The following is a 57,671-nucleotide window of genomic DNA, read 5'->3' as shown; positions in this document are numbered from 1 at the left end:
TTTGGAAACTTTGGCTTCGTGTTCTAATGAGATGTTGCTGTTTAGGATTTCGTTGTACGGGATTGTGTCCGATGTGGACAGGTTGTCCATAATGAGCGTATCACATTCGATATTGGAACGTGCGCCGTCTGCATTACGACCAAAATGAACAATTCCGCGGTACGTTACGTTTCCGCCTTGTTTCGAAATCGACTTCGATACAATCGTAGAGGACGTATTAGGCGCATAGTGCATCATTTTTGCTCCTGCGTCTTGACGTTGGCCTTTACCAGCAATCGCGATAGAAAGTGTCGTTCCGCGCGCTCCTTCGCCACGTAAATGTACAGCTGGGTATTTCATCGTTAATTTCGAACCAATGTTACCATCAATCCATTCCATAGTCGCATTTTCTTCACAGAAAGTACGTTTTGTTACTAGGTTATAAACGTTATTTGCCCAGTTTTGGATGGTTGTATAACGGCAGTAAGCGCCTGGTTTTACAATAATTTCCACGACAGCTGAGTGAAGGGAATTCGTTGTATAAACGGGAGCAGTACAGCCTTCCACGTAGTTTACACTGGCATTTTCGTCGACGATAATTAGCGTCCGTTCAAATTGCCCCATGTTTTCCGAGTTAATGCGGAAATAGGCTTGAAGTGGCGTATCTACTTTGATACCTGGTGGTACGTAGATGAATGAACCACCTGACCAAACAGCCGAGTTTAGCGCAGCGAATTTGTTGTCGCTTGGTGGAATTACTTTTGCGAAATATTCTTTGAAAATATCTTCGTTTTCTTTTAACGCGGAATCTGTATCTTTGAAGACAATCCCTAAATCTTCTAGGTCTTGCTTCATATTGTGATAAACTACTTCGGATTCGTACTGCGCAGATGCCCCAGCCAAATATTTTTGTTCGGCTTCAGGAATACCTAATTTATCAAAAGTACGTTTAATTTCTTCAGGAACTTCATCCCAAGAACGTACGGTTTGTTCAGACGGTTTCACGTAGTAAGTGATGTCTTCAAACTTCAGTTCTGACAGGTCGCCACCCCAAGTCGGCATTGGCATTTTATAAAATTGCTCCAAAGACTTCAAACGGAATTCAAGCATCCATTCTGGTTCTTCTTTAATATTCGAAATTTCTCTTACTACTTTTTCTGTTAATCCGCGTTCTGTACGGAACACAGAGGTATCTTTGTCATGGAATCCATATTGGTATTCGCCAATTTCTGGAATTTCAGTCATGTCGTATCCTCCTTTTCGCTACTTATTTTGTTCCTTCTTTTTCAAAAATCGCTCTCTCCATTGCTTTCCAAGAAAGAGTCGCGCATTTGATTCTCGCTGGGAATTTCGCAACTCCAGCAAGTGCTTCAACGTCGCCGTATTCATCAATTGTTTCATGGTCGTGACCTTGCACCATTTCTGAAAATTCACGGGACATTTTTAATGCTTCTTTCTCGGTTTTCCCAATAATGCTTTGCGTCATCATCGAAGCAGAGGCCATCGAAATCGAACAGCCGCTACCAGTGAATTTTGCCGCAACGATTTTATCACCGTCCATTTTTAAATGAAGATGAATTTGATCACCGCATGTTGGGTTGTTGAGGTCGATTGTTACATCGCTATCTGGGAGCTCTCCATTATTGCGCGGATTTTTATAGTGATCCATAATGACTTGTCTATAAAGCTGATCTAATTTCCGGCTTGTCATAATCCAAAATACTCCTTTGTTAACTTGAGGCCATCTATAAGCGCATCAATTTCTTCTTTTGTATTATAAATATAAAAGCTTGCGCGAGCTGTAGAAGAAACATCCAGCCACTTCATCAATGGTTGTGCACAGTGATGACCAGCTCGAATTGCAATTCCATCTTCGTCCAAAATAGTCGCAATATCGTGTGGGTGTGCGCCATCTAAATTGAAAGTCACTAAACCACATCGTTTACTCGCATCTTTTGGTCCGTAAATGGTAATGCCTTCGATTTTATCCATTTCTTCTATCGCGTAGCCGACTAATTCTTGTTCATGTGCGTGAATATTTTCGAGTCCGACTTCCGCCAAGTAATCAATCGCCGCACCTAGCGCAATCGCTCCGCCAATAATCGGTGTTCCAGCTTCAAATTTCCACGGCAGTTCTTTCCACGTCGAATCGTATAATTCAACAAAATCAATCATTTCTCCGCCAAATTCGGTAGGTTCCATCGCATTAAGCAATTCACGTTTTCCGTACAAGGCGCCAATGCCAGTAGGAGCCATCATTTTGTGCCCTGAAAAAGCATAAAAGTCAGCATCTAAATCTACTACGTCGACTTCCATATGAGGCACAGCTTGCGCACCGTCAACGAGAATGACTGCTCCAAATTGATGAGCAATTGCTGCGATTTCTTTAATTGGCGTGATAGTCCCGAGTACATTAGAAACATGAGCTAATGCAACGATTTTCGTTTTTTCACCAATCGTTTTTTTGGCTTGTTCCACAGAAATCGTTCCATCTTCTTCTAACTCAATATATTTCAAAACCGCGCCTTTGCGTTTAGCTAGTTGTTGCCACGGAATCAAATTAGAATGGTGCTCTAGATAAGAAATAACTATCTCATCGCCAGCTTCAATATTTGCCTCACCGTAACTATCTACAACTAAATTAATCGCTGAAGTAGTACCTCTTGTAAAAATAATTTCTGCTACTTCGCGAGCATGAATGAACTTGGCTACTTTAGAACGAGCTGATTCATATGCATCCGTCGCTCTTGCCGCAAGGGTATGCACACCGCGGTGAACGTTCGCATTATCAAATTCATAGTAATGGGTTAAAGCCGCAATAACTTGTTTTGGCTTTTGTGAAGTGGCAGCATTATCTAAATAAGCTAGCGGTTTTTCATTTATTTCTTGAGCTAAAATTGGAAAATCCGCCCGAATTTTTTGGATATCAATCATTTAGCGCACTTTCCCTTCGATTACTTCACGAAGCATCGTTTTTACACTTTCGATTGGTAACTGACGAACAACAGGATCTAAGAAGCCATGAATAACTAATCTTTCTGCTTCTTTTTGAGAAATCCCGCGACTCATCAAATAGAATAATTGTAGTGGATCAACGCGTCCAACAGAAGCCGCATGACCTGCAACTACGTCATTTTCATCAATTAATAAAATTGGGTTTGCATCACCGCGTGCTTCAGGACTAAGCATTAATACACGTGACTCTTGTTGTGCATCAGACTTAGAAGCGCCATGTTTAATGTGGCCAATTCCGTTAAAAATAGTTGTTGCTCTTTCTTTCATAACACCATGAGATAAAATCGTACCGTTAGAAGCTTTTCCGTAATGTGTCACGCGAGTTGTTACGTTTTGCGTTTGCTTACCGCGACCAACTGTCACTGTTTTTACATCAGCAGAAGATCCATCACCCATTAGGTTTGTTACGTTCTCATTAATTGTATCGCCATCATTCATCAGGCCAAGCGCCCATTCAATTTGGCTATCTGTTCCAATGTGTCCACGACGGTTCACATATGTCGTAACATCACTTGCAAGATTGTCTACACCACCAAAAGTAATACGCGCATTTTTCTCAGCGATTACTTCTTCAACAATACTAACAATCCCTTTAGGTGCGTTATCTACTGTTACATAGTTTTCCACATAAGTGACTGCGCTATTATCATCCGCCACAAGCAACACATGGTTAACAAGTGGAGATTCTGCTTTTTCTTGTACAAAAACAGCTTGAATTGGCGCTTTCACTTCAACATTTTTAGGAACGTAAAGGAAAATCCCACCGTTCACTAGTGCCGCATGAAAAGCAGTCAATTTGTGCTCATTCACTTGAACTGCATCTTTCATGAAATATTTCTTCACAAGTTCAGGATGGTTTTTCACAGCGGAAATAATATCTGTAAAAATAACACCTTGATCAACTAGTTCTTGTTGCAACTGAAGTCTCGCAGGTCTTTCATCCATTTGAACGTAAAAATTGGCTTCTTTATTATCTAAATCAACTAAATTCGCTACTTTTTCAGGTAAAGTTTCATTCGTCACGCCTTCTTTAAAAGGTATAAACGTCTCAAACTTTGTGAAATTCCAGCGAGTAATTTTTGTTTTATCCACAAAAGGCAAGTCAAGTTCCCCGTAGGCTTTAAAAGCATTGCGACGGATTTCTAAAAACCAATCCGGTTCATTCGCATTACTTGAAAAAGCGTGGATAAAATCATCTTTAATTGTCATATTTTCTGCCATGATTTTAACCTCACTTCCTTATTGTTGGTCTACTGCTTCTTCTTCTTCAAGTTCAATACCAAGTTCTTGTTTAATCCAGTCATAACCTTCCGCTTCTAAACGTTTCGCAAGTTCAGGCCCGCCTTCTTTCACTACTTTACCTTGCATCATTACGTGCACAAAATCTGGTGTAATGTAGTTAAGTAAACGTTGGTAGTGGGTAATGATTAAGCAGCCAAAACCTTCGCCGCGCATTTCATTTACACCTTTAGAGACAACTTTAAGCGCGTCGATATCAAGACCGGAGTCAATTTCATCTAAAATCGCTAATTTTGGCTCAATCATTAATAATTGCAGAATTTCATTACGTTTTTTCTCTCCACCTGAAAATCCTTCATTTAAATAACGTTCCGCCATTTCTTCGTCCATATCTAAAATATCCATTTTTGCATCTAGTTTGCGGATAAATTGCATTACTGGGATTTCATCGCCTTCTTCGCGTCGGCTGTTGATGGCTGCACGAATGAATTCAGCATTTGTAACACCACTAATTTCGCTTGGGTATTGCATCGCTAAGAAAAGACCAGCACGAGCGCGTTCGTCTACTTCCATTTCGAGTACATCTTCTCCATCAAGCGTGATTGTTCCTTGGGTTACTTCATATTTCGGGTGCCCCATAATAGCTGAGGATAACGTAGACTTACCTGTTCCATTTGGTCCCATGATTGCATGGATTTCGCCAGTTGAAATTTCAAGGTTAACGCCCTTCAAAATTTCTTTTCCTTCTATTTCAACATGTAAATCTTGAATCTTTAAAGTTGCCATAAAAAAAGTCCTCCCTAGTGTAAAATTTGCATAATCCTAGTTTAGTATAATTCTAATCTGATTACAACTATAAAAACCAGCACTCTTCGCATTCTCCCCTTCATTCTACTATTAATAGCTGTTTTTTGCCAGTTTTCAAGTATTATCACTATTCCCATTTTATTTGAGAATCTATTACATAAAAGAAAGAACGCTTTATATCAATAGAAGAAAGGTCCTTTTTTACTACAAAAAAGGATTGTATATCTTATTTAGATATGGTATTGTTGTAACGTAACAAATTTGCAACATAATAACTTATTTGTAATAAATGATTATTTATTGAAGGAGAATTTAAAATATGAAGAAAGCAATAATGGCTCTGACCATCTTTGTATTGCTTTTAGCCACATTATCTGGGTGTAGCTCCCCTAAGTCCGACTTCACCTCTACTTTAAAGAAAGCAACTGAAAATAAACAATTTACAACGAACGTCACCTTCCAAGTAAATAACTTATCTGATAACTACATTAAAAAACTTGGCTCTGATACTGACTTAAATCAACTTAAAAAATCTAACATTCAATATAAAATTTCTGTAGATAGTGATTCTTCCTCTTCTTATAGTGCTTATTCGCTTCACTGGAAAGGAAAAAATCCACTTGATTTAACCTTACATGCACTCCAAAATAGTGAGGACGGAAAAGCCTATATTCCAGTTTCTGATATTTATGACGCATCCGATAGTATTTCAAACTTACTATCCGATTCAGCCGCTCAGATTTTTAACAAAGTACTTGCACAAAATAAAGACTTAGAATCTAAATATCTCAACGTATTTGAGACATTTCAAAACTTCTCCAATCAAACAATTGATTCAGAAACCGTTGATCGTCAAGCAGAAGAATTGAAAAAAATTGAAGAAGCAAGTGGTATCGCAATTTATAGTTATTTGAATAACTTAGATGACAAACATTTCACCGCTAAAGATAATGGAGATATCGTCCTAAAGCTATCTAAAAATGAAATCAAGGATTTAGTAAATAACGTCTTTACAGCACTTAATGATGACGGAAATATCGTAACACTTCTTTCAGAAATTGATGGCAGTACACAAAAAGAAGCTCAAAAAAAATGGAACGCCGGTCAAGACAGTGTTCGTTCTTCACTAAAAAACCTTACTTCTGATAAAAATCAAACGTTAGATTTCAAACTAACACTTACACCAGATAACAAAAAAGGTTTTAGTAAAGCTATTATTACTACGAACTTTGAAGATAGCAAAACAAAAGATTTAATCAGCTTAACGACAACTGTGGATATGCTTGATTACGAAAAAGTTCCTCCAATGCCAGAAGGTAAAGACATTGTTTCTAAAAAAGAACTTGATAAGGCCATTTCTGATGGACTGAAACTATATTTAAGTAGTGCTAATTAAAAAAAATCCTTTTACCAAATCGGTAAAAGGATTTTTTTGTTTACTTATCGACTGGAACAACTGCTCCGTCCCATTCTTTCGTAATGTAATCTTGAATTTCTTTTGAATGTAAAACTTTAACTAGTTCTTTAATGTTTTTGTCATCTTTTTTCTTGTCCGTAGTTACAACGATATTAGCATACGGAGAATCTTTGCTTTCGATTGCAATAGCATCTTTAGAAGGATTTAAACCTTGGTCTACAACAAAGTTTGAGTTAATAGCGACAACATCGCCTTCTTCATTATTATATGCAGTCATTAAGTAAGCAGGGTCAAAATCATATTTGAATTTCAAGTTTTTCGGATTGTCTTTAATGTCGTCAAAGGTTGCATCTTGTGCTTTCACACCGTCTTTAAGCGTTAAAAGTCCATTATCTACAAAAATACCAATCACACGCGGCCAGTCAGATTTTGAATTAGAAAGTAAGACTTGCGCGCCGTCTTTTAAATCTTTAATATCTGTTACTTTTTTAGAATAAATGCCCATTGGTTCGATGTGAATTGCGCCAACATCAGCAAATTTGTAACCTTTTTCTTTTTCTTCTAATTCAAGATATGGTTTATGTTGGAAGTAGTTAGCATCTAAATCGCCTTCTTCTAGGGCTTTGTTAGGCATAACGTAGTCTGTATATTTAACAATTTTCAAGTCAATCCCTTTATCTTTCAAAATCGGTTTTGCTTGTTCTAAAATTTGCGCATGAGGTGTATTAGAAGCACCCACTACCAATTTGTTATCGTCTTTATCAGATGATGCTTTATCTGAGGAGCCACCGCAAGCTGTAAGTACTAAAACTAAACTTAATGTGAAAATTAAACCAAGAACCTTTTTCATGAAATTCTCTCCTTTTTTGCGGGGATTCCGCGTTTTTTTATATAAATTGCTTCATATACTTTGGTTAGCGTTTATCGGTTCGTTTTGTTAGGAAGTCGCCGATAAACTGGAAAATAAAGACGATAATTAAGATAATGATTGTCGCAAGGACCGTTACATCAGGTTGCCCACGTTGGAATCCTTCAAGATAAGCTGTATTTCCAAGCCCTCCTGCACCAATGACACCGGCCATCGCAGTGAATCCAACAAGTGAAATTGCTGTCACCGTAATACCAGAAATAATCGCTGGTAAGGCTTCTGGGATGAGCACTTTACCAATAATGGTAAACATGTTCGCGCCCATTGATTTAGCAGCTTCAATAACACCTTTGTCCACTTCACGAAAAGCAATTTCTACCATTCGACCATAAAACGGAGCTGCTGAGATAATTAAAGCTGGAAGTGCTGCTTTCGGTCCAATTACGGTTCCGACTAACGATTTTGTCATCGGTAAAAGTAACACGATTAAAATAATAAAAGGAATGGAACGGAATACATTAACGAGGATTGCTGTTATCCAGTATAAAATGCGCGATCCGGCATGTTTTTTATTATTGGTTAAAAATAGTAATAACCCTAGCACGATTCCTAGTAAAAAAACTGCAAATAATGAAGTAAGTGTCATATATAGCGTTTCTTGTGTGGCCACCCACATCATTTGAAAATCAACATTTGGGAATAATTCTTGTAATTTCGTCATCGTTCTAACACTTCCGTTTCTACTTTAAGTTGACGGAGCTGTGTTAGACTAGCATCTATCGCTTCTTCCGTGCCTAAAACTTGGACATATAATGTTCCGTACGCACCGTTTTGCGTTTGAGTTAAGTTCCCGTGAAGAACATTTAGCATTATATCATTTTCTTTTGCTACTTGAGAGATCACAGGCTGAGTTGCATTTTCACTCATGAAGAGTAGTTTAACGATTTTACCTTCTGCGTAATTATCGAGTAATAGATGGATTAGTTCTTCTGTTTCGTCTGAATCAGTTACTTGGCGAACGAAGCGCTGCGTTACTTTTTCTTTAGGATGACGGAAAACATCTAGTACGTCACCGAGTTCAGCAACTTTCCCGTTTTCCATAACTGCCACGCGATTACAAATTTTCCGGATAACATGCATTTCGTGGGTGATAACGATGATAGTTAGGTTGAGACGTTTATTTATATCTAATAGTAATTCTAAAACTTCATCGGTTGTTTGTGGATCTAGTGCGGATGTAGCTTCATCACAAAGCAATACTTTAGGATTATTGGCGAGCGCTCTTGCGATACCGACGCGTTGCTTTTGTCCGCCGCTTAGTTCAGCGGGATAGGCGTTTTCTTTTCCTTCTAAACCAACAAGCCGGATTAGTTCATTGACTCGGAAACGTCTTTTTTCACCACGTACTCCAGCAATTTCTAACGGAAATGCAATATTTTCTGCAACGGTTCTTGACCATAATAAATTAAAATGTTGGAAAATCATACCGATTTGTTGGCGCGCTTTTCTTAATTTCCCACCGCGAATTTGGCTAATTAGTAGATTATCTACTTCAACAGATCCTTCCGTTGGTAGTTCTAATCCATTGAACATTCGGATTAGCGTACTTTTACCAGCACCTGAATAACCAACTACTCCGAAAATTTCACCTTGTTCAATTTCTAAATCGACATGGTCGACCGCGAGAACTTTGTTATTTCTGGACGTATATTCTTTTACGACGTTCTGTAACGTAATCATCTCTATCACCTTTTCTACATTCTGATATACAAAAAAGCCTTCCTGCTAATGAGCAGAAAGGCAGCATTTTTTCAAATGGGCTAACTTCCTTCTCATCTTTCAGAACAAATCGTTGTTCTGCATGACTTAGCACCTTAAACACATAATGAATTATTGTTTAGGTTGCTGGGTTTCACAGGGCATTTCCCTCCACCACTCTGGATAAGATTTCTACATATTATTATATCACTTCATTTGTGACTATAGTGACGTTTCTTGTTTTTTCATATTACCTTTTCCGGTACACTTTGTCAATAACTTTTTTATTTATACGAATTTATTTGTAATTTAATTTATTATTAATACTATTTTCTCCCAAATATCCGTGGCTAGCTAACTGAGAGGCTATTTTAATTTGAGCTCTATTTTGGTATTTAAGTTCGCTACTATTGACTTGAATTATGTACATAAATACCGCAATGACCGTGATACAAGCAACAACAATTAAAACAATATGTTTTTTCATTTTTCTCTCCTCCGTGATTTATATTCTACTGAAAGAACATAAATCACAAGGAAAGAAACATTTAAGAATTTTTAAAGATTAAATGAGAGGCAATTTGACGATAAAACTTGTTTGGCGATGTTTGCTCTCTGCGGTAACAATTCCACCGTGTTTTTCAACGATAGACTTAGCGATTGCAAGCCCTAGCCCCGTCCCCGTGGTTGTCCGGTTTTTATCTACTTTGTAAAAACGTTCAAATAGATAAGGCAAATCAACGGTTGGAATCTCTTCACCATAATTAGTGACCCGCACAACAGCCATATTATCTTCTTTTTTCGCGCTTACATCAATTTGTTTATTTCCTTCTCCGTATCTAAGCGCATTGGAAAATAAATTCTCAAACAAACGCATAATTTGGTTACCATCGCCGCTTATAATTAATTTTTTTGCATCAAAATGTTCTACAATCTTCATATTACGTTCAGCTGCACGACCATCATATTCAGCAACTAATTGGCTTAGTAGTTCAATAATATCTAGCTCATCTTTTTTAAGTTGGTATTCTACATTATCAAGCCTGGTATAAGAAAATAAATCATCAATCAGTTTATGCAAATGACGAGCTTTTCCGTATACAAGTTCCGTATAATACCGCAGCTCTATCTCATCACGATAACGGTCCTCATGAATATAACTTAAATATCCTAAAATCGACGTTAAAGGAGTCCGTAAATCATGTGAGACATTTGTAATTAAGTCATTTCTAGCTTGCTGCGCCTGTTCTTCCTGCTTCATTAATTTATTTTGTCGTTCACGCATATTTTCAATGTTTCGCTCAAGTTCTTGAATTTCCGGAACAAAACTCTCTGTATCAACGGGCTTTCCGTCATTTAAAGCAAAATTAATCGTTTGTAGTTGTTTTTTTAATATTCGTTGACGCATCAAGCGATAAAAGAACGCAAAGAATAAACAAGCAATCAAAAAGATAATTAAAAATTTCAGCGATAACATCCAAAATGACTGCATTATCCGAGTATATTTATTCGGTCCAAATAATTGGACCATAGATTGCGTCAATTCACGCAAAAATAAAGAATCATCACGAATAGAAATACTCCATAAATAAATAGTTTGTACAGTAATCAAAGCAAAAATCCAAGACACGATTGCAAAAAAAGTCGCCTGCCAAACATTCATCACATGACTAATTTTCGTAAACAGCATTTCTAGTCTAGATTTCAATTTTGTACCCTACTCCCCAAATTGTCTTAATAACATTTTCTCCGCCCATAGCATCTCTTAACTTATCTCGCAAATTGCTAATATGAACCATGACTGTTTTACTTGCTCCAAGCGCTTTCTCCTGCCAAATTTTCTCAAAAATATATTCCGAACTAAAAACACGACCTGGTTCATTCGCGAGTAAAAATAAAATATCAAATTCTGAAGTTGTTAAATGAAGTTCTTTTCCATCAACTGTTACTACATGAAGACCACGGTCAATTACAATTGGCCCAATAATGACTTTATCTTGACTTATTGGCTCTGCTTGACTCATTTGTTGCATTCGTCTTAAAATCGCTTTAACCCGAACTGAGAGCTCTAGCGGATTAAATGGTTTAACCATATAATCATCCGCTCCAGTTAATAGTCCCATAATTTTATCATTATCTTCTGCCTTTGCACTGAGCATTAAAATCGGTGTCAAAATACCATTGTTTCTCATTAAACGGCATACTTCTAAGCCATTCATTTCCGGCATCATTATATCTAAAATCACTAATGTAGGTTGCTTTTCTTGCACTAAACGCCATACTTCCGCGCCATTATAAGCTTGATAAATCGTATAACCTTCATTTTGTAAATATAATTTCACTAAATCTACAATTTCTTTATCATCATCGGCAATCAAAATAGAAGTTGTCATACTCATTGTCCTTTCCATCCTTATTTCTACCTATTGTAACACTTTAGCAACAAATCGAATAGAAAGAGCTTGGATTAAATTCTAGTGAAAACTCGTTCTTCTTCTGGCTCTAAGTGGATAAGAACTTCTGCTTTAGAATAAAAATTCATAATCTCTCTTTCAATTTCATCACATAGCGAATGGGCACTTTCAATCGTCATCGAGGAAGATACGACTAAATGAAAATCAATATATTCTTCCGCTCCTGCTCGTCTTGAGCGAAAATCATGAAATTCAATAAATTTTGTTTTATGAGCTAGAATAATTTGCTTAATAGCCTCTTCTTCGTCTGCAGACAAACGTTTGTCCATTAATGGTGGGAAAGACTCCTTTAATAATTTGTAAGCCTCATACATGATGTAAAACGCTGTTAAAATTGCGATGACTGGATCTAACCAAAGCCACCCTGTTATGTATACAAGGAACAAACTGAGGGCAATCCCAAGTGATGTGAAAACATCTGTATATAAATGTAATGCATTGGATTTCATCGCAACTGAATTAGCTTCATCCGCTGCTTTTTTGATAATACGAGACACGATAATATTCACGATAGCGCCAAAAAGCATTACCATAATACCAAGCGCTGGAAAACGAATTTCGTGCGGGTTTATAAGTTTATTAACCGATTCAACAATAATCCAAATGCCCGCTACAAATATAAGTAATGTTTCAATAGTTCCCGCAATATTCTCTGCTTTTCCATGCCCATATGGATGATCTTCATCAGCCGGTTGATTAGAAATCCTAATCGAGAAGAAAGTTATGATTGACGCAAATAAGTCCATTGACGAGTGAATCCCTTCCGAAATTACTGCCACTGAACCTGTAAAAAAGCCGATAATTAATTTAAGAACAACAATAACAAAATTACTACAAACAGATAAAATAGTAAGATTAGAATGGTTCATAGAAAAAGCCCCCGATATTTTTATGTTTCACTAAAAATTTCTCTTTATAAAACACTTATTTAACAACTCGAATTATCTTATCACAAGTAGCAGAATTGTGTCTATAGCAACGTTTTTAGCTAAACGCAGTTCTATATCGGAAACGAAACATTTTTGCATCAGGGCAAATTATAACACAGAAAAAACTCCTGTATCACTCACTATACAGGAATTTAAAAATGGCTGTTGCATCATGTAGTTGATAGCTTAAATCGGCTGGTTGCCCGTTTTTAAATTTAACTAACGCGGGGACCGATGTGATCTCAAGACTTTGTGCAATATCGGGCACATAATTCAAATCAACTTTTGCGACTTCTGTATGAATCCCGTCCGCTTCTAAAATTACATCCACAAGACGACTTGCTATTTGGCAGCTACCACACATTGGCGTAAAAAAGAAGACAACGAAGTCCGCACCATTTTTTTGCGACGTCCGCAAACTTTCTTTATCCCAAATTTCCAGGAAAAACGCCTCCTATCAAAAAAAGCCAGCTTCGGTTAACCCAAGCCGGCCCTCTAAAAATTAGTCTAATACTTTTTCGTAATCATCACTTGATAAAAGAGCTGATACGTCCGCATCTTCTACTTCAGTAAGTTTTAAAATCCAACCCGTGTCATATGGGTTGCTATTAATTAGCTCTGGCTCATCTTCTAATGTTTCATTAACAGCAACTACTTTACCAGTTACTGGTGCGTAAAAATCAGATACTGTTTTTACAGATTCAATGCTACCAATTGAATCACCTTTTGTTACTGTATCGCCAACTTCAGGTAATTCAACAAAAACAATATCCCCTAATTGATCTTGAGCAAAGTCAGTAATTCCAATAATATAACTACCGTCTTCTGCTTTCACCCATTCATGTTCTTCTGTGTACAATAAGTCTTTTGGTAAACTCATTTCAAAACTCCTCCTTTTACTTACAATTATCTATATTGACTATTTCCAAGTTGCTTCAAATTCTTCTTCTTTGAAACCAAGCGTTACTTCTTTACCATTCGTAGTTAGTGGACGTTTGATTAACATACCATCTGAAGCGAGCAATTTATAAGCTTCTTCCAGCGAAAGTGTATCAAGTTTATCTTTCAGTCCAAGTTCGCGGTATTTAATGCCACTTGTGTTAAAGAAACGACGAATTGGGAGTCCACTGACCTCATGCCATTTTTGTAATTCTTCGGCAGTTGGGGTTTCAGTCTTAATATCTACTTCTTTAAAATTAATATGCTCATTTTCAAGCCATGCTTTTGCTTTCTTACAGGTGCTACATTTTGGATACCAATAAAAATTAATCATTTTGCATCTCCCTCCGATTGCATTCTATTACTATCATAGTGCATTTTTTCTGAAAGTACAAACAGCAACCCTTATAAAAAAACAGATATTTTGAAAGCGTATTCATACCGGATTTTTAAAAATACAAAAGCCACTTTTGACTTTTGTATTTTTCTTTTAGGAGACATGATTTTCTTCTTTAACTTCAAACATAGATTTTTTAAAATTAAATCTTATCCCGAGAACTAGCCCGACTGCCATCATATTTCCGAGTAGAGCACTACCACCGTAACTAATAAACGGAAGCGGAATACCTGTAATCGGTAATAAGCCGATATTCATCCCCACATTTTCTAGCACGTGGAACATTAACATCATTACAACACCCGTACAAATGTAAGAATAAAATGGTACACCCACATCAAGCGCCACCCGAATAATTTGGTAAATTAATAAGAAATAAATTGCAAGGAGAATACTCGCTCCGATAAAGCCATAATCTCCAGCTACAATAGTAAAGATAAAGTCATTATGATTTTCTGGAATAGCGATGGCATCATATCCTGCACCATTTCCGGAAATCTGTCCAGAACCAATTGCTGTCATCGCTCGCAGTACTTGATAACCTCCGCCTTGAGGATCATTCTCCGGATTTATCCATGTCGTAATCCGCTCAAATTGATATGGTTTAAAACCAAGGCTAGTTAGCCAATTTTGGTGATAAATAACCATCCAAATGAGCGCTGTCCCAATTGCAGCAATTGAACCGAAAAGTGGCACGATAATTTTCCAAGTAATTCCGGAAATAAGAATCATTCCCGACATGATAGCGATAAACACAAGTGCCGTCCCTAGATCGGGTTGCAGCATAATAAGAATAAGTGGCATTAACGTAAACAAGCCAATCTTCAAAAGTAACCAAGCATCATAACTAAAACGATGGACCTTATACGTTCGGTTATGGTCCCAAATTACTTTCGCTAAAACGACAATTAAAATAACCTTTACAACCTCAGATGGCTGAATGTTTCCTAAGAATGGAATAACAATCCAACTTTTTGCTCCTTTTACTTCTTTCCCAAAAAGCAAAACAAAAACGAGTAAAAATAGACCTAATCCGTAAAAGTAATAAGCCCATCTTGTGAGTCGATCATAGTCCAGTTGCATCACGACAATAATTGCAAACGTCGAAACTACAAACCACATACCTTGTTTTACAACAAAGTTAGCATCATATTGATTATTTGTTAATTGCGCACTATAAATGGACACCAAACTGATTATCATAAGTAACATCATTGATAAAACAATTCCGTAATCAATGCGTCCAGCTAGTTTATTTTGTTGATTCATTATTTAATTACTCCTTACTGGTTGGTTTGTGTAAACTAATGCTTTTTCCCAAACAGTTTAAAAAAGAAAATCATACGCGATTCCCTTTCCCTAAGTTAACTTCCGGGGCATTATATCTAGCAGACAATACGAGGCCAAGTGCCATAAATGCGCCAAGAAGAGAGCTTCCCCCATAACTGACAAAAAGTAGTGGAATACCGGTAATTGGAAGAAGACCAATTGTCATCCCGATATTTTCTAAAACGTGAAATAAAATCATTGAGCAAACACCTGTACAAATATACGAATAAAAAGGAATACCAATATCTAGTGCCACTCGAATAATTTGGTAAATCAGTAAAAAGTATAACATAATAAGCACACAGCCACCAATAAAACCGAAATTACCACCAATAATAGAGAAAATAAAATCATTATGGTTTTCTGGAATAGCAATTGCTTGGTTGCCAATACCATTTCCTTGTAACTGCCCGGATCCAATTGCCTGCATCGAACGGAGCAGTTGCATACCGTCTCCAAGTGGATCTTCTTCAGGTCTAAGCCAAGAAGTAATTCGTTTAAATTGATATGGTTTAAATCCTAGTTTTTGTAAAAAATCTTGATTGTACATAACTAAATAAATTAACGTCCCACCCAGTAAAGCAACTGAACTAAATACTGGTACTAAAATTTTCCACGTAACGCCACTAATAAAGACCATTCCGATGATAATAGCTATAAATACTAAAATCGTTCCTAGGTCTGGCTGAAGCGCAACTAGTCCAAGGGGAACGATAGAAACGATGCCTATTTTAAGCAATAATTGCATATCTAATTTTACCGTGTGTAATTGATATTTTTTATTATGGTCCCAAATTACTTTTGCAAGCGCGAGAATTAAGAAACTCTTCATTAACTCTGATGGTTGCAAGCTACCAAGTGAGCCAATACCAATCCAGCTTTTTGAACCTTTACGCTCATCACCAACAATTAATACAAGAATTAGAAGCAAGTTTCCAATCCCATATAAGTAATAAGCTGCCCATTGAAGCCGATCATAATCGAAAAAAAGTACAATAACAACGACTACTCCAGTAGAAATAACAATCCAAATAGACTGTTGCAACAAAAAATTATTTGTATATTGGTCATTGACAAGTCCTGCCACATAAATAGCCACTAAACCAATAATACAAAGCAACATCATCAAGAATATAATCGCATAGTCAACTCGAACTGCCTTTTTTCTCTTTCTAGCCATTGCTTTCCGTCCTTTATGTTTAGATTTAAATGTAAAAAAGCTGCTATTCTTAAAAAGAGCAACAGCCTTCATCTATTATAATAAAGTTTCTCTTGGATAGGAAGCTTTTTCACCAAATTCTAATCTTCTTTCTGTTTTCTTTAATATTCAAATCTAGTCGAAGTAAGCGGGTGAATGTGCTGCTTCCCATCTTTTTCAGTAATATCTGCCGTAATATGAAAGACATTTCGCAAAAGCGCTGTTGTAAAAACTTCTTGAGGCGTACCATTTTTGACTAATTGCCCATTTTCGCAAACAAAAACATAATCACTGTAGATTGCAGCTTGATTTAAATCATGTAACACTAACACAATCGTTAAATTATATTCTTTATTTAAATGAACTAATAAATCTAAAAGTTCAAGTTGATGCGCAATATCTAAATAGGTTGTCGGCTCGTCAAGTAGTAAAATGGGTGTTTTTTGTGCAAGAGCCATTGCAAGCCATGCGCGTTGACGTTCACCACCAGATAACGAGTGAAGTGGTCGATACGCTAAATCTTCTAAGTTACACACTTTAATTGCCCACTGAATAACCGCCTCATCATCTTCTTGTAATGTAGAGAGCCAACTTCTATGCGGTAAGCGTCCATAAGCTACCAAGTCATGCACCATCACATCGACTAAACCTTCAGGCGCTTGAGATAGCATTGTCATTTTCTTTGCTAAATCTTTAGAAGGAATATCCGTAATATTTTTTTCACCAAGCAAAACTTCTCCGCTATCAGGCGTCAAAAGGCGCATCATCAAACGAAGCATAGTTGATTTACCTGAACCATTTGGACCGATAAGTGTCGTGATTTTACCTTCTGGAATTTGTGCATTCACGTCTTTCATTTCAAAATCTCTTTTGCGTGAGAAAGAAACATTTTTTAGTTCTAATGCAGGTTTCATGAAGCAACCCTCCCTCTTTGAAGTAGGAATAAGAAGAATGGCGCGCCAATCATCGCAAGCAAAATCCCAACCGGAAGCTCAATTGACCCAAACCAACTTCTAGCCGCTGTATCAGCAAAACCGACTAATAGTGCGCCACCTAAGGCAGATAATGGCAGTAAATATTTGTAGTCATTGCCGATAATCAAACGGAAAATATGTGGCACAACAAGCCCCACAAAGCCAATTAATCCAGCCACACTAACCGCAACACCGCTTAGAAATGCTGCTAACATGATAATGAAAAAACGATGTCGTTCGACTGAAAAGCCTAGTAATTTTGCTGCATCGTCCCCAAGTAGCAACACATTAGAAGAGCGAATCGCAAAACCACTTAAAACAAAACCAACCAACATATAAGGCCAAATCATATCCAAGTGATACCAACTTTTCCCAGAAAGCGTTCCTGTCATCCAAGAAATAACACTTTGTACCCGGTTACTATAAAGCACCATAACACCAGAAGTCATTGCGCCAATAAATGCATTGATAGCAACACCGGATAAAATGACGCGTAAAGGAGAAACGCCACGATCCCACGCTAATAAATAAATTAAAATTGCTGTACCAAAAGCTCCTAAAAATGCGCCAATTGGAACAAAAGAAGCCAAAGCAGGAAAAGCTAACGTCATTAAAATTGCTACAAAGCCTCCGCCAGCTGAAACTCCAATCACACCTGGGTCAGCTAGTGGATTCCGCATCACACCTTGGAGCAAGCAACCTGCTATTGCAAGTGCAGCACCTACTAAGAACGCAATCAATAATCGTGGTAATCGCAAATTCCAAATCAATTGATTCGCAAGGTCACTTCCGCCACCAGTTAAAGTTTGCCAAGCGTCACTATATGTAATTTTCACGGATCCTGTTGTCAGTCCGTAGAAAAAAGCTAAAATAAGTAAAACAATCACTACAATAAAAGTTATCCGTCTACGTCTTCGCCGCGGATCATGCGCCCTCACAGTTGTCATTAGTTAGCCACCTTATTTATCTCATCTGTCATATAATCCAATGCTTGATCAATTTTTATTCCGGGATTTGTTCCGAACAGTTCTGCTGGAAGTACGACAATATGATCATTTTTAACAGCACTTGTTGAATTCCAAGCTTCATTTTGTTTCATTTCTTTCTTGAATGCTGTTTCTGTTTCTTTTTCGTCCCCACCGTGAATCATTAAGAAAATTACTTCTGGATCGGCTGCAACAATTTTTTCAACGTTCATCGAAGCATATTGCGGAAAATTTTCCACTCCTTTAAAATCTTTCGCCACATTTTCTCCGCCAGCAATTTCTAAAACATTTCCACTTAAAGAAGATGGAAGCGCTGCGTAGTTACTTCCAGGAGCCCCAAGTACTAATAAAGCACGTACTTTTTTACCTTGTTGTTTTTGCTTTACTTCTGCTACTTTTTTATCAATATTTGCTTCTAGCTCTTTTGCTTTTGTTTCTTTACCTAAAAGCTTGCCAAGAACGGCTGTCTGTTTTTTTATTTCATCGATTGAATTTGCTCCAGTTAAAACAACTTTCGGCCCGACGCCTTCCATTGCTGGTACATCTTTTAAGTTTTGTTCTGAACTTGCGACAATAGCATCTGCCCCAAGAGAAGCAATTTTCTCTAAGTTTAAATCATGCGTATTGCCCACTTCTGTCGCTTTTTTGGCACCATCTGGAACACCACTTGCATCTGTTGTTTGACGACCAACTACTGTCCCCCCAAGCGCATAAATAATATTCATATCTGCATTTGTAAGCGCAATAATCCGTTCTGGTTTTTTATCAAAAGAAACATCACGACCAGCCATATCAGTTACCTCTAAGGCTACTTGCGATTTATTTTCTGTTTTTACTTTTTCATTATTCGTATCAGTTGCAGTATCATTTCCACACGATGCAAGGAGTAGTGCGGCTGTTATACTTAACGTCAATATAGTTATTTTCTTCATAATTCCCTCCACAACACTGTCCATTTCATTTTACTAAATTATAACACGATATTCAAAAAGTCGGACCCCTAATTGAGAATTATTTTCATCTATATCTAATTTGTCGATATTTTTATGCTAATCCTTTATAATTAAATCAAGGAGGCGATGAAAAATGACTGATAATCTTTTTCCAAATCTAACGCATGAAAATTGCAAAGAAACGATGCCCCCAGTCACAACAGAACAATTCAAAGAAGCAGCCATTCTAGAAAAGAATCGCAAGCTTGAAGAAATTTTGAACATTGTGGATAAAAAGAAACCTAGTATTAAAAAATAACGAGGACCTGTTCGCGCAGGTTCTTTCTTTAAATTCTAATTCCGAGTTAACTCATAAGATAAGTTGTATTTATTTTATTTCATTAAAAAATCATGTATACTAGAAAAAAAGACACGACAGGAGGCCTTTAGATTGGCTATTTTAGAACTAAATTTTAAATCAGAATGTTTAGCCATGCAAACGAGTGTAACGGTAATTTTACCCGAAACAGAAACACTTTATCATGGTTCAATTCCTAAATATAAAACATTATATATTTTGCACGGCTTGTCGAACAACCATACTACTTACGTCCGCAATACAAATATTGAACGATATGCTACCGAAAAAGGGCTCGCTGTCATCATGCCCGCAGCAGACCATAGTTTCTATTCTAACATGGTTCATGGTCGCGATTTTTTCCAATTTGTCAGTACTGAACTTCCTCACGTGATGAAAAACTGGTTTCCACTTTCGGATAAAAAAGAAGATACTTTCATTGCTGGACATTCAATGGGTGGTTACGGTGCGTTCAAAGTTGCACTTACTTTCCCAGAAAAATTCCAAGCAGCTGCAAGTATGTCCGGCGTCATGGACATTAATTATATTATTAAAGAAGATTGCTTCGAAAATTTCAGCACACGTGCCATCACTGGAGAAATGGCTAGCCAAACTGGTACGGAAAATGATTTATTCCATTTATTAGAAACTAATCTAACGAACCACATAGAGTTACCAGCTCTTTTCCAAAATTGTGGTACGGAAGATTTTCTTTATGAAGACAATATTCGTTTCCGTGATTTTGCGCTTGCCAAAAACGCTCCACTAGAATATCGCGAAGGTCCTGGTGACCATGATTGGGATTTTTGGGATAAAAGCCTAAAAGAAATTATCGACTGGCTTCCACTTTAATAAAAAGAAGACTTGGACTCACATCCAAGTCTTCTTTTTTTAATGCGTAAACCCGTAAGAATCGTTTCGCTCCTTATCATGATAAAGTACTCTTGCATGTTCTAAATTGTGGAGTGCATCCGCGAAATCAGCTGCAAATTCTTCCGCTACATTATAACCTAAGTCCGCCCGGCAAACAAACCGCTGAATAATCGTATCACTTAAATCAGCCGGCAGCGGATAAGCCGGAACTTGCCAACCTTTCATAAGAAGCTGGTCCGCAAGATCATAGAGTGTCCATTCAACATCAAGGCCATCTTTCAACTTATAACAGACAATCGGCAAATTAGAGCCATCATTAATAATTTCAAAGTAGCCACTTTTTTCTACCGTTTTTGAAAGATATAGCGCTGTTTTCTTTGTTTTTTCGTGAATTTCTCGGTAGCCTTCAAAACCATAACGCAAAAAATTATAATATTGACCAATAATTTGACTAGCACTACGCGAAAAATTAATCGCCATGGTTGGCATTGAACCACCTAAATAACTCACCTCAAAAATAAGTTCTTTTGGTAAATATTCTTTATCTTTCCATAAAATCCAGCCAACACCCGGATAAACTAAGCCATATTTATGACCAGAAGTATTAATTGAAACAACATTTTTAAGTCGGAAATCCCATGGTAATTCTGGATTTACAAATGGAGTAAACATTGCGCCACTTGCCCCGTCGATATGGATTACTAATTGATGTTCGTTTGCTTCATTATAAGCTTCTACTTTTTCATCTAATAAAGCAATATCATCAAATTTTCCTGTGTAAGTAATACCTAAAATCCCAACGATACCAATTGTATACTCATCCACTAACTCAAATACCTTCTCCACATCAAGGCTAAGATACTCTTTAGTCATTGGTACGACACGCATATCAACATCCCAGTATACACAGAATTTTTCCCAACACACTTGATAACCTGATGAAATAATTAAATTTGGTCGTTTCGCTTGAATATCTAGACCACGTTTTTCTGCATTATTACGCCAGCGAAACTTCATTGCAAGACCGCCGAGCATGCACGCTTCCGAAGAACCAACAGTAGAAGTTCCTAGATAAGACATATCTTTTGGTGCATTCCATAAATCCGCTAAAATATTAACACAGCGATTTTCTAGTTCTGCTGTTTGTGGATACTCAGATTTGTCGATAGCATTTTTCTCCAGTGTTTCTGCCATCAATATTTCAGCTTCTTTTTCCATATATGTCTGACAAAAAGTCGCCAAATTCTGTCTCGCATTTCCTTCATCCATCAGCTGATCTTTCACTAATTGGTAAGCAATGCGTGGTTCCATTGGTTCCTTTTTTAATACGTATTTCGGGATACTAGTACTTTCTTCTTCAGATCCAAAGAGCGGGATTCGATAACTTTCATGTTTTCGCTTGTCGTTTTCGCTATAAAGCATCTTTTTTCCTCCTTTAAAATAACTGATCATCTCTTTCACCAATACCCATTAAAACAAATAGGCAAACCGTTCAATTTTTCACAAGAATTTGTTATACTACGATGGTAGCTTGAAGGAGGTTTATTATGTTTGATTTACTTTTCCCGCTTTTATTAATTATTATTGGCATTATTTATAGAATTAATCCGCCAAAAAAGAAAAACGGACGCTTTAGTTACCGGACGAAGGCTTCTTTAAAAAACGATGCCACTTGGAAAAAAGCTCATCGATTGCTTGGTACTTACTGGATAATCATTGGCGTATTAATTCTAGTTTTTTCAATTGTACTCGCATTTATCCCAATGTATGCCATGATTCGTAGCTCCATTTTATTAACTACTAGTGTTTTTGCTGTGTTATTTTCGGTCATATTAGTAGAGAAAAAATTACAATAAAAAAAGCACCACGATAAGCGGTACTTTTCTGTAATCCATTACATATAAGTCCAAAAAAATTATTCTTCTTCTTTTGCAATTGTGTTTCTTTCAGTAACGCGGTAAATATGAATTGCGAGGTAGACACGTTCATCTCTTGTTAATTCCGTATGATGCGTATTAATCAGATATGCATCAATTTTTTTCGTACAATTAAAAGCTTCTGGATACTTAATTTGCACTTGTTCATATAAAAAGTCATCGCCGGAATCGACAATTTCTTTTCGAAGCAAACGTTGTGCAAAATACTGTAAGTGAGTAATAAAACGTGTATAGTTTAGTGAAGTTTCATCCAAAACCATACCATAATGATACGTGACAATGCTTAAAATATCTTGAACAATTTGGGTCATCGCAACTGTCATATGCATTTGTTGTCCGTCTTGTCTCGCATTTACAATATGAAGCGCAATAAATCCAGCCTCATCTTCATCCAAACTAATCCCTACTTCTTTCTCAATAAAATCAAGTGCCTTCATTCCAACTAAATACTCTGCGTGATAAAATCGTTTTATTTCCCACAATAGTGCATTTTTCAAGTTGATACCTTGATTATACCGTGATACTGCAAAATTAATATGGTCTGTAAGAGTTAAATAGATATTATCACTTAAGTCTGTTTCAAGTGTTTCTTGCGCGTACTGGACAACATCATCCGCGATACGTAAATGTTTCAGCGGAATCTCACTAAGTAATTCTGAAAGCTTTTCTGAAAGTTCATGTGTTTCCATTACAAATGTTTTTTCAATCTTGGATACCTCCACCTCATCTCCAAGTTTCTTTTGAAAAGCAAGACCACGGCCCATCACTACAGACTCCTTGCCACTTTTACCCTCGGCGATTACAACATTGTTATTCAGTATTTTTTTGATAATCATGCATTTTCACCTCTTTCAAAAGAAAAAAACCCAAACTAATTCCAATGCTATTAATATCAAAATAGCACTTGAATTAATCTAGGTTTTGCCTGCCTCAGCAGTAACAATCCTATGCTTTTCTCTAACATTATAGTACAAAAAGAAACCGATTACAAGTGGTTTTTTGATATTCAATTTTTGGCTTACTTTATATCTTCCCTACTTTACCACAACTTATTCATTGACATGTAGTTTTCTGCATGCTATTTTTGGCTGGAGGTGATAAATTATGGCAACACGTTCGGAACAAATTTTTATTAATTTGCCTGTAAAAGATTTACAAGCAACTGTCGCTTTTTTCACGGAACTTGGCTACGAATTTAACCCTCAATTCACAGACGAAAATGCTACCCAAATGCTCATCGGGGAAAATATTTTCGCCATGCTCTTGAAAGAAGATTTCTTCCAGACTTTCCATAAAGAAGGCATCGCTGACACATCAAAAGTACGCGAAGTTCTCATCACCATCACCCAAGATAGCCGCCAAGCTGTCGACAAACTTGTTGATCATGCTTTTGAAATTGGCGCTAAACAAGCTGGCGAAACACAAGACTACGATTTCATGTATAGCAGAAGTTTTCTTGATTTAGACAACCATCTTTGGGAAATTGCTTATTTAGACGAATCCGCGTTACAATAAAATAAAAAGCCGCTGGAATTTATTTGATTCCAGCGGCTTTCTTAAATTTCCGTATTTTTTTAATCGCCCAGTCGTAATGACTAGATGTACTTGAAATAAAAATAGCTCCAAGTGACGTTGAATTCGTCCATTTATAATATTTTTTTGTAAACAGCTCTTCATCCAAATGTTCCGCAATTAAAACCATTTCTTTATTGTGAGTTTCATCTAGCAATTCCCTCGCTTGCGCTAAATCAGTCCCTTGGTATTTTTGCCAAATGACCAAATTAAGCTCTGGTGTCGTTTTCCATGTATAACCTTCTGCCGGCATAAATGGCTTCTTTCCGCTCATCCCAACCTCATACCACCCCAGCGCCATCTTATGCCATTCATGCAAATGCACCACCACGTCCCGAATATTCTTATCCCGGTCTTCAAACGGAAACATCATCTGTTGCTTTTCTTTTGGAATAGAGTTGATTAAATCATTCAACTGTTGATACTTTTCCGCACTTTTTTGAAGTAGCTCTTCTTTATTTTTTGGTCTTGTCATCAAATGTTACTCCTTTCTAACAAATATGTAAGCTTAAACCACTGATTTTGTTACCTTTTACGAGGGAATCAAGTCCTTTTCTTCGTTAAAATAAACGTAAGAACTCTGAAAAGGATGGTTTAAACAATGAAAAAAATAATTCTACTCATTATTAGCGTAATACTTCTAGGTGGTATCGCTTTTGGCGTGTACTATTTAAATAGTGGAAATAAAATAGGTGCTGAGCAACTGTATGTTAAAATCACAAAAGATGGCGAAGAAGGCAACGAAAGAGGTTTCAATTACTCATACACAATGCCTGCCTATGACAAAGATGGCGCTTTAAAAGAAGTTTCTTTCAAAGCAGATAAAAACTTGCGCAAAGGAGCTTACTTAAAGCTATATTATAAAAAATTAAAAGGCGTGACTTCTTTTGAAGAAGTTTCCGAAAAAGAAGTCCCAGCTAAAGCAGTAGAAAACCTTAAATAATCAAGAAATCTCCTCCTTATGAGGGGATTTTTTATATCGATATATATATGTCTATCTTCCCATTCGTATGATACCATTCGAAATCCGTTTTGTATGTTCGTTTTAATTTGCTATCTTGCGCCCAAATCCGCTGCCACGCTTCCTCCACACCTTTATGACTCGCATTATCTACAGAAAATACCAGATATTCTCCGGCTTCAATTACTACGCTTCTCTCTTCATCCCAGCCTTTTGTGCCTACCAACAAATCATAGTCACCTTTATAATCACTGGCATAATTACTATATACTGCAAAAATATCTCCAGTAGGTTTATCCGCCATTATCTCGCCCCACAGTTCTGCAATCGGGCTAAAATTTTCGTTGTTTGCACGTATCTCTTTTCCAAAAATCACTTTATTTTCTTGTAAAATCATTATTTGCCGCCTCCTTTAAAACCATTATAGCGAACTAAACTTGACAGCTATCTGTCAACAATTCAAATTAAAATAAAGTTTTTCCACTTCGGCTTTATATTCTTTTTGTAGTGAATCCGGTTCTAAAATCTTCACCGCACTTCCAAACATCAATAAAAACGGGATAATGTTCCGCTCAGGATCATATTGAAACGTTACACGAACTAAATCTATCTCAATTTGCATTTCTTCTAACAAAAAGTAATCCAATAATTTTCCAAGCTGGTTTTTCGGAAACTCTAAAACAATTTTTTTTGTTACTTCAACTTGTTTTTGGTCTTCTTTTATTTTCATACTAGTTTTACTCGTTTCTTTCAAAGTCGTTATTCTTGTTAATTTAAAGTGGCGAATGGCTGCTCTTTTGTGACAGTATGCTTCTAAATACCAGCTGCCATCCATTAAGTTTAATTTTTGAGGTGAAATTTCTCGTTTTGTCTCTGCTCCGTCCATCGCAATATATGTTATATCTAGCTGTTTTTTCATTGTAAAAGCTTTTTGAATATAGGCGATTTTTCGTTTTACTTCCGCCTCGATTTGTTTGCGATGTTGTGTCGCTGAATCAAAGAAAATATAATTGCTAGTTGGTTTTTCTGTTTGTAATAAAGTGATTTTTTCTCGTAAAGTTTCTTGTCTATCATTTAACATAAATTCCGAACGCGCCTCTAGTGCTTCAAGCAAAATCCGCTTCTCTTCCTCAGAAAAAGTAAACGTTGCTAGTTTATATGTATCAAGCATCGTAAATCCGCCATTTTTTCCTGGTAAAGCAACGACTGGAAATCCGGCATAGAGTAATGTATCCATATCACGATAAATCGTCCGTGTACTTACTTCAAATTTTTCAGCCAGCTCACTTGCTAGTACTTTTCGCTCTAAAATCATTACAAGTATTGCTAAAATCCGCTCTAGTTTCATCCCAAAACCTCCAGCTCTTTTAGCCTTATTATAGCATGTATTAGCGGTCAAAAACCCACCCATAAGTGATGGATAAAACTTCTCGCATCATTCCTTTGTATTTAGCAAATGTCCGCGATTTTGCTGGAAGACCGGTTGCATCAATCCCTTGACGTTTTGCTAGCATTAATGCCCTATACATATGATAGTCACTTGTCACAATCACTGTTTTTCCTAAATCAAATGTCGCATTACTATATTTAATATTTTCTTCTGTTCTTTTAGATTTGGTTTCCTGCTTAATCCGGTTCCTAGCAATTCCCTCGTTAACTAAATATTCTTCCATAATTGAAGCTTCTGTTGCACTTTCATCCGCCCCCTGACCACCACTAACAATCACTTTTGCTTTTGGATATTCATTCAAATAAGCAACAGCCGCATCCAACCTTTCTTGCAAAACTAACGAGGGGCTAGCCGGATTTCCGTTTATTTTCGCACCTAAAATAAGTACCGTTTTTACATTTTCACCCGGTTTAGCTTTCGTCCCACTGAACATAAACGTCGCAACAATCAATACATATATAAATCCAATTACAATAAAAATAACGAAAATTTTCCTTAGACCTCTCATCTAGTTCGTCCTCTCTTTACTTCTTTAATAATAGCTTAGCAGAAAATTGTAAATAAAAGAGAAAGAAATAATCAAGTTAAGGGAAATTAAAAAAACATCCCAAAACTGTTTTGGGATGTTTACCTTTGAATTATTAGTTTCTATTAAAAAAATACTCATATGCAGCTAATTCCATTTGTCCATTTTGCACTAATTCATTTTCATCTTCATCATATAAAGTATAATCAGTTTGTTCGAGATCCCCTAATGAAGTAGCGCCATCTAATGCAGATAATAAAGTAAAACAAAGGTCACTTAAAGCTATATCAAGAACTTTATTTAATTTTTCTTTTTGTTTAGCAGTTAATTCCATGGTATTTATTTGATTACTAACTTCACTATTTTGATTTTCAAAGTATACTCTCAATAAATTGTCTTTTTCTTTATGAACGTTTTTTACAAATTCTTCTGTACTCATTGATAACCTCTCTATAATGTCACTTTATTTTCAGCGTTAACCTTGGAGTTTAAATGTTTCTAATAAAAAAAGCTATAAACAGTTTTATACAGCCATTCATAACTTTTTTATTTTATGGAGATGGTGGGAGTCGAACCCACGTCCAGAAATATCGGCACTTGAATATCTACGAGTGTAGTCACCGTATTAGCATTTCGCATAAACATCGGCCCGGTAACAGGCTTCCATTCAGCTAGTCTGATTAAGCTCTTCTATTTAACCCCAGACGGAGATTAACTAGTGTAGCCCACTTAGAGTGAGACCCTTACCGTAGCACATGGGCGATGCACGGAGGATCAGCTATGCTACTGCTTATTAGGCAGCGAAAGCTAGGTTTTGTTTTTCTTTGCCAGTTATTATTGGCTTTGACGTTGATAACGAGGACGATCCCCCCGACTCGCAACTCAAGCTCGAACTATCCCTGTCGAATCCGTAACATCCCCAGGATTAGAGCTAACATTTGTTATTATACAGGAAAAAACAAGGCTTTACAAATAGAAAAACATATAGTAAATGCGATTCTTTTATAAAAAATATATTACGATATTCTCGGCAAAATCTAAACCTGTTACTGAATTAAAAAGGCAAGAGCTAAACCTAGTTTATCTAACTAAGTGTTACATAACTAGGTTTAGGCATTTTATTGTTGGCGCTCTTTAAATGCACGTTCAATATCACGTTTTGCTTCTTTTTGTTTTAAATCTTGGCGTTTATCGTATTTCTTTTTACCTCGAGCCACACCGATGAGTACTTTTGCGTAGCCGTCTTTAATATACATTTTTAGTGGAACAATCGAATAACCCGACTCTTTCGTTTCTCCAATTAAGCGGCTAATTTGCTTCTTATGTAAAAGCAACTTGCGCGTCCTTAGTGGATCATGGTTGTAGCGGTTCCCTTGTTCATATGGACTAATATGCATATTGTGTAAGAAAATTTCCCCTTTGTCGATACGTGCATAGGAATCTTTTAAGTTTACCCGTGCGTTTCTAACGGATTTAATTTCAGTACCTTGTAGGACAATGCCAGCCTCAAAAGTTTCTTCAATTGCGTAATCGTGGCGCGCTTTTTTATTTTGCGCGACTAGTTTACCATCACCTTTTGGCATAACTCCCCATCCTTTCTAGCGACGTTTTTTCTTTTTCGGGCTTTCTTTTGCTACACCTTGATAAAAAGGTTTTTTCTTCTTTTTCTTCTTAGGTTTTGTATACCATTCGTCTTCTTTACGTTCTGATTTTGGTTTCGTATCATCTGATTTTCCAGTTCTGCGCTTATTACGATTATTTTTTGAACTACTCTTGAAGTTTCTAGTTTTATCAATCGGTTTTTCGCGTTGGCGTTTTTGTTTGTCGCTCACTGGACCAGGTTTACCTTCACTACGGAGCGCAAAATCTATTTCACGTGCATCCACATCAACTTTAGTTACTTCTACTTCCACTTCATCACCGATACGATAAATTTGACCCGTTCTTTCGCCAATCATCGCTAACTGATTTTGATGGAATTTGAAATAATCGCCTTTCATTGCACTCACATGGACAAGACCTTCAATCGTTGTCGGTAGCTCGATAAATAAGCCAAAATTGGTTACCGAACTAATGATTCCGATGAAACGTTCGCCCACTTTGTCGACCATGAATTCCGTTTTCTTCAGTTCGTCTGTTTCGCGTTCTGCTTCTACGGCACGTCGCTCCATTTTCGAGCTATGTTCAGCAATCTCAGGAAGCTCCTCAGCGCGTTTTTCTAATGTTTCCGGACGAACATCGCCGTTAATTAAATACTCTCTAATCAACCTGTGAACGATTAAATCTGGGTAACGACGAATCGGCGAGGTGAAATGAGTATAAAAATCAGTAGACAAACCAAAGTGTCCGGCGCTCACTGTATCATACTTCGCTTGTTGCATCGAACGCAGCATAACAGTAGAAACAACCATTTCTTCTGGTTTACCTTTTACTTCTTCTAGTACTTGTTGTAAAGCAGCTGGGTGAATATCGTTAGCTGTTCCTTTCACAATCAAGCCAAAGTTCGTAATGAATTCAAAGAAACGAGCTAATTTATCTTCTTTTGGATCTTCATGGATACGATAAATAAATGGTACATCCATCCAGTGGAAATGTTCTGCGACTGTTTCATTGGCAGCAAGCATAAATTCTTCAATCAAATGCTCTCCCGCTGAACGTTCGCGCATAACGACTGCTTCTGGATGACCTTCTTCATCAACAACTACACGTGCTTCTTTAAAATCAAAATCAATCGCGCCACGTTTTTCACGTTTATGGCGAAGGATTTCAGCCAAATGCTGCATTGCTTCAAGCATCGGAACAATTGGCGCATATTTTTCACGCAACGCTTCGTCTTTTTCAACTAAAATATCATTTACATCCGTATACGTCATACGTTCCGTAGTTTTAATAATACTTTCAAAAATTTCGTGGTTAACCACATGACCTTCTTGATCAATTTCCATTTCACAACTCATGGTAAAACGGTCAACTTGCGGATTAAGCGAGCAAATTCCATTCGATAGTCTATGTGGCAACATCGGAATTACCCGGTCAACCAAATAAACACTCGTTCCACGGTCTTGCGCTTCTTTATCAAGTGGCGAGCCTTCTGTTACATAATGCGTTACGTCTGCAATATGAACGCCTAGCTTCCAGTTGCCGTTCGGAAGTTGCTTAACAGTAACAGCATCATCTAAATCCTTAGCGTCTGCCCCGTCAATCGTAATAATCATTTGATCGCGCAAGTCACGACGATTGCCAATATCTGAATCATCAACCACATCAGGTGCTTTACTTACTTGCTCCATTACTTCTTCCGGGAATCCAATTGAAATACCATGTTTATGAATAATTGATAAAATATCCACTCCTGGGTCATTGCGGTGACCGATAATAGACTTAACTACCCCTTTTGCACGCGCATGGCCAGTTGCATATTCTGTCAATTCAACGATAACTTTATGTCCATCAACTGGTTTTAAACCGTCCTCTAAATCAATTTCCACTTCACCGAAAAGTCGCTTATCATCTGGCATCACAATCGGAGTACCAGCTAAGTCTTCCATATAAGTTCCGACGATTTGCGTTGTCTTCCGTTCGACAATTTTCTTAATCGTACCTTCTGCCAAATTATCGCCTTTACGTTTCGTAATCGTCGCAAAAACTAAGTCCCCATTCATTGCGTCTTTTACTTCATTTGGCGGGATAAAAATATCGTCCATTTCCTTTTCTTCTGGGAGAACAAAGCCAAAACCTCGTTCATGTGCGCGAAATGTTCCTTTTACTAAGTCCATTTTTTCTGGTAATGCATACCGATTCTTCCTTGAGCGGACAATAGTTCCGGAATCTTCCAGTTTTACTAAAGCTTTCACCATTAATTTAAAGTCATCCGCATTGTTTAAAGCTATTTCTATTTCTAAATCTTCTAGCGCAAACGTTTTATCAGGCGCCGAAGTTAGTAAATTCATAATTTTTTCTTCCATTTGTTTTTGTTCCACTTCTGTCCCTCCTCTCTCTGTTTTAAAAGTTGTTTATTCTAGCCAATCTAAACTATCTAAAAATGTTAAAACGGCTTGGTTTACGTCTTTTCTTTCTTTGTCTAATGTGATGACATGACCAGATTCTTTAAACCAGTGTAATTCTTTCTTTGTTGATTCTACTGTATCATAAATTAGCTGTGCTCCGCTCACATCAACCATGTCATCTTTTTCACCTTGAATGACCATAATTGGTGCATAAATCATATCTATTTCAGCCACAACACCATTAATTTCATCTTTTAATTTAGCAATGGTATTCATTGGGGCATCTTTATAAGCAACCATTTCTGCATCGATTTGTTCAGGTGTTTTACCTTCTAATTTTTTATAATTACGTACATAATCTAAAAAGCCTTGAATTATTGGTGATGAACTGTCCATCCTTGTTGGGGTACTCATGGCTATAATTCCCTTTAACGGCCTAGAAAAACCTAATTTTAATGAAAAAAGTCCACCGAGTGAAAGTCCTGCTACAGCAATTTCGGTATAACCAAGAGATTTTAGATGGTCATATGCCGCAAGAACATCTTCCCACCAGTCGTTTGGCCCCGTTTTCAAGAGTAGGTCAGGAGATACACCGTGGCCTCTGTATTGAGGGGCGTAGCAAGTGTAATTGTTTTCTTGTAAAAACCTACCTAATATTCTTACATCCGCTGAGCTACCTGTAAAACCGTGTAAGAGTAACACTGCTCTTTTACCTTTTTCAAATAAAAATGGTTGTGGTGGTGTTATTTTCATAATAAATATCGCTCCTTGGTTCTTTTTGGAGTTTTGGTTGTTCTGAGGTGGATGTTATTTTTGTTGGAGTTCTAAGGGATTTACTAAATTAATGTTTTGTGCACCCCTTTTTGGGGTGTTCGTCCACTTTTTTTAATGGAAACAACGCTCCACTTCGTTATGCCTTGTATTGGAGTTCTAGGGGATTTGTTGTATTTAGTAATTTGTTCGCCTCTTTTTGGGTTGTTCGTCCACTTTTTTTAATGGAAACAACGCTCCACTTTGTTACGCCTTGTATTGGAGTTCTAGGGAAGCGGAATACGCTTCTTTAGAACTCCAATAATAAAAAACCACCTAAATTTTCATTCAGGTGGTTAACATCTCGTTACTGTACAAAGTATGCCAGTGCAATTAGTATTGCGAAGAAAACAATGGATAGAACGATGGTTGTACGATGTAGAATAAGTTCTAGTCCTCTTGCTTTTTGCTTACCGAATAATTGCTCAGCTCCACCAGAAATGGCACCGGATAAGCCAGCACTTTTACCTGGTTGAAGTATGATAACTGTAATTAACAGTACTGATACGATGATGAGTAAGACCGTTAAAACTGTACTCATTGTTCTTTCCTCCTAAAACCGCCCAATTTGACTAAGGTTAATTTTACCATATTTGGTATTATACGTAAAGGTTTGTTTCTATACAATAATCAAACAACTTTTTCCTCGAGCCAAACTAAATCGTCTAAGAAGTAAATCAAGTCTTCTTCTAAAATATCTTTTTCACAGTCGTTCACAATATCGTGACCTGAACCTGCATAGAAACATAGTTGTTTGTCATTTGTATGAATGTGCTTAAAGATATAGTTGGCATTATCTGCATCGATTTCTTCGTCTTGGCAGCCTTGGCCAATCATTGTTGGTACATGGATTTTCTCAATGTCGCTTGCTACATTTTTGTAGAAAGTAGCACGTGCTTCCGTCATTACATCAATTTCAGGAAGATAGTTTTTTAACATTTGATTCGCTTCTTGTTCTACTATACCTTGTTTCTTTAATTGTTTAGTTAAATAGTTTTCGATTGGGATATAGCGCATTTTGCGGTTTACGTTGGCGCAGAGTGGAACAATCGCTTTTGGTGAAAACGATTCTGCCATTTTAAGCGCAAAAACACCGCCCATTGCCACACCGACAATTGCAATTTCATTATATCCGTCTTTTTCAAGTTGACGATATCCAGCCACCGCATCTTCATACCACATTTCCGGTGTTGTTTTCAAGAAAATAGCGGGTTCATCCCCGTGACCTCTGAAGTTTGGTGCATGTACTGTGTATCCATTTTCTGCTAGAGTTTCTCCAAGTTCTCTTACGTCTTCTGTAGTCCCTGCAAAGCCATGCAAGAGCAAAACAGCACGATTTCCCGCTTTTAACGTAAAGCTACGATCCGCACTCATTTTTACGCAATCCTCCTAATATCATCACTTTTATAATCCACTCCATTGTAGCCCATCTGAACTAAATAAGCTACCTTTTGAGTTCTGACCAATAGACCAATATTAACGCTATCCAAAGAACTTGTCAAATACTTTTTTCTCAACTACCAAACATGTTGGTACTAAAGGGATTTAAGGTGATTCTATTTGTGAATTCCCGCGCTTAAATCAGAAAAAAAAGTATGAATTAATTGTAACAATTGTTTTGGCTTTTGTTTAGGTAAATAATGAAGACCATTTCTGACAATTGCCATTTTGCCGTGCTGAACAGAATGCACCATTTTTTTCGTATCTTTAGAAGAAATCAAATCATATTCGCCAACAACTGCCAAAAGTGGTGCGGTTATTCTTTTCAAATCTGCTTCAGACATATGTGGATGATAAATTGTTAAAGCAAGTTGTTGTTTCATTCGGTCGAAAAAACGGCTAAATGGCGCTAATAGAACGGCAGAACCATAAGCAACTCGGCAAAATAAATCTGGCAAAAAGCGAATTTGGTTTACATGGTAATTTGTACCGATAACAACAGAGGCAATTTGACGATGTGGCTGCATTTTTCCCATTACAAGAGCAACAATCCCTCCATCACTATATCCGACAATTTTATATTTATCAATTTTCAAAAAATCGAGTAATGAAAGCATATCAAGCGCCATTATTTCAAAATCAAGTGGCATATTGCCCGCATCGCTCCTACCGTGAGCACGACTATCTACTGCAATCACTTGGTGGTCAAGCGATAAATCATCAATAATTCGCTTTAAGGAACGGTGACTTTGACCATTACCGTGAATAAGAAGAATCGGTTCGCCAGTCCCGTAAATTTGATAAAACAAGTTAATTCCATTGATTTTTGTTATCATAAAGCATTTCTCCTTGCGCGAGACTTTTAATACTCTTATTTTACATCTGATTATACTTGATTTCATATAAAAATGCTTCTAATAAAATACGCCTGATTCTAACATTGTAGAATCAGGCGCGCAATTATTTCATAAGTCTACGATGGAACTGTTGTTGCGGCACATCTGCATCAATAATTTTCTTTGGTACAGAGCGCTTTTCGGCTATGGGGTGGCTTTTTTCATGCACCACTGCGTCTTTGATTTTTGGAGTTTCGAGCACTTTTGAGGCCTGACTATTTTTTACTTTCATCAGCATTACCTCCTCTTCCAACTCATTACCCCCTCCTGTTATTTCAAAACAGAAAAAACACCACGAAAATTTTACTTTTCGCGGTGTTTAGCGTTTTATTCAATCAACTTATTTTTTCAAGTTGTAGAAAGTGTCGTTACCATGATATTCAGCAAGATCAGCCAAATTGTCTTCGATGCGGAGTAATTGGTTATATTTTGCAACACGGTCAGTACGAGTAGGCGCACCAGTTTTGATTTGACCAGCGTTTGTAGCTACAGCAATGTCAGCGATTGTGGAATCTTCTGTTTCACCAGAACGGTGAGAGATAACTGCAGTGTAACCAGCGCGTTTAGCCATTTCAATTGCATCCAATGTTTCAGTCAAAGTACCGATTTGGTTAACTTTGATTAGGATGGAGTTAGCGATACCTTTTTCGATACCTTCTTTAAGTTTAGTTGTGTTAGTTACAAATAGATCGTCACCTACTAATTGAACGCGGTCACCAATACGTTCTGTAAGTAGTTTGAATCCGTCCCAGTCATTTTCGTCTAAGCCATCTTCAATAGAGATGATTGGGTATTTAGTAATCATTTCTTCATACCAAGTTACCATTTCTTCAGAAGTACGAGTTACGCCTTCACCTTTAAGTTCGTATTTACCAGTTTCGCGGTTATAGAACTCACTTGATGCAGCATCCATCGCAAGTTTAACTTCTTCGCCAGGTTTGTAACCAGCATCTTTAATTGCTTGCATGATTGTTTCAAGAGCTTCTTCGTTGGATTTAAGGTTTGGAGCGAATCCACCTTCATCACCAACACCAGTGTTTAAGCCTTTACCTTTAAGAACAGCTTTAAGTGCGTGTAGGATTTCAGCACCCATACGTAGAGCTTCTTTAAAGTTTGGAGCTCCAACAGGCATTACCATAAATTCTTGAACGTCGACATTGTTATCAGCATGTTCTCCGCCGTTAAGGATGTTCATCATTGGAACTGGAAGAACTTTACCGTTCACTCCGCCAAGATATTCATATAAATGTACGCCTAGTTCGTCAGCAGCAGCACGAGCAGCAGCTAAAGAAACACCAAGAATAGCGTTAGCACCTAATTTACCTTTGTTAGGTGTACCATCAAGTTCGATCATTGCTTTGTCAATTCCGATTTGGTCAGTTACGTCAAAACCGATAATTTTGTCAGCAATAATGTCGTTTACGTTTTCAACAGCTTTTAAAACACCTTTTCCAAGGTAACGAGCTTTGTCGCCATCGCGTAATTCTACAGCTTCGTATTCACCAGTTGAAGCACCACTTGGAACTAAAGCGCGACCAAACGCACCAGCTTCAGTATAAACTTCAACCTCAACAGTTGGGTTACCACGGGAATCTAAGACTTCGCGAGCATAAACTTCAGTAATAATAGACATTTATAATTCTCTCCTTTGTTGGGATTAATTGAACGAAATGAATAGGACATTCACTTCAAATCAAAGACCCATCCGTTTTTAAATTCGTATTTATTGTAGCTCTGTTTGCAAAAAAACTAAAGTAATAACTAAAATTATTTTTGAATTAAACTTTCACCTGTCATTTCGGCAGGTTTTTTAACGCCAAGTAAATCAAGCATAGTTGGCGCAACGTCAGCTAGACGACCACCTTCACGAAGCGTTACACCTTTTTTTGTTACAATTACTGGAACTGGAACAGTAGTGTGCGCAGTGTGCGGTTTTCCTTCTGGAGTAGACATTGTTTCAGAGTTACCATGGTCAGCAAAGATAATAGCTGATCCACCTTTTTCTAAAATAAGGTCTACTACACGACCAAGATTTTCATCTACTGCTTCGATTGCTTTAATAGTTGGCTCAAGCATACCTGAGTGCCCAACCATATCTGGGTTTGCGAAGTTTAAGATGATCGCATCGTGTTTGTCGTTTTTAATGTCTTCAACAAGTGCATCTGTTACTTCATATGCGCTCATTTCAGGTTGCAAATCGTATGTTTCTACTTTTGGCGAATTGATTAGAATCCGGTTTTCACCAGGGAATTCTTCATTTCGTCCACCATTCATAAAGAATGTTACGTGTGGATATTTTTCTGTTTCAGCGATACGCAGTTGCGAAAGGCCTTCATTAGAAAGTACTTCGCCGATAACATTTTTCATTTCAATTGGCTCAAAAGCAACTTCTGCATCAATGCTTGGGTTGTAAAGAGTCATTGTAACGAATTTGATGTTTTTAGGGTGGTTAGCCCCGCGGTCGAAATGATCCCATTCTTTATCAGTGAATGCATTAGAAAGTTGAATCGCACGGTCCGGACGGAAATTGAAGAAAATAACTGCATCGTTGTCTTTGACTGTTGCAACAGGTTCGCCATCTTTAGTAATGATAGCAGGAACAACGAATTCATCATTTTTGTCATTCGCATAAGAAGCTTTGACAAGTTCGATTGGATCTTCAAATTTTTCACCTTCAGCGCTGACGATTGCTTTGTAAGCTTTTTCAACACGTTCCCAGCGTTTATCACGATCCATCGCGTAGAAACGTCCAGAAACAGTAGCAATTGCACCATAGTTTAAATCACTAATAGCTTTTTGTAGTGTTTCTAAATATTCTAGTGAAGATTGTGGAGCCACGTCACGTCCATCAAGGAATGCATGGATATAAACGTTTTTCACGCCTTTATCTTTCGCAGTTTCTAAAAGTGCAACGAGGTGATTAATGTGACTATGCACGCCGCCGTCTGATAGTAAACCGAAAAGATGTAGGTCCGAGTTGTTTTCTTTTGTATGTGTGAAGGCATTGTTTAGGGCTTTGTTCTCTTGGAATTCGCCTTCTTCAATAGCTTTGTCAATACGAGTTAAGCTTTGGTAGACAATACGTCCAGCCCCGATGTTTGTATGGCCAACTTCAGAGTTACCCATTTGGCCTTCAGGAAGACCAACATCAAGGCCGGCAGCTTTAAGTTCCCCGTGAGGAAAATTAGCCCAATAACGGTCGAAATTTGGTTTGTTTGCTTGAGCTACAGCATTACCTACTGTTTCTGCACGTTTACCAAAACCATCGAGGATAATAATTGCTACAGGTGATTTACTCATTTTATTTTACTGCCTCCAATAATGCTAAGAACGATGCTGGTTCTAAGCTTGCTCCACCTACAAGAGCGCCGTCAATGTCGGACTCTGCAAGATAATCAGCAATGTTTTCAGGTTTTACGCTACCACCGTATTGAATACGAACTGCGTCTGCTGCTTTTTGAGATACAGCGTCAGCAACTTCTGCACGAATAACTGCACAAGTTTCGTTTGCATCAGCACTTGTAGAAGATTTCCCAGTACCGATTGCCCAGATTGGTTCGTAAGCAATAACAGATTTGATTACTTGTTCTTCCGTTAAACCAGCAAGCGCTGCACGGATTTGACCACGTACCCAAGTATCTGTTTGACCAGCTTCACGTTGATCTAATGTTTCACCACAGCAAATGATTGGTGTCATGCCGTGTTTGAAGATTGCGTGTGCTTTTTTGTTAATATCTTCGTCTGTTTCGTGGAAGTACTCACGACGTTCAGAGTGTCCAATAATAACATAAGATACACCTAAGTCAGCAAGTGCAAACGGGCTAATTTCGCCAGTGAAAGCACCTTCGTCTTCAAAATAACAGTTTTGTGCAGCTACGCGAAGATTAGTTCCTTCAGTAAGACGAACTAATTCTTGTAAAAATAGAGCCGGTGCAGCTACTACTGATTCAACAGCATCGCTTGATGGCACGTTATTTTTTACGTCTTCTGCAAATTGTCCTGCTTTTGCAGCAGTTTTGTTCATTTTCCAGTTACCAGCAATAATTGGTTTACGCATTTGGATAAACATCCTCTCGATATTAAAAATTATTTTTGGTTCAGCTTATTTGTCGCTAATAGAAGCAACACCAGGAAGCTCTTTACCTTCAAGATATTCTAAAGATGCACCGCCACCAGTGGAAATATGTGTGAATTTGTCAGCAAAACCTAAGTCCATAGCTGCTGCTGCGGAATCCCCACCACCGATGATTGTTGTTGCATCCGTTAAGTTTGCAATAGCTTCACAAACGCCAATTGTACCTTTAGCAAAGTTGCTAAGTTCAAATACGCCCATTGGACCATTCCATACTACTGTTTTAGCACCTTGAAGTTCTTTTGTGAATAAGTCAATTGTAGCTTGACCAATATCTAGTCCCATTTCATCAGCTGGAATGCTATCTGCACTCACTGTATGGAAAGGAGCATCGTTACTGAATTCTTTAGATACAACTGCATCAACTGGTAATACTAGTTTATCGCCAGCTTTTTCAAGTAAACCTTTAGCAAGTTCAACTTTATCTGCTTCTAGAAGAGATTTACCAATTTCTTGACCTTGAGCTGCCATGAAAGTGAAAGTCATTCCGCCACCGACAAGTACTTTGTCTGCTTTTGTAAGTAAGTTTTCGATAACACCGATTTTGTCAGAAACTTTAGCGCCACCTAGGATTGCTACTAGTGGGCGTGTTGGATTATCAACTACACCACCGATGAATTTAATTTCTTTTTCCATCAAAAATCCGGCCGCTGATTCTAGGTTAGAAGCGATTCCAACGTTAGACGCGTGCGCACGGTGAGCAGTACCGAAAGCGTCATTTACGAAAACGTCGCCAAGACTAGCCCAGTATTTTCCAAGTTCTGGATCGTTTTTGCTTTCTTTTTTACCATCAATATCTTCAAAACGTGTATTTTCAAAAAGAAGTACTTCGCCGTCTTTTAACTCATCAATTGCTTTTTCAAGTTCTGGACCACGAGTAGTTGGAACAAATTTCACTTCTTTTCCAAGTAATTCGCTTAAACGAGCGGCTACTGGACGAAGAGATTTTCCTTCTTTATCTTCTTCTGTTTTTACTTTTCCAAGGTGAGAAAATAGAATTGCTTTACCGTTTTGTTCTAAGATGTACTCAATTGTTGGAAGTGCGGCAACAATACGGTTGTCGTTAGTGATTTTGCCGTCTTTCATTGGCACGTTAAAGTCAACACGAACTAAAACTTTTTTGTCTTTTAAATCTAAATCAGTTACAACTTTTTTAGCCATTTAAAGTTCCTCCATTAATTTTAAAGGATTGGGGTCGCCCCCCGTTATTTCAGAAAATAAGCGGAAACAATAGTGTCTCCGCTTATTCTTGTTATTGCTGAAGTAACAAGCACTTCAGTAAAATTAATCTAGCAATTATTTAGCGATTTTTGCAAAGTATTCTAAAGTACGTACTAATTGAGCAGTGTAGCTCATTTCGTTATCATACCAAGCAACAGTTTTAACTAATTGTTGATCGCCAACTGTAAGCACTTTTGTTTGAGTTTCGTCAAATAATGAACCGAAAGTCATACCTTTGATGTCAGAAGAAACAACTTGGTCACTAGTGTAACCGAATGTTTCTGGATCAGAAGCTGCTTCCATAGCTGCATTTACTTCATCAACAGTAACTTTTTTATCAAGAACTGTTACTAATTCAGTAAGGGAACCAGTTGGAACTGGAACACGTTGAGCAGCTCCGTCTAATTTACCTTTAAGTGTTGGTAATACTTCACCGATAGCTTTAGCAGCACCAGTTGTATTAGGGATAATATTTTCGGCAGCAGCACGTGCACGACGGAAGTCACCTTTTGGATGTGGAGCATCTAATGTATTTTGATCACCAGTGTAAGCGTGAATTGTAGTCATTAGACCTTCAACAACACCAAATTTGTCTTCTAAAACTTTAGCCATAGGAGCTAAACAGTTAGTAGTACAGCTTGCGCCAGAGATAACTGTTTCAGTTCCGTCTAATGTTTCATGGTTTACATTGTAAACGATTGTTTTCATGTCGCCAGTTGCTGGAGCGGAGATAACAACTTTTTTAGCGCCAGCTTTAATGTGTAATTCAGCTTTGTCTTGCGCTGTGAAGAAACCAGTACATTCTAGAACGATATCTACTCCTAGGTCGCCCCATGGAAGTTCTTCTGGGTTACGGTTAGCTAATACTTTAACTTCTTTACCGTTTACTTTGAAGAAACCATCATGTACTTCTACTTCACCGTCAAAACGGCCTTGAGTTGTATCATATTTTAACAGGTGAGCTAACATTTTAGCGTCTGTTAAGTCATTGATTGCAACAACTTCAATTCCTTCCACATTTTGAATACGACGGAATGCTAGACGTCCGATACGTCCAAAACCATTAATACCAACTTTAACTGTCATAAGTCAATTTCCTCCTTGAAAATAGTGTTTTTTTATTTCAAAAGGGTATTACTCCCTTTTAAAAGCGATTTTGCTGCTCCTTCATCCGTGATTAAAATCGTATTTTTCGGAGCGCTTTTCATATACGATTTGATTGCTTTGGCTTTCGATGTACCGCCTGCAACAGCGATAATGTGCGGAATTTGCGCTAAGTCTTCGAATTGAAGACCGAAAGTAGGGACCTTATGTACAACCTCGCCCTGCTCATCAAAATAATAACCAAATGCTTCACCAACGGCTTTACGACGGATGATTTTTTCAAGTACTTCTTCGCCGGTATGTCTGCGTTTCGCCATTGCGAGCGCATCACCTATGCCTAAGATAATAGCATTTGCGGATTGTACTAACCGTAAGCCTTCTTGAATTGCCGGTTCTTTTAGTAAAGAACGGTAGGCTTCTTCGCCAAGTTGTTCTGGAACATAAAGAACGCGGTGTTTCGTGTTTGTCTTCGTTGCCATCTTATCACAAATTGTATTCGCTTGATTGTCAAGGTCTTCACCAATACCTCCACGACCGGGAACGAAAAGTAGTTCTCTGCCTTTTGCGAAATCAGTTGTCATCATTTCGGCAACAGTTGCCATTGTAGAGCCGCCCATAACTGCGACGATGTTTCTTTTTTCGGTGAGCGCCATGTCTAATTGTTCTACCGCCACACGCCCCATTTCTTCGCGGACCCATGGTGTATCATCGCTATCACCTTGCACTACCAAGCATTTTTTGATTTGCAATTTCTTTGCTAATTGTTCTTCCATTGAATGTAACCCCGAAAGTTGGTTCATGACATTTTCTAAATCGCGAAAAACGACCAAACCTTCTTTTGTAACGGTCATCCCGGAAGAAGCAATTTCTACTAAACCTTGTGCTTTTAAAAATTCCACTTCGCCGCGCAGGACTCGTTCACTCATACCTAACATTCCGGCAAGTGTTCGTCTTCCAACTGGTTCAGAAAAATAAATTGAGCGTAAGATTTGATAGCGTTTTTGCATAATCATTAAAACGTCGGGCAATAACTTTTTCTGAATGTTAATTAAGTCTGACATTTTTAATTGCTCCTCATCCTTGGACACTTCACGACCCACTTAGTCATCTGACGTCCCGTTAGAACTAAAAAAAGTAGAGATAGAGGTTTACATAAACTTTCAAGACTATTAAACTAGCTACTTCAGCTCGTCAACAAAATGTCTCTCAATGAGTTTTTACCCCTTCTCTTTCTGCTTACGCTGGTGAATCTTTTTTTAATGTTCTTTAACTACCCTACGTTCCCTATTCTAACAGTCTTGGCACAAATCTTCAAGTATTAAGTGGGACATTTATGAAATATTCACCTAAAGTTTACAATTAAATTTAAGAATGCAAACTTCTAACTAGGCTACACTAGTTGTTTTCCACCTCTATTAAAAATGAAACATGCTCTTGGTAATTTTTTTATTCTAAAAAGACATTTTTTGTCCCACAGCCTAGTTGTGAGGCAAAAAATGTCTTTAAAATCTTTTTCTTTTAGAAGATGATGGGATATTTAATTCCAAGCGGTATTTAGCGATAGCTCTTCTGGAAACTTGAATTTCTTTTTCTGCGAGCATATCCACTATTTTTTGATCCGAGAGTGGTTTTAATTTATCTTCTGCTGCTACGAATTCTTGTACTAGTTTTTTAATCGTCGTACTAGAGATGTCGCCAATGTTTTCGTTCTCAGCAGATTTTTTCTGTAAGCCAGATGCAAAAAAACGTTTTAGTTCATACACGCCGGTATTCGTTTCCATATACTTGCCATTTACCGCACGACTCACTGTAGACTCATGCACACCAAGTTCTTCTGCCACTTCTTTTAAAGTTAGGGGTTGCAAATGGGCTGAATTGTCGAGAAAGTAGGATTTTTGGTGACTTACGATTGCCTCACCTACTCTTTGTAATGTGTTTTCCCGTTGTTCAATTCCTTTTTTTATCCAATCAAATTCACCCGCTTTTTCACGGAGAAATTGGGCAACGTCTTTTTCTTCTGTTGCTCGCATTGTTTCATAATAAGCCTCTTGAAACCTGACTTGTGGCAGAAATTGTTTTGCTAGAGAAACGGCAAATTCATTTCCGTGTTGGAGTAAAATTAAATCAGGAACTACATATTGGACGCGTTCTGACTCAAACTCAGAGCCTGGTTTAGGGTTTAATGTTTGGATGTAGTCAGAAACTTCTTGAATATCTTGCAAACTAACGTCCATTTCTGATGCAATTTTTTTCCATTTTTTCTCAGCGAATTCTGTGAAGAATTTTTGGATGACATCGTAAGCAATATAAGGAGCATCAGGTGAACGTTCGATTTGGAGTAAAATACATTCTCTCGCATCCCTCGCTCCAACTCCAGCAGGTTCCATCCCTTGTAAAATTTCAAGTCCTTCTAAAACACTCGAATCATCCATCAGAAGTGCTGCACTAACATCTTTTAAATCTATTTGTAAATAACCATTGTCATTTAAACTTTCTATTAAATATAAAACAATAATTTTTTGGGTTTGCGTTATATCCATTAAATGTAATTGTTCTTTTAGCGCATCGGCTAGCGTCAACTTATTATCTGCTATTTGTTCTAACCAATCTGTATCATCAGAACTTCCAGTACTTCTACGGCTACTATAGGAAAAATCTGTTGCAAAATCCGAGCCTGGAATCACTTCTATTAATGGGTTCTCGAGTGCTTTATCTTCTAAAAATGCCACTAAATCAGCTGTCGCAAATTGAAGCATAGCAATAGACTGTGACAATTGTTGCGTCATATTTAATTTCAGCGATTGTTTTTGTTGTTGCTTTTGGACGAAATTAGATTCTAAACGCACATTAAAACCTCCATTAAAAATCAGTCTGATACTACTACCAAACTGAATTATATTCCATTTCTAGTCTTTATTATAACATGCCATTTTTCAAATTACAGCACATTCTATTTGAAAAAGCCCAAGCACTTCAACTAGTGCTTGGACTTTTTTATTTTGGTAAATGGTTTAAGAAATTGCGAGATGCAAATCCTTCTACTTCTTCTTTTGTATAGTGTTTCTCTAATGTTTGGAGGAAGCTTTGGTACTTACCGACATGTTCCAGTCCTTTGACATGATCTGGGATGCCATCAAAATCCGAGCCAAAACCAATGTTTTTTAAACCGCCAAGTTCACAAATGTGATCAATATGACGGATAACATCTTCCATATCCGCCACACCAGAATTTGTTGTGAAAAGCGGATGGAAAATAACATCAATCATCGCATCATGCTCTATCATCGCTTTAATTTGATCATCATCTAAGTTTCTTGGATGCGAACAGATTGCTTTAGCGCTCGAATGGCTGGCAATGACAAACTCAGCTTCATCTAAAGTTTCCCAAAAAGCTTTCACACTCAAGTGCGAAACATCCGTGAATACTTTTCTTTTATTCAAAAGATGGATAATCTCTTTCCCAAAACGGGTCAAACCTGCACCGCGTTCCTCCATAATCCCATCTGCTGCCAAGTTAGCATTATTCCAAGTTAAACCGACAGATAATACCCCGCCATCAAGCAATTGGGTTAATTTATCTAAGTCACGTCCAATTGGTTCAACGCCTTCTAAAGTCAACATTGCACCAATTTTATCTTCCGGCAGATTTTCTAATTCACACCATTTCTTTATATGCTGAATCATTCCGCCTTTATGAAGAACATGTTGTTTAAAAATATTAACTTGCTCTACTGCTTTCTTCCATTTATTTTCAACAGGAACCTCTTCGTCAAGAAAAATGGCGAATCCTTGTAACAACATTTTAGCTTCTATAAGCCGTTCAAAATTCACATCAAGTTCTTTTGCATCTTGGAAAGTGTATTTTCCTTTTCCAGCCTGTAACTTATAAAGCGCATCACAGTGGGTATCAATTACTCTCATTTTCTGTCGTTCCTCCTTTTAGATACATCTATTATATACCTTTCAGAGGAATAGACAAGAAGTTTATTTAGGACATTATTATTTTGTCATTTTATGTTGTTTACCTGGCCAGAATGCCCATTTCCCGAGGAGTACGGTAATTGATGGAACAAGGAATGGTCGAACGATGAATGTGTCTAGTAACACACCAATCGCAGTAATTAAACCAAATTGTACTAATAACTGGATTGGTAGTGTGGTTAAGACACAAAACGTTCCCGCTAAAATTAAACCTGCAGAAGTAATAACCCCACCAGTTTGACCAACACCTTCTGTAATGGCTTTTCGAAGCGGCATTTTCTTACTATTTTTCCAAATACTAGAAATCATAAAGATATTGTAATCTTCTCCGAGGGCCACAATAAAGACAAAGGCATATAGTGGGATCAAGCCAGAAATAGCTTCTACTCCCATTGCATAATGGATAATGACCCAACCAAGTCCAAGTGCTCCAACGAATGAAAGTAGAACTGTTGCCACTAAGTAAAGCATTGCTGTAATTGAACGTAAATAACAAAGTAGTAAAATCGCAATCAAGGCAATCACGAGTGGGATAATTACTTTTTCATCATGTTGTGTCACTGCCCGGTCATCATATTGTGTTGCTGTTTGGCCAGCTATATAAACATCATTACCTTTATCAGCAGCGGCGCGAACTTTTGGTACGACATCCATTGCTTCATTGCTATAAGGATTGTCTTTCAAAATAAGTGTGTATTTTTGGTAACCCTTGCTTCGTTCAGGTCCAGTAACCGAAGCTACTCCATCCACATTTTCAAGCGAACTTTTCATTGATTCTTTGGAATTAACAACCACTTCCATCGGTGCGAGCATACCAGCACCGAAATGATCGCTAATTAGCGTGAAACCTTCTCGAGATGGCATGTCTTCGGGGAAAGTCGAAAGTGTATCATACGTATATTTGACTTGAGTCGTGAAAATCCCACAGCCAATTAGGATGATTAAAGTAATAATTAAAATACGCACGGGATGTTTTGCAGACATTTCACCAATTTTATGCCAAAAACGGTTTTCTTTGTGATGTTTCGGTGTCTTCCCTTTTTTCTTTGCACGAGCTTCTTCCATTTCTATTGTTCTTGGGACAAATGGCCAGAATGAAACACGACCAAATAAGCCAAGTAACGCTGGCACAAGTGTTAATGAAGAAATCATCATAATGAAAATCGCTAAACTAAAAGGTACGGCAAAGTTATGGAACGAACCATATTCGGCAGCTAAAAGTAGAAGTAGCGCCGCCATAACAGTCAAGCCACTAAGCGCAATTGCGCCCGCTGTTCCACTAAAAGCTTCTTTAAATGCTTGGAAACGATTTTTTTCTGTGTGTAAATGGCTTCGGAATCTAGCAATCAAGAATAAACAGTAATCTGTTCCTGCACCAAATAATAGTACGGTCATTATCGAGAGCCCTTGGGAACCGTATGTGATAATCCCTTCTTTTGCAAGCAAACCAAGAATCGGCGTAATTACTAAATAAGCAAACCCTACTGCAATCAGAGGAATTAATGCCAAAATTGGCGAACGATAAATAACTAATAAAAAGACTAGAACAAGTAGAACCGTCCCAATTAACAGTGAAACATCTGCGTCTTTAAATAATCCGCTCGCGTCCACACTGATACCTGCTGGTCCAGTTGTCCGAGCAACAAGTGTGTCATCAGCTGACACTTTCTTGGCAAAAGGATCTTCGCCAATTGTTTTTTTAGCAGTTGTTTCGAGTTGTTTAAAACTCTCAGCTAGCTGATCTGACGTCGCACTATCTTTCATAATAACGGTTTGAATAAAAGTGGTTCCATCTTTAGAAACTTGCTGTTTTAAGGCAACTGGCGGCATTTTATCATATGGAACTGCCATTTTTTGGAAGTCAACTGGGTTTTTAGTTAATTCTTTGCTGTATTTTTGAATATTAGCTAAATCAGCTGTGGTTAAGCCAGTTGAACGATACCAAGTAATAAGCGCTGGCGTCCCGTCTGTCCCAGCAAATTTATCATCAATTAGTTTTTGGGCGACCACAGAAGGCTCTGAACTAGGTAAGTCTTTCGCTGCATCGTCTTTGTAATCCGCAGCCTTTGGAAAGAAAAACTGTAAAATTATAATAGCGATAATCCATAGACCTAGTGTTATAAACCGACCTTTCTTACCACCGACAAAACTGGCTATTTTACTTAAAAATCCGTCTTTCATTATAAATCCCCCTTTAGTTTGCTTATTTTTTCGTTTATCAATCGATAAGTGAAACACCAAAAAAAGAAGCACGCTAAATTATACCTCTTTTTTACAAATGCCAAACATCATTAAATTAATTAATTCATCAATTTGTTCTGTAGTCGTTTGTTTTTGCGCGAAACTACCTTTGCCAGAAAACAGTGGGCTAATAGTCGATAAACAGTATCGCGCGGCTGTTTCAGCACTGATACCTGTGCGCAACTCTCCTGCATTTTCTAAGCGCTCAAAAAATTGTTGAAACGGCATTAAATATGTTTCTTGCCATAACTTATATAGTAAAAACTGATTTTCCGGCTTCATTTCATTAAGAATATCGTGAATCATTAGTAAAATATTGGTTGGATGTTCTTCAATTAACATAATCAACATATCATGTAACTGCTCTTCTTTCGGCTTATTCAATTGTAAAATCGGATGCATTTCCACCTGAATGTTCTGCGTCAGTTCACGAACTACCTCAATATAAAGTGATTCTTTATCTTCAAAATGGTGATAAAGTGCCGGTTGGGTAATTTTGGCGATTTTAGCAATTTCTCTTGTTGAAACTGCCCGGTAACCTTTTTCCATGAATAAGTCTCTTGCTGTATCGAGAATTTTTCTTCTTGTTATTCCTAGTTCTTCTGCCCGAGTGCGTTTCTTTTCCATCATTACCCCACCTTTCTTATTGGTTTGTAGTCAGTAGTTGTATGTTTTTATCAATTAATTTTTGTAAAGTTTCTTTGTGCCATTTCCGTCCGAAAACTCGTTTACTTACAAGATATTTTCCTTCTTCTAGTTCGCCATCCTCCGTTACTGCACGGATAAATAAACGGTACACCAATTTCTTTTTAACTAGCGCAATTTGCTGAATCGTTTTTGCATCTAAAAAGTGCATTTCTGCGTCACTTAATTTGAAAACAAATGTAAAAATTCCAGCTTCCGTAAAGGCTAGAATAAGCGAGTGGCGTCCTCGCATATGAGGTCCTGCATATAAAAAATCAATTGTTTGAACGTTCAAATGATTATCTTCACTATATGTTCTTACTTCTTTTTCTAACCGTTCTTTCAAACTAGCAGCCAAAATAAGCGCCTCCCTTGCTGATTTATATTTTACCAGAAAATGCTGGGTTGAAGTAGACTAATTTTGGCAGAAAGTTAAATAGACAGTATAAATATTTTACAATCGCAATCGGCGGTTATCTCTGAGTTTTACGTATAGTCTCTTCTAACTATCATTTCTATATGGGAAGTTTAAAAAATAAAAACATCTTACAAATGAGCTTTCGCCAAATGTGAGATGTTTTTTATGCTCTCGGAGGGATTGATATATGTTGATATATAGCCATTCAGGATACGCTTGCCACAAATTTCGTCACAAACATTTTATGTGTTTGTAAATGTTATTTATTTTTGCATTGTAGTAAATATTCATTATAAATAGTATTTATATCAAGATGTTTTTTCTCAAGGTTTTTATAAAATGATTTTAATTCATTTGTTTCAAGTAGTTCAGAAAAGATTTTTTCAACACCTATTCTTTTTCCTTCGACGTAACAAATATATTTAAAATTATTAAAGCTATATACTCTCATGTCATAACCTCGCAGAAAACAATATCTTCTATGTTAATGTCAATTATTCGTTCGTCAAATCTTTCAAGCTGCACAATATGTTTTTCATAGTCTAAAACCATACTTGTATCGCACGCACATGATGATTATTCTTTAAAAACAGTACTTCTATTAATCAATGGCACTTCATTCCTTCTGCTAACACTATTGAATGTTCTAAAATATCATCCATTAAATTATACATTTTCGTCACCTCTTGAAAACATTATAAGAACAAGCGTTCTTATAATCAAAAGATAATACAATTTTCTTTCTTTTCTCAAATATAAAAAGCATGCTTTTTATGTTTAAACACTATTATCTAGTTGATTGTATTCCCGCTCGTATCACCTTAATAATCCAAGCTATAAAAAGAATAAAGCCGTTTATTACAACTGTCATAAGTAGAACTCCAATAAGCATTTGTATGCTCATTTCTGTAGCTTGAACCAGCAAGACAGAAAATATTACTAGAAAAAGAATAGATTCTATAAGAATAAATTTTTTCATGTTAAACCTCCTATTTAAGTACACTTGATTTTGAAATCGTACCATTCTGATTGCACTCTACATTTACTCTTACATATTTTTCTTGTACAGTCCAGCCATATCCTTTTACAGCTAGTCCCCAGCTACACATACCTTGTTGATACACAACCCTCTTCTTGCTGCTTGGTTTTTGAACGCCATTTTTCTTGTCGTAACAACTCCACATACCAACCGTAAATGATTTCTTGATGTAATTTTCAGTTATTTGTGCAGTCACTTTTGATCCATTATAAGTAAATTTTGCAGCAATTTTAGCAGTAAATAGTTTTGGTCCTAACCATGAATAAGCCGTTCTAGAATGGCTAGCTGATTTAGTTTTAGAACTTGCCGCAAGAACTTCTTTTCCAAAAACAAATGACTTCACATTATTTGAAATACTTGAAAAAAGATTTTCATTCGTTTCTTCTTCAATCAGATTAGCGTCTTCAGCTCCAGTAGCATCTCTTTCTTCACTTTCTTCTACTTGAACTACTTCAACCCCAGCCCCATTAAATGAAATACTAGTTTCATTATCAATTTTATATTCGTTATCTAAAGCTTCCCCGCTATTAGTTACTAGCACCGCGTCTTCAGGATTTAACTCTTCTTCTTGCAACTTATTTCCAACAACATTATTTTCACTTTCCAAGTATTCTACTACTATTTCCTTTACATTTTCTGGATTAGTTTTTGCTTCATTTATTAGTTCCTTTTCATTTTTAATTTGTTCCTTTAATTCTTTCCCTGAAAGCTCTAAAATCTCTACTTTAGTCTCAGGGTTATTTGTAGCTTCTTCCGCTTGTGTAACAGTAGAAACCGGTCCCAATACTGTAAGTAAAGTTATACCTACTATACTACATATTCCGAATATTTTTTTCATGTCACTATCTCCCTTTGCAAGTTGTATTGATCACTATTACCCTACCATAAGAATTCAATGTATAACCAAAAATGTAATGAAACGCCCGATTCTTGTCATGAACGACCAAAAATAAGAGTTATTTAGATTTCTTATTACACAATTCATGTAATATTGTGTTTTTAGTCGCAAATTATTACACAATACGAGTTATTATTCATTTTTTATGCACTTTTATTTTTATTTGACACAAAAGATACATATTCATTCTAAATAAAGCGGTATAATTATTCAAAAAACCTAAAAGTTATTGACTCATAATAAATCTGCTTGTAATAATCATCCCATAGGTGTTTTTTGTATCTAGTAATTTCATTTAGATTGAAGCATCATACTCTAGTACCGACGTTAGAGATTTACTCGCATGTATTTGAACTTCACAAAACAAAAAAAGCGTTATAAACATTGTATTACCAATGTTTATAACGCTTCAACTTATGCCCTCGGAGGGAATCGAACCCCCATTTTAAGAACCGGAATCTTACGTGCTATCCGTTGCACCACGAGGGCTTTATGTACAAAGAAAATATTTACCGTACGAATAGTAATTATAGCGAAATTCGTATGTTTTTACAAGCTTTATTTTGAATGAAGAAGCCAGCGCACCTTATGATGCGCTGGCTTCAATAGTTAATTTACCGCTATCCAAATAGAAGAACTATCTGGTTTTTCACCTCGAACCCACCATTTTGCTTGGTAGATTTTACCGTTGTATGAAACTTTTTCTCCACCATTATAGGCTTTTTGGGCGTTCCAAACTGGTATTTCGGTGCTGTTTGATTTCCATACATCACTCGTATCTGGTGCATTACCTTTAGTCCACCATTTCGCTGTGTAAGCTACCCCATTATAATAAATTTGATCGCCTGCATTATAAATTCGATCAACTTTCCATGTATTCATTGGGTCTAGCGTTTTAGTTTTGGCAGTGATTTCATTACTTACTCGTGAACGATTACCAGATGTATCAACTGCGTATACTTTGTAGCTATAGCTTGTGTCATTTGCTAACTTTGTATCTTCAAACATCGTGGAAGTCGTGGTTGCGATTTTCGTATTATTTCGATATAGTTCATAATTTTTCACTTCAACATTATCCGTTGAGGCTTGCCAACAAAGTGCAATAGTAGTGTCTGATTGTGCATGTGACATTAAACCTTTTGGTGCTGTTGGAGCTTCGTTATCAACGGCTGGCGCTTCCTTTGTTGTTAATTTAGCGCTGTTACTAAGTGATGATGTATTACCAGAAAAATCTTTTGCGCGCACTGTATACGTATAGGTTGTATTGTCTTTTACAGTTGTATCTTCGTATACGGCAACTTGACTTTCCCCGATTACTTTTCCATCACGTAAAATTTCATATCCCTTAATTCCTACATTATCCTTAGAACCAGTCCATGTTAAACTTACTTTTTTAGCAGTGGTTGTTCCTGTTAAATTAGTCGGTTCAGTAGGTGCTTCATTGTCTACAATTGGTTCAATATCAGAATTAATGATGTTTGCGTCGATAACTTGGTAAAATGCATTTCCAGTATCCGCAATAGACCAAACACCTAAAATAACATAATAACCAGAACGATCATTTGGAATCGTTATTTCTTGTCTTGTTAATTTATCAGGTACGCTACCATCAGCTGTAATTGTTGCTAATGGTTCAAAGTCCGCTCTTGTTAATGGCTTGTTTGGGTCCCAACCTTTTTTGGTAATAAAATAATCCCAACTACTTGTTCTATGTGGCGCTGTTAAAGTCCATTCTACAGTTAATGGGCCTGATTCTATATCTACTTTTGCCCATCGATCTTGTGTTTGTGCATCTAACAGTGAGTATTTTCCTCCGCCTGCAATTTTGCCATCAGCAGGACCACTTGCTGGAAATCCTTTTGGTGCTTCTACGCTTTGTGGCTCGTACTGTGCTGCTCCAACTCCCGTATTAACCCCTTGATTAGCTAAATATACTCGGCTTGCTGGTTTAGATATGTATCCATGAGCAAATGCATTTGTTTCGAAAAGTACGATAGATAATATAACAACAGCAAAAAACATTCCGACTTTTAACAATTTATTCATGATGCACCTTCCTTTCAATATAGTATACCTTTTTGTTAAATTTTTTAAAAATAGTTTGCTACAAACTTTATCATTTGACCTAATTTGACCATTCGTGTATGATATAAACAAAGCTAATTTAAAATCTACAATTTAACAGGAGGAATCTGATATGAACTTAATTCCAACAGTAATTGAACAAACTAGCCGCGGTGAACGCGCATACGACATTTATTCTCGTTTATTAAAAGACAGAATTATTATGTTAGGCTCTGCAGTTGATGACAATGTGGCTAACTCCATTGTTTCTCAATTATTATTCTTAGATGCTCAAGATCCTGAAAAAGATATTTTCTTATATATCAACTCTCCAGGAGGAAGTATTTCAGCTGGGATGGCCATTTACGATACGATGAATTTTGTTAAAGCTGACGTACAAACTATCGGTATGGGTATGGCTGCTTCGATGGGATCATTTTTACTAACTGCTGGTGCATCTGGTAAACGTTTTGCTCTTCCGAATGCAGAAATTTTGATTCACCAACCACTAGGCGGTGCTCAAGGTCAAGCAACTGAAATCGAAATTGCTGCTCGTCACATTTTGAAAGTCAAAGAACGTATGAATACTATTATGGCTGAAAAAACAGGGCAAACCTATGAAGTAATTGCTCGCGATACAGATCGTGATAATTTCATGACTGCTCAAGAAGCAAAAGATTATGGTTTAATTGATGACATCATCGTTAACAAATCTGGCTTAAAAGGCTAATTAATAAAAAAGTGGGCTTGTAAATCAAGCCCACTTTTTTTGTCTTATTTTAAACGTAGCGTAGAATGTTTTCTTCCATAAAACATATAAACAATAATCCCTAGTACAAACCAAACGCCAAATGCAATCCAAGTTGTTTTAGATAGATTAAGCATTAAGTATACACAAAGTAAAAATGAAAGTGCTGGTACTACTGGATAAAACGGTGTCTTAAAGCCTTTTTGATTAAGCTCTGGATTGCGACGTAAGAAGAAAATTCCAACAGAAACCATTGCAAAAGCAAATAGCGTTCCGATATTAATTAATTGTGCTAAATCTTCCATTGGCACTGTAGAGGCAATTAAGCCCATCACAGTTGCAAAAATCATTGTATTTCTAACAGGTGTATCATTTTTGCTAATTTTTGAGAAAGATTTTGGTAGTAAGCCGTCACGTCCCATTGCAAACAATAACCTTGTTCCACCATAAGACATTACAAGTACGACGGTTGTCATTCCTACAATAGCTCCAACTGAAAGCAAACCTGCAATCCAGTTTTGATTAATAGCTTGAAGTGCAAAAGCAACTGGTGCACTAACTCCAACTAAATCAGTGTATGGTACCACCCCAGTTAAAACTGCTGATAATAAAATATAAAGTAATGTACAAACTGCTAAAGAAGAGATAATCCCGATTGGCATATTTTTTTGCGGATTTTTCACTTCTTCCGCTGCGCTAGATACGGCGTCAAAACCAATATAAGCAAAGAAAACAGTAGAAGCTCCTGTGATTACCCCTTGTACTCCAAATGGTAAAAACGGCGTCCAATTATCTGGCTTCACATAAAACGCACCAACGATAATAAACAAGACAACAACAGCAATTTTCACTAAAACCATTATATTATTTACTCTCGTAGATTCGCGAATTCCAAAACTTAGTAGAATACCAATAACCATAACTACTACAAAAGCGAGTAAATCAAAGTAAGTACCTGCACTTGGGTTATAAGCAGAAGATATAACTGTTGGAATGTGTAAATCAAAGCCCGCTAATAAGCTCTTCATATAAGATGACCAACCACTTGCAATCGCTGCAACCGCAAGACCATATTCCAAAATAAGCGACCAACCGAGAATCCATGCAATTCCTTCTCCAAACACGTGATAACTATATGTATAAGCGCTACCTGCAACTGGCAATTTTGAAGCGAATTCCGAATAACAAAGAGCTGCCAAACAACAAGCAATTCCTGCAATAATAAATGAAATAATAATTCCTGGTCCTGCTATGACAGAAGCTACCTGCCCTGGAAGAATGAATATTCCTCCCCCAACAACCGCTCCAACCCCAAGCATCGTCAAATCAAATGCCCCTAAGGTTTTGTTTAAATGATGTTTATCTGTCGCTGGGTTATGAAAACTCTTTTTTCTGAAAAAAGAATTAACTTTCGTCATAAAAATCCCTCCTACTTATATTCCAATTTTCAGTTAATTTATTTGTGTATTTTTAAACTAACTAGAAAACTATTATTCATACTACCATAAACACGCTAAAAAATATACCTCATATCTACAACTTTATTTAAAATGTAAAAAAGCTTGAAGACCACAATCTGTAATCTTCAAGCTTCAGCAATTTATTTCCAAGCACGCGAATACTGTTTCGGCGCTTCGATTGTTTCACCTAATGTTTCAGCAGCCTCTTTGGCAAAATAAGGATTTCGTAATAATTCTCGACCGATGATAATTAAGTCTGCTCTTTCGTTGCATAAAATCTCCTCTGCTTGCTCACCTCGTGTAATAAGTCCAAGCGCTCCAGTCGCAATGCCAGCTCCGCGACGAATCCCCTCAGCAAATGGTACTTGATAACCAGGGAAAACTGGTGGCGCTACATTAACTAAACCACCTGTACTCACATCAATTAATTCTACACCATCTGCTTTCATCCATTTTGCAAAAGGAATATGGTCTTCTAATTGCAAGCCCCCATGTGCATAATCAGTAGCGGAAACTCGAACAATAATCGGTCCGTCCCATACTTCTTTTACTGCCTTAATAATATCACTTAAAATTTTATAACGATTGCCAGCAGGCCCGCCGTAATTATCTTCACGACGGTTTGTAATTGGGGAAAGGAACTGATGAATTAAATAACCGTGCGCTGCGTGAAGCTCGATTACATCAAAACCAGCTTCTTTAGCCCTGTACGCGGCCCGTTTAAAATCAGCAACCACTTCTTTAATTGCTTCTTTCGTAAGTTCTACAGGTTTAGCAGATTTCTCGTCAAAGGCAATTGCAGAAGGAGCCACAATTTCACCTGGTAAAACTGCTTTTCGACCAGCGTGTGCTAACTGTATACCTGCTTTTGCCCCGTGGTTATGAAGGCCATCTACTAACCGTTTTAAAGCTGGTACTTGCTCGTCATTCCATAAGCCTAAATCAAATTCAGAAATTCTACCTACTTCTTGAACCGCAGTAGCCTCTAATATCACAAGCCCGGTACCGCCAGCTGCTCTTGAAACGTAATGCGCAAAATGAAAATCTGTTGCAATCCCGTCTTTATTTTCTACTGAATACATACACATTGGCGACATAACAATTCTGTTTTTTAGCGTTACATCTTTTAATTTATATTCTGAAAATAATTTTGACATTCTAATTCGCATCCTTTTCTTTTAATTAACTATTGCTAACTTTTAACCCAACTTGCGCTGGAGTTTCACCGCTTCTAAGTCGTTCGGCAATTTGATCCAGTTTGCGAAGACGATGATTAATGCCTGATTTACTTACCTGCCCAGTTGTTAGCATTTCACCCAACTCTTTTAAAGTAACATCTTCATTTGCAATCCGAAGTTCGGCAATTTCGCGCAACCGATCTGGTAAAGCTTCCAGCCCAACTGTTGACTGGATATACTTAATATTATCAATTTGCCTTACAGCAGCGTTAATCGTTTTATTGAGATTCGCTGTTTCACAGTTAACTAACCTATTTACCGAATTTCGCATATCGCGCATAATCCGAACATCTTCAAAATGAAGAAGCGCACTAGTTGCACCAATAATGCTTAAGAATTCCGTAATTTTTTCTGCTTCTTTCAAATAGGTAATAAAACCGTTTTTTCGTTCAAGTGTTCGCGCATTGAGATCAAATTGATTCATTAAAGCACAAATCGCCTCATTGTGTTCTTCATAAACAGAAAAAATTTCTAAATGATACGATGAAGTTTCTGGGTTATTAACTGATCCACTTGCCAAAAAGGCTCCACGTAAATAAGCACGTTTGGCGCTCCTCTTCTTAACAAATCCCCTATCAATCGACTTCGTAAACGTCATTGGGGGTTCAAGAATTCGTAAATCCTCTAAAATCCCTCGCGTGCCAGACTTTAGTCGCACAATATAAACATTGTTTTTTTTAAGTTTCATTTTGCGACGTACTAAAAGTTCAATTGGCACTTCATACAAATCTTTTAGTAATTGGTACATTCGCCTAGCTATAGCTGCATTCTCCGTTTGGACGTCCATTATAACTAATTGATTCGAAAACGAGATGGCGCCATTCATTCGAATAAAAGCTGCGAGTTCCACTTTTGCATCGCTATCACTTACGTCCATATGGGTTAATTCTTTCTTTGTTTCCGATGCAAATGACATGGCTTACTCACTCCTTTTCATTAATTTTATTAGGTAACATTGCTAAAAGCGCGTCCGCCACCTTATCAGCAGCATGACGCACAAGTCCGTCTTCTGTAGAAAGAAAATCTTGATAAATAGCTTCTACTCCAAGTTTTTCCATTTCTTCCGCATTATGCTCCACTTGCGCCACATCTTCAGGAAATAGTAATTCTTTTGGAACAGTTGTAGTGTTAATCAACGTTTTATCGATAAAAGATTTACCAACATGTTCGTGAATGACTTTGATATGATCCGCATCTGAGAAAAAGTCTGTTTCCCCAATTTGCGTTAAAATGTTCGTAATGTATACTTTCTGGGCTTTACTTGCTGTAATTTCTTCAGCTAATTCTTCTAATAATAAATTAGGTAAAATACTTGTATATAAGCTTCCAGGACCAATAACAATCAAATCGGCTTCTTTGACTGCATCTACTGCTGTTGGATAAGGTTTTACATTTTCGGGTTCTATAAATACTCGGTTAATATGTTTGCCTTGAAGTGGAATAAGCGACTCACCGTGAACAATTGATCCATCTTCCATTTCTGCATTTAAAATAAGCGGTTGGTCGGTTGCTGGAATGACCTTACCACGAATTTTAAGTACAGTAGCAAGAACATTTATTGCATCAACGTAACTATCATTAAGTTGCGATAATGCCGTCAAAATCAAGTTACCAATTACATGACCTGATAAATCACCATCTACAGCAAAACGATATTGGAACAAGTCTACTACGCGCGGATCAACATTAGATAAAGCAAGCATGACGTTACGAATATCTCCAGGAGGAAGAACGTCCATTTGTTCGCGAATTTTACCAGAACTACCGCCATCATCAGCAACTGTAACAATCGCTGTTAAATGAATCTCTTTTTTCTTAAGTCCTTTTAAAATGACTGGGAGACCTGTTCCGCCACCTATAACGACTACTTTTGGCTTCGTTTCTTTGCTCATATTAGCGTTCCTTTCTACGTTTCATATCTCGGTGTGAAATCGTTGTTTCATATTTTTGCTGGATTGCTTTACCAACATATTCTGTTAAAGCAACAGAACGATGCTGTCCTCCCGTACATCCAATTGCAATCACAAGCTGAGTTTTTCCTTCTCGTTTGTAAAAAGGAAGAGTAAACATTAATAAATCAACTAATTTATCTAAAAAGGCCCCTGTTTCTGGCCATTTCATCACGTATTCATAAACATCTTCATCAAGCCCTGTTAGCGGGCGCATCTTATCAATATAATGCGGATTTGGTAAGAAACGAACATCAAATACTAAATCTGCATCAATAGGAATGCCATATTTAAACCCAAAAGACATTAATTGGACATTGAAAACATCCTTGTCTTCTGTTTGAAATTCATTGTTAATTCGTTCTCTAAGTTCACGCGGCGCCATATTAGAAGTATTAATGACTAACTGTGAGCGCCCTTTTA

Annotated in this window: 61 protein-coding genes, 1 tRNA gene, 1 other RNA gene, 1 pseudogene and 1 riboswitch (2 of these 65 running past the window's edge); of the genes and pseudogenes, 7 read left to right on the top strand and 57 right to left on the bottom strand. The window is 37.2% G+C overall.

Annotated elements, in window-relative coordinates:
* The 5 genes in view from sufB to sufC are tightly spaced (at most 22 nt apart) and all read right to left on the bottom strand, a layout consistent with a single transcriptional unit that may run on beyond the window.
* Positions 1–1,224, bottom strand: the 5' portion of a protein-coding gene (gene sufB / locus HCB45_RS07295; protein ID WP_003722438.1) for a Fe-S cluster assembly protein SufB. It extends 171 nt beyond the left edge of the window; 1,224 of the gene's 1,395 nt are visible here — the first part of the coding sequence; its start codon is at positions 1,222–1,224; its stop codon lies beyond the left edge, outside the window.
* A gap of 22 nt (positions 1,225–1,246) precedes the next feature.
* Positions 1,247–1,690 (bottom strand): Fe-S cluster assembly sulfur transfer protein SufU, encoded by a 444-nt coding sequence (sufU, locus tag HCB45_RS07290; protein WP_003722439.1) that lies wholly within the window; start codon positions 1,688–1,690, stop codon positions 1,247–1,249.
* Entirely contained in the window at positions 1,687–2,913 is a 1,227-nt protein-coding gene (locus HCB45_RS07285; protein ID WP_185619437.1) for a cysteine desulfurase, read from the bottom strand. The genes sufU and HCB45_RS07285 overlap by 4 nt, the downstream gene beginning before the upstream one ends.
* Positions 2,914–4,215, bottom strand: coding sequence for a Fe-S cluster assembly protein SufD (gene sufD / locus HCB45_RS07280; protein WP_185319831.1), 1,302 nt, complete (start codon positions 4,213–4,215; stop codon positions 2,914–2,916).
* A gap of 18 nt (positions 4,216–4,233) precedes the next feature.
* Positions 4,234–5,019 carry a Fe-S cluster assembly ATPase SufC gene (gene sufC, locus HCB45_RS07275; RefSeq protein WP_003722442.1) on the bottom strand — a complete coding sequence of 262 codons (786 nt, stop codon included), beginning with the start codon at positions 5,017–5,019 and terminating at the stop codon, positions 4,234–4,236.
* 340 nt (positions 5,020–5,359) lie between these two features.
* Here sufC and HCB45_RS07270 point away from each other — a divergent pair, with 340 nt between their 5' ends.
* Complete coding sequence (locus HCB45_RS07270; protein WP_185619435.1) at positions 5,360–6,436, top strand: Lmo2079 family surface lipoprotein; 1,077 nt, start codon at positions 5,360–5,362, stop codon at positions 6,434–6,436.
* Between the two features lie 40 nt (positions 6,437–6,476).
* Here the strand turns inward: HCB45_RS07270 and HCB45_RS07265 are convergent, their stop codons facing one another.
* The 15 genes from HCB45_RS07265 to HCB45_RS07195 form a co-directional block, all read right to left on the bottom strand.
* On the bottom strand, positions 6,477–7,307 hold the full coding sequence (locus HCB45_RS07265; RefSeq protein WP_185619433.1) for a MetQ/NlpA family ABC transporter substrate-binding protein: 831 nt from the start codon (positions 7,305–7,307) through the stop codon (positions 6,477–6,479).
* Positions 7,308–7,371: 64 nt separating this feature from the next.
* Positions 7,372–8,046: a methionine ABC transporter permease gene (locus HCB45_RS07260; protein WP_185319834.1), complete on the bottom strand. Its 675-nt coding sequence runs from the start codon at positions 8,044–8,046 to the stop codon at positions 7,372–7,374.
* Positions 8,043–9,065, bottom strand: coding sequence for a methionine ABC transporter ATP-binding protein (locus tag HCB45_RS07255; protein WP_185619431.1), 1,023 nt, complete (start codon positions 9,063–9,065; stop codon positions 8,043–8,045). The genes HCB45_RS07260 and HCB45_RS07255 overlap by 4 nt, the downstream gene beginning before the upstream one ends.
* Before the next feature lie 89 nt (positions 9,066–9,154).
* A riboswitch (SAM riboswitch) is annotated at positions 9,155–9,273 on the bottom strand.
* A 108-nt stretch (positions 9,274–9,381) separates the two neighbouring features.
* Positions 9,382–9,570 (bottom strand): hypothetical protein, encoded by a 189-nt coding sequence (locus HCB45_RS07250; protein WP_185319835.1) that lies wholly within the window; start codon positions 9,568–9,570, stop codon positions 9,382–9,384.
* 78 nt (positions 9,571–9,648) lie between these two features.
* On the bottom strand, positions 9,649–10,791 hold the full coding sequence (locus HCB45_RS07245) for a sensor histidine kinase (protein WP_185319836.1): 1,143 nt from the start codon (positions 10,789–10,791) through the stop codon (positions 9,649–9,651).
* Positions 10,781–11,476, bottom strand: coding sequence for a response regulator CesR (gene cesR, locus HCB45_RS07240; RefSeq protein ID WP_185619448.1), 696 nt, complete (start codon positions 11,474–11,476; stop codon positions 10,781–10,783). The genes HCB45_RS07245 and cesR overlap by 11 nt, the downstream gene beginning before the upstream one ends.
* 74 nt (positions 11,477–11,550) lie before the next feature.
* Positions 11,551–12,426: a cation diffusion facilitator family transporter gene (locus tag HCB45_RS07235; protein WP_185319837.1), complete on the bottom strand. Its 876-nt coding sequence runs from the start codon at positions 12,424–12,426 to the stop codon at positions 11,551–11,553.
* Positions 12,427–12,619: 193 nt separating this feature from the next.
* Positions 12,620–12,904 (bottom strand): thioredoxin family protein, encoded by a 285-nt coding sequence (locus HCB45_RS07230; RefSeq protein ID WP_185319838.1) that lies wholly within the window; start codon positions 12,902–12,904, stop codon positions 12,620–12,622.
* Positions 12,905–12,988: 84 nt separating this feature from the next.
* Positions 12,989–13,366 carry a glycine cleavage system protein GcvH gene (gene gcvH, locus HCB45_RS07225; RefSeq protein ID WP_185319839.1) on the bottom strand — a complete coding sequence of 126 codons (378 nt, stop codon included), beginning with the start codon at positions 13,364–13,366 and terminating at the stop codon, positions 12,989–12,991.
* A gap of 39 nt (positions 13,367–13,405) precedes the next feature.
* Positions 13,406–13,759: an arsenate reductase family protein gene (locus HCB45_RS07220; protein ID WP_185319840.1), complete on the bottom strand. Its 354-nt coding sequence runs from the start codon at positions 13,757–13,759 to the stop codon at positions 13,406–13,408.
* A gap of 156 nt (positions 13,760–13,915) precedes the next feature.
* Positions 13,916–15,091 carry a rod shape-determining protein RodA gene (rodA, locus tag HCB45_RS07215; RefSeq protein ID WP_185319841.1) on the bottom strand — a complete coding sequence of 392 codons (1,176 nt, stop codon included), beginning with the start codon at positions 15,089–15,091 and terminating at the stop codon, positions 13,916–13,918.
* Positions 15,092–15,161: 70 nt separating this feature from the next.
* The gene (rodA, locus tag HCB45_RS07210) at positions 15,162–16,331 is read right to left on the bottom strand and encodes a rod shape-determining protein RodA (protein WP_185319842.1); all 1,170 of its coding nucleotides are present in this window, start codon (positions 16,329–16,331) and stop codon (positions 15,162–15,164) included.
* Positions 16,332–16,471: 140 nt separating this feature from the next.
* Entirely contained in the window at positions 16,472–17,263 is a 792-nt protein-coding gene (locus tag HCB45_RS07205) for an ABC transporter ATP-binding protein (protein WP_185319843.1), read from the bottom strand.
* Positions 17,260–18,270 carry a FecCD family ABC transporter permease gene (locus HCB45_RS07200; protein WP_185319844.1) on the bottom strand — a complete coding sequence of 337 codons (1,011 nt, stop codon included), beginning with the start codon at positions 18,268–18,270 and terminating at the stop codon, positions 17,260–17,262. The genes HCB45_RS07205 and HCB45_RS07200 overlap by 4 nt, the downstream gene beginning before the upstream one ends.
* Positions 18,270–19,241 carry an ABC transporter substrate-binding protein gene (locus tag HCB45_RS07195; RefSeq protein ID WP_185619429.1) on the bottom strand — a complete coding sequence of 324 codons (972 nt, stop codon included), beginning with the start codon at positions 19,239–19,241 and terminating at the stop codon, positions 18,270–18,272. The genes HCB45_RS07200 and HCB45_RS07195 overlap by 1 nt, the downstream gene beginning before the upstream one ends.
* 154 nt (positions 19,242–19,395) lie before the next feature.
* On the opposite strand from HCB45_RS07195, the gene HCB45_RS07190 reads away from it, so the two are divergent.
* Both HCB45_RS07190 and HCB45_RS07185 read left to right on the top strand, forming a co-directional pair.
* Entirely contained in the window at positions 19,396–19,560 is a 165-nt protein-coding gene (locus HCB45_RS07190) for a hypothetical protein (protein WP_185319846.1), read from the top strand.
* Between the two features lie 132 nt (positions 19,561–19,692).
* Entirely contained in the window at positions 19,693–20,451 is a 759-nt protein-coding gene (locus HCB45_RS07185) for an alpha/beta hydrolase (protein ID WP_185319847.1), read from the top strand.
* Positions 20,452–20,490: 39 nt separating this feature from the next.
* On the opposite strand, the gene gad is transcribed toward HCB45_RS07185, so the two are convergent.
* Positions 20,491–21,894 carry a glutamate decarboxylase gene (gene gad / locus HCB45_RS07180; RefSeq protein ID WP_185619427.1) on the bottom strand — a complete coding sequence of 468 codons (1,404 nt, stop codon included), beginning with the start codon at positions 21,892–21,894 and terminating at the stop codon, positions 20,491–20,493.
* A gap of 125 nt (positions 21,895–22,019) precedes the next feature.
* Between gad and HCB45_RS07175 the strand changes: the two genes are divergently transcribed.
* Positions 22,020–22,328: an SdpI family protein gene (locus HCB45_RS07175; RefSeq protein ID WP_185619425.1), complete on the top strand. Its 309-nt coding sequence runs from the start codon at positions 22,020–22,022 to the stop codon at positions 22,326–22,328.
* 59 nt (positions 22,329–22,387) lie between these two features.
* Here the strand turns inward: HCB45_RS07175 and licT are convergent, their stop codons facing one another.
* Positions 22,388–23,245, bottom strand: coding sequence for a BglG family transcription antiterminator LicT (gene licT / locus HCB45_RS07170; RefSeq protein WP_185619423.1), 858 nt, complete (start codon positions 23,243–23,245; stop codon positions 22,388–22,390).
* A 268-nt stretch (positions 23,246–23,513) separates the two neighbouring features.
* Between licT and HCB45_RS07165 the strand changes: the two genes are divergently transcribed.
* Entirely contained in the window at positions 23,514–23,924 is a 411-nt protein-coding gene (locus HCB45_RS07165; protein ID WP_185319850.1) for a VOC family protein, read from the top strand.
* Positions 23,925–23,943: 19 nt separating this feature from the next.
* Here the strand turns inward: HCB45_RS07165 and HCB45_RS07160 are convergent, their stop codons facing one another.
* Positions 23,944–24,456, bottom strand: coding sequence for a ClbS/DfsB family four-helix bundle protein (locus HCB45_RS07160; RefSeq protein ID WP_185319851.1), 513 nt, complete (start codon positions 24,454–24,456; stop codon positions 23,944–23,946).
* A gap of 126 nt (positions 24,457–24,582) precedes the next feature.
* On the opposite strand from HCB45_RS07160, the gene HCB45_RS07155 reads away from it, so the two are divergent.
* Positions 24,583–24,924: a YxeA family protein gene (locus tag HCB45_RS07155; RefSeq protein ID WP_185319852.1), complete on the top strand. Its 342-nt coding sequence runs from the start codon at positions 24,583–24,585 to the stop codon at positions 24,922–24,924.
* Between the two features lie 31 nt (positions 24,925–24,955).
* Here HCB45_RS07155 and HCB45_RS07150 read toward each other — a convergent pair whose 3' ends face one another.
* The 29 genes and pseudogenes from HCB45_RS07150 to HCB45_RS07020 form a co-directional block, all read right to left on the bottom strand.
* Positions 24,956–25,339 carry a GyrI-like domain-containing protein gene (locus tag HCB45_RS07150; protein WP_185319853.1) on the bottom strand — a complete coding sequence of 128 codons (384 nt, stop codon included), beginning with the start codon at positions 25,337–25,339 and terminating at the stop codon, positions 24,956–24,958.
* Between the two features lie 54 nt (positions 25,340–25,393).
* Positions 25,394–26,290: a helix-turn-helix transcriptional regulator gene (locus HCB45_RS07145; RefSeq protein WP_185619421.1), complete on the bottom strand. Its 897-nt coding sequence runs from the start codon at positions 26,288–26,290 to the stop codon at positions 25,394–25,396.
* Positions 26,291–26,330: 40 nt separating this feature from the next.
* Positions 26,331–26,900 carry a YdcF family protein gene (locus tag HCB45_RS07140; protein ID WP_185619419.1) on the bottom strand — a complete coding sequence of 190 codons (570 nt, stop codon included), beginning with the start codon at positions 26,898–26,900 and terminating at the stop codon, positions 26,331–26,333.
* A gap of 133 nt (positions 26,901–27,033) precedes the next feature.
* Positions 27,034–27,357: a hypothetical protein gene (locus tag HCB45_RS07135; protein WP_185319856.1), complete on the bottom strand. Its 324-nt coding sequence runs from the start codon at positions 27,355–27,357 to the stop codon at positions 27,034–27,036.
* Positions 27,358–27,469: 112 nt separating this feature from the next.
* Positions 27,470–27,839, bottom strand: a transfer-messenger RNA (tmRNA) gene (ssrA, locus tag HCB45_RS07130).
* A 197-nt stretch (positions 27,840–28,036) separates the two neighbouring features.
* The gene (smpB, locus tag HCB45_RS07125) at positions 28,037–28,501 is read right to left on the bottom strand and encodes an SsrA-binding protein SmpB (RefSeq protein WP_003723350.1); all 465 of its coding nucleotides are present in this window, start codon (positions 28,499–28,501) and stop codon (positions 28,037–28,039) included.
* 15 nt (positions 28,502–28,516) lie between these two features.
* On the bottom strand, positions 28,517–30,898 hold the full coding sequence (gene rnr / locus HCB45_RS07120; RefSeq protein WP_185619417.1) for a ribonuclease R: 2,382 nt from the start codon (positions 30,896–30,898) through the stop codon (positions 28,517–28,519).
* 33 nt (positions 30,899–30,931) lie between these two features.
* Positions 30,932–31,678 (bottom strand): alpha/beta hydrolase, encoded by a 747-nt coding sequence (locus HCB45_RS07115; RefSeq protein WP_185319858.1) that lies wholly within the window; start codon positions 31,676–31,678, stop codon positions 30,932–30,934.
* A 364-nt stretch (positions 31,679–32,042) separates the two neighbouring features.
* Positions 32,043–32,276, bottom strand: coding sequence for a preprotein translocase subunit SecG (gene secG, locus HCB45_RS07110; protein ID WP_003739713.1), 234 nt, complete (start codon positions 32,274–32,276; stop codon positions 32,043–32,045).
* 89 nt (positions 32,277–32,365) lie between these two features.
* The gene (locus tag HCB45_RS07105; protein ID WP_185619415.1) at positions 32,366–33,109 is read right to left on the bottom strand and encodes an alpha/beta hydrolase; all 744 of its coding nucleotides are present in this window, start codon (positions 33,107–33,109) and stop codon (positions 32,366–32,368) included.
* A 182-nt stretch (positions 33,110–33,291) separates the two neighbouring features.
* Entirely contained in the window at positions 33,292–34,011 is a 720-nt protein-coding gene (locus tag HCB45_RS07100; RefSeq protein ID WP_185619413.1) for an alpha/beta fold hydrolase, read from the bottom strand.
* Between the two features lie 124 nt (positions 34,012–34,135).
* Complete coding sequence (locus HCB45_RS07095; RefSeq protein ID WP_185319970.1) at positions 34,136–34,309, bottom strand: hypothetical protein; 174 nt, start codon at positions 34,307–34,309, stop codon at positions 34,136–34,138.
* Positions 34,310–34,411: 102 nt separating this feature from the next.
* Positions 34,412–35,704 carry a phosphopyruvate hydratase gene (eno, locus tag HCB45_RS07090; RefSeq protein WP_003727923.1) on the bottom strand — a complete coding sequence of 431 codons (1,293 nt, stop codon included), beginning with the start codon at positions 35,702–35,704 and terminating at the stop codon, positions 34,412–34,414.
* A gap of 134 nt (positions 35,705–35,838) precedes the next feature.
* Entirely contained in the window at positions 35,839–37,371 is a 1,533-nt protein-coding gene (gene gpmI, locus HCB45_RS07085; protein ID WP_185619410.1) for a 2,3-bisphosphoglycerate-independent phosphoglycerate mutase, read from the bottom strand.
* A 1-nt stretch (position 37,372) separates the two neighbouring features.
* A complete protein-coding gene (tpiA, locus tag HCB45_RS07080; RefSeq protein WP_003726581.1) occupies positions 37,373–38,128 on the bottom strand; it encodes a triose-phosphate isomerase in 756 nt (251 codons plus the stop codon).
* Positions 38,129–38,173: 45 nt separating this feature from the next.
* On the bottom strand, positions 38,174–39,364 hold the full coding sequence (locus HCB45_RS07075) for a phosphoglycerate kinase (RefSeq protein ID WP_185319862.1): 1,191 nt from the start codon (positions 39,362–39,364) through the stop codon (positions 38,174–38,176).
* Between the two features lie 135 nt (positions 39,365–39,499).
* Positions 39,500–40,510, bottom strand: coding sequence for a type I glyceraldehyde-3-phosphate dehydrogenase (gene gap, locus HCB45_RS07070; protein WP_003732485.1), 1,011 nt, complete (start codon positions 40,508–40,510; stop codon positions 39,500–39,502).
* Between the two features lie 32 nt (positions 40,511–40,542).
* Positions 40,543–41,589 (bottom strand): sugar-binding transcriptional regulator, encoded by a 1,047-nt coding sequence (locus tag HCB45_RS07065; RefSeq protein WP_185319863.1) that lies wholly within the window; start codon positions 41,587–41,589, stop codon positions 40,543–40,545.
* Positions 41,590–42,030: 441 nt separating this feature from the next.
* Positions 42,031–43,374 (bottom strand): RNA polymerase factor sigma-54, encoded by a 1,344-nt coding sequence (rpoN, locus tag HCB45_RS07060; protein ID WP_185319864.1) that lies wholly within the window; start codon positions 43,372–43,374, stop codon positions 42,031–42,033.
* Between the two features lie 148 nt (positions 43,375–43,522).
* The gene (locus tag HCB45_RS07055) at positions 43,523–44,449 is read right to left on the bottom strand and encodes a dipeptidase (protein WP_185319865.1); all 927 of its coding nucleotides are present in this window, start codon (positions 44,447–44,449) and stop codon (positions 43,523–43,525) included.
* A gap of 78 nt (positions 44,450–44,527) precedes the next feature.
* Positions 44,528–46,690, bottom strand: a complete 2,163-nt coding sequence (locus HCB45_RS07050) for an MMPL family transporter (RefSeq protein WP_185619408.1) — start codon at positions 46,688–46,690, stop codon at positions 44,528–44,530.
* 78 nt (positions 46,691–46,768) lie between these two features.
* A complete protein-coding gene (locus HCB45_RS07045) occupies positions 46,769–47,377 on the bottom strand; it encodes a TetR/AcrR family transcriptional regulator (protein WP_185319867.1) in 609 nt (202 codons plus the stop codon).
* A gap of 16 nt (positions 47,378–47,393) precedes the next feature.
* The gene (locus tag HCB45_RS07040; RefSeq protein ID WP_185319868.1) at positions 47,394–47,792 is read right to left on the bottom strand and encodes a hypothetical protein; all 399 of its coding nucleotides are present in this window, start codon (positions 47,790–47,792) and stop codon (positions 47,394–47,396) included.
* A 319-nt stretch (positions 47,793–48,111) separates the two neighbouring features.
* Positions 48,112–48,303: a hypothetical protein gene (locus HCB45_RS15250; protein ID WP_260484445.1), complete on the bottom strand. Its 192-nt coding sequence runs from the start codon at positions 48,301–48,303 to the stop codon at positions 48,112–48,114.
* Positions 48,300–48,526 (bottom strand): annotated as a pseudogene (locus HCB45_RS15410) (hypothetical protein). The gene HCB45_RS15250 and the pseudogene HCB45_RS15410 overlap by 4 nt, the downstream one beginning before the upstream one ends.
* Positions 48,527–48,639: 113 nt before the next feature.
* Complete coding sequence (locus HCB45_RS07035) at positions 48,640–48,831, bottom strand: hypothetical protein (RefSeq protein ID WP_185619406.1); 192 nt, start codon at positions 48,829–48,831, stop codon at positions 48,640–48,642.
* 10 nt (positions 48,832–48,841) lie between these two features.
* Positions 48,842–49,729, bottom strand: a complete 888-nt coding sequence (locus HCB45_RS07030; RefSeq protein WP_185619404.1) for a hypothetical protein — start codon at positions 49,727–49,729, stop codon at positions 48,842–48,844.
* A gap of 477 nt (positions 49,730–50,206) precedes the next feature.
* Positions 50,207–50,278: transfer RNA gene (locus HCB45_RS07025), tRNA-Arg, on the bottom strand.
* A 120-nt stretch (positions 50,279–50,398) separates the two neighbouring features.
* A complete protein-coding gene (locus HCB45_RS07020; protein ID WP_185619402.1) occupies positions 50,399–51,835 on the bottom strand; it encodes a lytic polysaccharide monooxygenase in 1,437 nt (478 codons plus the stop codon).
* 151 nt (positions 51,836–51,986) lie between these two features.
* On the opposite strand from HCB45_RS07020, the gene clpP reads away from it, so the two are divergent.
* Positions 51,987–52,583 (top strand): ATP-dependent Clp endopeptidase proteolytic subunit ClpP, encoded by a 597-nt coding sequence (clpP, locus tag HCB45_RS07015; RefSeq protein WP_185319874.1) that lies wholly within the window; start codon positions 51,987–51,989, stop codon positions 52,581–52,583.
* Between the two features lie 44 nt (positions 52,584–52,627).
* Here clpP and bcaP read toward each other — a convergent pair whose 3' ends face one another.
* From bcaP to rapZ, 5 genes are all read right to left on the bottom strand, one after another.
* On the bottom strand, positions 52,628–54,019 hold the full coding sequence (gene bcaP, locus HCB45_RS07010; protein WP_185608130.1) for a branched-chain amino acid transporter BcaP: 1,392 nt from the start codon (positions 54,017–54,019) through the stop codon (positions 52,628–52,630).
* A 182-nt stretch (positions 54,020–54,201) separates the two neighbouring features.
* Positions 54,202–55,218, bottom strand: coding sequence for an NADPH dehydrogenase NamA (gene namA, locus HCB45_RS07005; protein ID WP_185319876.1), 1,017 nt, complete (start codon positions 55,216–55,218; stop codon positions 54,202–54,204).
* A gap of 25 nt (positions 55,219–55,243) precedes the next feature.
* The gene (gene whiA / locus HCB45_RS07000) at positions 55,244–56,215 is read right to left on the bottom strand and encodes a DNA-binding protein WhiA (protein WP_185319877.1); all 972 of its coding nucleotides are present in this window, start codon (positions 56,213–56,215) and stop codon (positions 55,244–55,246) included.
* Between the two features lie 7 nt (positions 56,216–56,222).
* Positions 56,223–57,191, bottom strand: a complete 969-nt coding sequence (gene mgfK, locus HCB45_RS06995) for a gluconeogenesis morphogenetic factor MgfK (RefSeq protein WP_185619400.1) — start codon at positions 57,189–57,191, stop codon at positions 56,223–56,225.
* Between the two features lies 1 nt (position 57,192).
* Positions 57,193–57,671, bottom strand: partial view of an RNase adapter RapZ gene (gene rapZ, locus HCB45_RS06990; protein WP_185319879.1) — the 3' portion only. Its footprint extends 397 nt past the window's final position; 479 of the gene's 876 nt are visible here — the last part of the coding sequence; its start codon lies beyond the right edge, outside the window; its stop codon occupies positions 57,193–57,195.

The organism is Listeria farberi (genome assembly GCF_014229245.1).
Lineage (GTDB): Bacteria > Bacillota > Bacilli > Lactobacillales > Listeriaceae > Listeria > Listeria farberi.
Note: the sequence above shows the minus strand (reverse complement) of the source record. Positions and strands in the feature narration are given on the sequence as shown.

Coding starts and splice junctions, on each gene's coding strand:
- sufU (WP_003722439.1), bottom strand. CDS start 1,690: ATGACAAGCCGGAAATTAGATCAGCTTTATAGACAAGTCATTATGGAT.
- HCB45_RS07285 (WP_185619437.1), bottom strand. CDS start 2,913: ATGATTGATATCCAAAAAATTCGGGCGGATTTTCCAATTTTAGCTCAA.
- sufD (WP_185319831.1), bottom strand. CDS start 4,215: ATGGCAGAAAATATGACAATTAAAGATGATTTTATCCACGCTTTTTCA.
- sufC (WP_003722442.1), bottom strand. CDS start 5,019: ATGGCAACTTTAAAGATTCAAGATTTACATGTTGAAATAGAAGGAAAA.
- HCB45_RS07270 (WP_185619435.1), top strand. CDS start 5,360: ATGAAGAAAGCAATAATGGCTCTGACCATCTTTGTATTGCTTTTAGCC.
- HCB45_RS07265 (WP_185619433.1), bottom strand. CDS start 7,307: ATGAAAAAGGTTCTTGGTTTAATTTTCACATTAAGTTTAGTTTTAGTA.
- HCB45_RS07260 (WP_185319834.1), bottom strand. CDS start 8,046: ATGACGAAATTACAAGAATTATTCCCAAATGTTGATTTTCAAATGATG.
- HCB45_RS07255 (WP_185619431.1), bottom strand. CDS start 9,065: ATGATTACGTTACAGAACGTCGTAAAAGAATATACGTCCAGAAATAAC.
- HCB45_RS07250 (WP_185319835.1), bottom strand. CDS start 9,570: ATGAAAAAACATATTGTTTTAATTGTTGTTGCTTGTATCACGGTCATT.
- cesR (WP_185619448.1), bottom strand. CDS start 11,476: ATGACAACTTCTATTTTGATTGCCGATGATGATAAAGAAATTGTAGAT.
- HCB45_RS07235 (WP_185319837.1), bottom strand. CDS start 12,426: ATGAACCATTCTAATCTTACTATTTTATCTGTTTGTAGTAATTTTGTT.
- gcvH (WP_185319839.1), bottom strand. CDS start 13,366: ATGAGTTTACCAAAAGACTTATTGTACACAGAAGAACATGAATGGGTG.
- HCB45_RS07220 (WP_185319840.1), bottom strand. CDS start 13,759: ATGATTAATTTTTATTGGTATCCAAAATGTAGCACCTGTAAGAAAGCA.
- rodA (WP_185319841.1), bottom strand. CDS start 15,091: ATGAATCAACAAAATAAACTAGCTGGACGCATTGATTACGGAATTGTT.
- rodA (WP_185319842.1), bottom strand. CDS start 16,331: ATGGCTAGAAAGAGAAAAAAGGCAGTTCGAGTTGACTATGCGATTATA.
- HCB45_RS07205 (WP_185319843.1), bottom strand. CDS start 17,263: ATGAAACCTGCATTAGAACTAAAAAATGTTTCTTTCTCACGCAAAAGA.
- HCB45_RS07200 (WP_185319844.1), bottom strand. CDS start 18,270: ATGACAACTGTGAGGGCGCATGATCCGCGGCGAAGACGTAGACGGATA.
- HCB45_RS07195 (WP_185619429.1), bottom strand. CDS start 19,241: ATGAAGAAAATAACTATATTGACGTTAAGTATAACAGCCGCACTACTC.
- HCB45_RS07190 (WP_185319846.1), top strand. CDS start 19,396: ATGACTGATAATCTTTTTCCAAATCTAACGCATGAAAATTGCAAAGAA.
- gad (WP_185619427.1), bottom strand. CDS start 21,894: ATGCTTTATAGCGAAAACGACAAGCGAAAACATGAAAGTTATCGAATC.
- HCB45_RS07175 (WP_185619425.1), top strand. CDS start 22,020: ATGTTTGATTTACTTTTCCCGCTTTTATTAATTATTATTGGCATTATT.
- licT (WP_185619423.1), bottom strand. CDS start 23,245: ATGATTATCAAAAAAATACTGAATAACAATGTTGTAATCGCCGAGGGT.
- HCB45_RS07165 (WP_185319850.1), top strand. CDS start 23,514: ATGGCAACACGTTCGGAACAAATTTTTATTAATTTGCCTGTAAAAGAT.
- HCB45_RS07160 (WP_185319851.1), bottom strand. CDS start 24,456: ATGACAAGACCAAAAAATAAAGAAGAGCTACTTCAAAAAAGTGCGGAA.
- HCB45_RS07155 (WP_185319852.1), top strand. CDS start 24,583: ATGAAAAAAATAATTCTACTCATTATTAGCGTAATACTTCTAGGTGGT.
- HCB45_RS07150 (WP_185319853.1), bottom strand. CDS start 25,339: ATGATTTTACAAGAAAATAAAGTGATTTTTGGAAAAGAGATACGTGCA.
- HCB45_RS07145 (WP_185619421.1), bottom strand. CDS start 26,290: ATGAAACTAGAGCGGATTTTAGCAATACTTGTAATGATTTTAGAGCGA.
- HCB45_RS07140 (WP_185619419.1), bottom strand. CDS start 26,900: ATGAGAGGTCTAAGGAAAATTTTCGTTATTTTTATTGTAATTGGATTT.
- HCB45_RS07135 (WP_185319856.1), bottom strand. CDS start 27,357: ATGAGTACAGAAGAATTTGTAAAAAACGTTCATAAAGAAAAAGACAAT.
- smpB (WP_003723350.1), bottom strand. CDS start 28,501: ATGCCAAAAGGTGATGGTAAACTAGTCGCGCAAAATAAAAAAGCGCGC.
- HCB45_RS07115 (WP_185319858.1), bottom strand. CDS start 31,678: ATGAAAATAACACCACCACAACCATTTTTATTTGAAAAAGGTAAAAGA.
- secG (WP_003739713.1), bottom strand. CDS start 32,276: ATGAGTACAGTTTTAACGGTCTTACTCATCATCGTATCAGTACTGTTA.
- HCB45_RS07105 (WP_185619415.1), bottom strand. CDS start 33,109: ATGAGTGCGGATCGTAGCTTTACGTTAAAAGCGGGAAATCGTGCTGTT.
- HCB45_RS07100 (WP_185619413.1), bottom strand. CDS start 34,011: ATGATAACAAAAATCAATGGAATTAACTTGTTTTATCAAATTTACGGG.
- HCB45_RS07095 (WP_185319970.1), bottom strand. CDS start 34,309: ATGCTGATGAAAGTAAAAAATAGTCAGGCCTCAAAAGTGCTCGAAACT.
- eno (WP_003727923.1), bottom strand. CDS start 35,704: ATGTCTATTATTACTGAAGTTTATGCTCGCGAAGTCTTAGATTCCCGT.
- gpmI (WP_185619410.1), bottom strand. CDS start 37,371: ATGAGTAAATCACCTGTAGCAATTATTATCCTCGATGGTTTTGGTAAA.
- tpiA (WP_003726581.1), bottom strand. CDS start 38,128: ATGCGTAAACCAATTATTGCTGGTAACTGGAAAATGAACAAAACTGCT.
- HCB45_RS07075 (WP_185319862.1), bottom strand. CDS start 39,364: ATGGCTAAAAAAGTTGTAACTGATTTAGATTTAAAAGACAAAAAAGTT.
- gap (WP_003732485.1), bottom strand. CDS start 40,510: ATGACAGTTAAAGTTGGTATTAATGGTTTTGGACGTATCGGACGTCTA.
- HCB45_RS07065 (WP_185319863.1), bottom strand. CDS start 41,589: ATGTCAGACTTAATTAACATTCAGAAAAAGTTATTGCCCGACGTTTTA.
- HCB45_RS07055 (WP_185319865.1), bottom strand. CDS start 44,449: ATGAGAGTAATTGATACCCACTGTGATGCGCTTTATAAGTTACAGGCT.
- HCB45_RS07050 (WP_185619408.1), bottom strand. CDS start 46,690: ATGAAAGACGGATTTTTAAGTAAAATAGCCAGTTTTGTCGGTGGTAAG.
- HCB45_RS07045 (WP_185319867.1), bottom strand. CDS start 47,377: ATGGAAAAGAAACGCACTCGGGCAGAAGAACTAGGAATAACAAGAAGA.
- HCB45_RS15250 (WP_260484445.1), bottom strand. CDS start 48,303: ATGAGAGTATATAGCTTTAATAATTTTAAATATATTTGTTACGTCGAA.
- HCB45_RS07035 (WP_185619406.1), bottom strand. CDS start 48,831: ATGAAAAAATTTATTCTTATAGAATCTATTCTTTTTCTAGTAATATTT.
- HCB45_RS07030 (WP_185619404.1), bottom strand. CDS start 49,729: ATGAAAAAAATATTCGGAATATGTAGTATAGTAGGTATAACTTTACTT.
- HCB45_RS07020 (WP_185619402.1), bottom strand. CDS start 51,835: ATGAATAAATTGTTAAAAGTCGGAATGTTTTTTGCTGTTGTTATATTA.
- clpP (WP_185319874.1), top strand. CDS start 51,987: ATGAACTTAATTCCAACAGTAATTGAACAAACTAGCCGCGGTGAACGC.
- bcaP (WP_185608130.1), bottom strand. CDS start 54,019: ATGACGAAAGTTAATTCTTTTTTCAGAAAAAAGAGTTTTCATAACCCA.
- namA (WP_185319876.1), bottom strand. CDS start 55,218: ATGTCAAAATTATTTTCAGAATATAAATTAAAAGATGTAACGCTAAAA.
- whiA (WP_185319877.1), bottom strand. CDS start 56,215: ATGTCATTTGCATCGGAAACAAAGAAAGAATTAACCCATATGGACGTA.
- mgfK (WP_185619400.1), bottom strand. CDS start 57,191: ATGAGCAAAGAAACGAAGCCAAAAGTAGTCGTTATAGGTGGCGGAACA.